Annotated in this window: 41 protein-coding genes, 3 pseudogenes and 1 riboswitch (1 of these 45 running past the window's edge); of the genes and pseudogenes, 30 read left to right on the forward strand and 14 right to left on the reverse strand. The window is 68.6% G+C overall.

The window, feature by feature from the left end:
* The 5 genes and pseudogenes from AR3_RS31045 to AR3_RS09980 form a co-directional block, all read left to right on the forward strand.
* Window positions 1–602, forward strand: a pseudogene (locus tag AR3_RS31045) (type IV secretion system protein); the annotation flags it as partial.
* On the forward strand, window positions 603–1,253 hold the full coding sequence (locus tag AR3_RS09965) for a hypothetical protein (protein WP_067911962.1): 651 nt from the start codon (window positions 603–605) through the stop codon (window positions 1,251–1,253).
* 121 nt (window positions 1,254–1,374) lie between these two features.
* Window positions 1,375–2,433, forward strand: coding sequence for a C40 family peptidase (locus tag AR3_RS09970; protein ID WP_067911965.1), 1,059 nt, complete (start codon window positions 1,375–1,377; stop codon window positions 2,431–2,433).
* 588 nt (window positions 2,434–3,021) lie between these two features.
* Window positions 3,022–3,849: a Mut7-C RNAse domain-containing protein gene (locus AR3_RS09975; RefSeq protein ID WP_227022954.1), complete on the forward strand. Its 828-nt coding sequence runs from the start codon at window positions 3,022–3,024 to the stop codon at window positions 3,847–3,849.
* A gap of 29 nt (window positions 3,850–3,878) precedes the next feature.
* A complete protein-coding gene (locus AR3_RS09980; RefSeq protein WP_083951247.1) occupies window positions 3,879–4,253 on the forward strand; it encodes a (deoxy)nucleoside triphosphate pyrophosphohydrolase in 375 nt (124 codons plus the stop codon).
* A gap of 4 nt (window positions 4,254–4,257) precedes the next feature.
* Here AR3_RS09980 and AR3_RS09985 read toward each other — a convergent pair whose 3' ends face one another.
* On the reverse strand, window positions 4,258–6,804 hold the full coding sequence (locus AR3_RS09985; RefSeq protein ID WP_067911967.1) for a HelD family protein: 2,547 nt from the start codon (window positions 6,802–6,804) through the stop codon (window positions 4,258–4,260).
* Window positions 6,805–7,180: 376 nt separating this feature from the next.
* Between AR3_RS09985 and AR3_RS09990 the strand changes: the two genes are divergently transcribed.
* From AR3_RS09990 to AR3_RS10000, 3 genes are read left to right on the forward strand one after another with little or no spacing between them, the layout of a single operon-like run.
* On the forward strand, window positions 7,181–12,385 hold the full coding sequence (locus AR3_RS09990; RefSeq protein ID WP_067911970.1) for a DEAD/DEAH box helicase: 5,205 nt from the start codon (window positions 7,181–7,183) through the stop codon (window positions 12,383–12,385).
* On the forward strand, window positions 12,385–15,273 hold the full coding sequence (locus AR3_RS09995) for a DUF8741 domain-containing protein (RefSeq protein WP_067911973.1): 2,889 nt from the start codon (window positions 12,385–12,387) through the stop codon (window positions 15,271–15,273). The genes AR3_RS09990 and AR3_RS09995 overlap by 1 nt, the downstream gene beginning before the upstream one ends.
* Entirely contained in the window at window positions 15,270–19,376 is a 4,107-nt protein-coding gene (locus AR3_RS10000; protein WP_067911976.1) for an Eco57I restriction-modification methylase domain-containing protein, read from the forward strand. The genes AR3_RS09995 and AR3_RS10000 overlap by 4 nt, the downstream gene beginning before the upstream one ends.
* Before the next feature lie 26 nt (window positions 19,377–19,402).
* Here the strand turns inward: AR3_RS10000 and AR3_RS29475 are convergent, their stop codons facing one another.
* From AR3_RS29475 to AR3_RS10005, 3 genes are all read right to left on the reverse strand, one after another.
* Complete coding sequence (locus tag AR3_RS29475) at window positions 19,403–19,621, reverse strand: DUF397 domain-containing protein (RefSeq protein ID WP_083951226.1); 219 nt, start codon at window positions 19,619–19,621, stop codon at window positions 19,403–19,405.
* Window positions 19,622–19,744: 123 nt separating this feature from the next.
* Entirely contained in the window at window positions 19,745–19,930 is a 186-nt protein-coding gene (locus tag AR3_RS29480) for a DUF397 domain-containing protein (RefSeq protein WP_083951228.1), read from the reverse strand.
* Window positions 19,927–20,979 carry a helix-turn-helix domain-containing protein gene (locus tag AR3_RS10005; protein ID WP_245637872.1) on the reverse strand — a complete coding sequence of 351 codons (1,053 nt, stop codon included), beginning with the start codon at window positions 20,977–20,979 and terminating at the stop codon, window positions 19,927–19,929. The genes AR3_RS29480 and AR3_RS10005 overlap by 4 nt, the downstream gene beginning before the upstream one ends.
* 195 nt (window positions 20,980–21,174) lie before the next feature.
* On the opposite strand from AR3_RS10005, the gene AR3_RS10010 reads away from it, so the two are divergent.
* The 4 genes from AR3_RS10010 (at window position 21,175) to AR3_RS10025 (ending at window position 25,559) form a co-directional block, all read left to right on the forward strand.
* The gene (locus AR3_RS10010; RefSeq protein WP_083951230.1) at window positions 21,175–21,600 is read left to right on the forward strand and encodes an ATP-binding protein; all 426 of its coding nucleotides are present in this window, start codon (window positions 21,175–21,177) and stop codon (window positions 21,598–21,600) included.
* Window positions 21,597–22,145: an SUKH-4 family immunity protein gene (locus tag AR3_RS10015; RefSeq protein WP_067911983.1), complete on the forward strand. Its 549-nt coding sequence runs from the start codon at window positions 21,597–21,599 to the stop codon at window positions 22,143–22,145. The genes AR3_RS10010 and AR3_RS10015 overlap by 4 nt, the downstream gene beginning before the upstream one ends.
* 157 nt (window positions 22,146–22,302) lie before the next feature.
* Entirely contained in the window at window positions 22,303–24,342 is a 2,040-nt protein-coding gene (locus AR3_RS10020; RefSeq protein ID WP_146150171.1) for an AAA family ATPase, read from the forward strand.
* A gap of 68 nt (window positions 24,343–24,410) precedes the next feature.
* Window positions 24,411–25,559, forward strand: a complete 1,149-nt coding sequence (locus AR3_RS10025) for an McrC family protein (RefSeq protein ID WP_217998508.1) — start codon at window positions 24,411–24,413, stop codon at window positions 25,557–25,559.
* On the opposite strand, the gene AR3_RS10030 is transcribed toward AR3_RS10025, so the two are convergent.
* Both AR3_RS10030 and AR3_RS10035 read right to left on the reverse strand, forming a co-directional pair.
* Window positions 25,549–27,363, reverse strand: a complete 1,815-nt coding sequence (locus AR3_RS10030) for an ATP-dependent nuclease (protein ID WP_169803808.1) — start codon at window positions 27,361–27,363, stop codon at window positions 25,549–25,551. The genes AR3_RS10025 and AR3_RS10030 overlap by 11 nt on opposite strands.
* Before the next feature lie 46 nt (window positions 27,364–27,409).
* Window positions 27,410–29,521 (reverse strand): UvrD-helicase domain-containing protein, encoded by a 2,112-nt coding sequence (locus AR3_RS10035; RefSeq protein ID WP_067912000.1) that lies wholly within the window; start codon window positions 29,519–29,521, stop codon window positions 27,410–27,412.
* Window positions 29,522–29,874: 353 nt separating this feature from the next.
* Between AR3_RS10035 and AR3_RS31485 the strand changes: the two genes are divergently transcribed.
* Window positions 29,875–30,174 (forward strand): SUKH-4 family immunity protein, encoded by a 300-nt coding sequence (locus AR3_RS31485; protein ID WP_067912002.1) that lies wholly within the window; start codon window positions 29,875–29,877, stop codon window positions 30,172–30,174.
* A 78-nt stretch (window positions 30,175–30,252) separates the two neighbouring features.
* Window positions 30,253–30,897, forward strand: a complete 645-nt coding sequence (locus tag AR3_RS10045) for a hypothetical protein (protein WP_067912005.1) — start codon at window positions 30,253–30,255, stop codon at window positions 30,895–30,897.
* A gap of 147 nt (window positions 30,898–31,044) precedes the next feature.
* Here the strand turns inward: AR3_RS10045 and AR3_RS10050 are convergent, their stop codons facing one another.
* Window positions 31,045–32,031, reverse strand: coding sequence for a C40 family peptidase (locus tag AR3_RS10050; RefSeq protein WP_106258253.1), 987 nt, complete (start codon window positions 32,029–32,031; stop codon window positions 31,045–31,047).
* Window positions 32,032–32,072: 41 nt separating this feature from the next.
* Window positions 32,073–32,244: riboswitch (cyclic di-AMP (ydaO/yuaA leader) on the reverse strand.
* Window positions 32,245–32,449: 205 nt separating this feature from the next.
* Here AR3_RS10050 and typA point away from each other — a divergent pair.
* Window positions 32,450–34,306 carry a translational GTPase TypA gene (gene typA, locus AR3_RS10055; protein ID WP_067912011.1) on the forward strand — a complete coding sequence of 619 codons (1,857 nt, stop codon included), beginning with the start codon at window positions 32,450–32,452 and terminating at the stop codon, window positions 34,304–34,306.
* Window positions 34,307–34,426: 120 nt separating this feature from the next.
* Here typA and AR3_RS10060 read toward each other — a convergent pair whose 3' ends face one another.
* The 7 genes from AR3_RS10060 to AR3_RS10090 form a co-directional block, all read right to left on the reverse strand.
* The gene (locus AR3_RS10060; RefSeq protein ID WP_146150172.1) at window positions 34,427–35,614 is read right to left on the reverse strand and encodes an FHA domain-containing protein; all 1,188 of its coding nucleotides are present in this window, start codon (window positions 35,612–35,614) and stop codon (window positions 34,427–34,429) included.
* The gene (locus tag AR3_RS10065) at window positions 35,611–36,348 is read right to left on the reverse strand and encodes a 4Fe-4S single cluster domain-containing protein (RefSeq protein ID WP_067912016.1); all 738 of its coding nucleotides are present in this window, start codon (window positions 36,346–36,348) and stop codon (window positions 35,611–35,613) included. The genes AR3_RS10060 and AR3_RS10065 overlap by 4 nt, the downstream gene beginning before the upstream one ends.
* Window positions 36,345–38,246 carry an AAA family ATPase gene (locus AR3_RS10070; protein ID WP_067912019.1) on the reverse strand — a complete coding sequence of 634 codons (1,902 nt, stop codon included), beginning with the start codon at window positions 38,244–38,246 and terminating at the stop codon, window positions 36,345–36,347. The genes AR3_RS10065 and AR3_RS10070 overlap by 4 nt, the downstream gene beginning before the upstream one ends.
* Window positions 38,247–38,358: 112 nt before the next feature.
* Window positions 38,359–39,495, reverse strand: a complete 1,137-nt coding sequence (locus AR3_RS10075; protein ID WP_067912022.1) for a response regulator receiver protein — start codon at window positions 39,493–39,495, stop codon at window positions 38,359–38,361.
* Window positions 39,496–39,562: 67 nt separating this feature from the next.
* The gene (locus AR3_RS10080) at window positions 39,563–41,869 is read right to left on the reverse strand and encodes a protein kinase domain-containing protein (RefSeq protein WP_227022955.1); all 2,307 of its coding nucleotides are present in this window, start codon (window positions 41,867–41,869) and stop codon (window positions 39,563–39,565) included.
* Between the two features lie 123 nt (window positions 41,870–41,992).
* Window positions 41,993–42,409: a DUF4282 domain-containing protein gene (locus tag AR3_RS10085; RefSeq protein WP_227022956.1), complete on the reverse strand. Its 417-nt coding sequence runs from the start codon at window positions 42,407–42,409 to the stop codon at window positions 41,993–41,995.
* A gap of 183 nt (window positions 42,410–42,592) precedes the next feature.
* Window positions 42,593–43,252, reverse strand: a complete 660-nt coding sequence (locus tag AR3_RS10090) for a hypothetical protein (protein WP_067912031.1) — start codon at window positions 43,250–43,252, stop codon at window positions 42,593–42,595.
* Between the two features lie 104 nt (window positions 43,253–43,356).
* On the opposite strand from AR3_RS10090, the pseudogene AR3_RS32890 reads away from it, so the two are divergent.
* The 15 genes and pseudogenes from AR3_RS32890 to AR3_RS10155 all read left to right on the forward strand — a co-directional run.
* Window positions 43,357–43,404, forward strand: a pseudogene (locus tag AR3_RS32890) (hypothetical protein); the annotation flags it as partial.
* Window positions 43,405–43,559: 155 nt separating this feature from the next.
* Window positions 43,560–43,679: pseudogene (locus AR3_RS32100) on the forward strand (zinc ribbon domain-containing protein); the annotation flags it as partial.
* Window positions 43,680–43,836: 157 nt separating this feature from the next.
* Window positions 43,837–44,178 carry a hypothetical protein gene (locus AR3_RS30410; RefSeq protein WP_146150173.1) on the forward strand — a complete coding sequence of 114 codons (342 nt, stop codon included), beginning with the start codon at window positions 43,837–43,839 and terminating at the stop codon, window positions 44,176–44,178.
* A 2,359-nt stretch (window positions 44,179–46,537) separates the two neighbouring features.
* Complete coding sequence (gene cpaB / locus AR3_RS10100; protein WP_169803809.1) at window positions 46,538–47,206, forward strand: Flp pilus assembly protein CpaB; 669 nt, start codon at window positions 46,538–46,540, stop codon at window positions 47,204–47,206.
* 8 nt (window positions 47,207–47,214) lie between these two features.
* A complete protein-coding gene (locus AR3_RS10105; RefSeq protein ID WP_067912041.1) occupies window positions 47,215–48,783 on the forward strand; it encodes a CpaE/TadZ family protein in 1,569 nt (522 codons plus the stop codon).
* Window positions 48,780–49,172, forward strand: coding sequence for a TadE/TadG family type IV pilus assembly protein (locus tag AR3_RS10110; protein WP_169803810.1), 393 nt, complete (start codon window positions 48,780–48,782; stop codon window positions 49,170–49,172). Before AR3_RS10105 ends, AR3_RS10110 begins: the two co-directional genes overlap by 4 nt.
* 3 nt (window positions 49,173–49,175) lie before the next feature.
* Window positions 49,176–50,504, forward strand: a complete 1,329-nt coding sequence (locus AR3_RS10115) for a TadA family conjugal transfer-associated ATPase (RefSeq protein WP_067912048.1) — start codon at window positions 49,176–49,178, stop codon at window positions 50,502–50,504.
* Entirely contained in the window at window positions 50,501–51,433 is a 933-nt protein-coding gene (locus AR3_RS10120) for a type II secretion system F family protein (protein ID WP_227022957.1), read from the forward strand. Before AR3_RS10115 ends, AR3_RS10120 begins: the two co-directional genes overlap by 4 nt.
* 4 nt (window positions 51,434–51,437) lie before the next feature.
* The gene (locus AR3_RS10125) at window positions 51,438–52,331 is read left to right on the forward strand and encodes a type II secretion system F family protein (protein ID WP_083951239.1); all 894 of its coding nucleotides are present in this window, start codon (window positions 51,438–51,440) and stop codon (window positions 52,329–52,331) included.
* A 22-nt stretch (window positions 52,332–52,353) separates the two neighbouring features.
* Window positions 52,354–53,547, forward strand: coding sequence for a sensor histidine kinase (locus AR3_RS10130; protein WP_067912054.1), 1,194 nt, complete (start codon window positions 52,354–52,356; stop codon window positions 53,545–53,547).
* Window position 53,548: 1 nt separating this feature from the next.
* Window positions 53,549–54,340 carry a response regulator gene (locus tag AR3_RS10135; protein WP_067912058.1) on the forward strand — a complete coding sequence of 264 codons (792 nt, stop codon included), beginning with the start codon at window positions 53,549–53,551 and terminating at the stop codon, window positions 54,338–54,340.
* Window positions 54,341–54,424: 84 nt separating this feature from the next.
* The gene (locus AR3_RS10140; RefSeq protein WP_067912060.1) at window positions 54,425–54,646 is read left to right on the forward strand and encodes a hypothetical protein; all 222 of its coding nucleotides are present in this window, start codon (window positions 54,425–54,427) and stop codon (window positions 54,644–54,646) included.
* A gap of 164 nt (window positions 54,647–54,810) precedes the next feature.
* A complete protein-coding gene (locus AR3_RS10145; RefSeq protein ID WP_157406640.1) occupies window positions 54,811–56,316 on the forward strand; it encodes an OmpA family protein in 1,506 nt (501 codons plus the stop codon).
* A 437-nt stretch (window positions 56,317–56,753) separates the two neighbouring features.
* The gene (locus AR3_RS32895; protein WP_067912066.1) at window positions 56,754–57,215 is read left to right on the forward strand and encodes a DUF3592 domain-containing protein; all 462 of its coding nucleotides are present in this window, start codon (window positions 56,754–56,756) and stop codon (window positions 57,213–57,215) included.
* Window positions 57,216–57,248: 33 nt separating this feature from the next.
* A protein-coding gene (locus tag AR3_RS10155) for a hypothetical protein (protein WP_106258181.1) crosses the window boundary here: on the forward strand, window positions 57,249–57,671 show its 5' portion. 1,125 nt of this gene lie beyond the right edge of the window; 423 of the gene's 1,548 nt are visible here — the first part of the coding sequence; it begins with the start codon at window positions 57,249–57,251; the stop codon falls past the right edge of the window.

A 57,671-nucleotide genomic window follows, 5' to 3' on the forward strand; every position in this document is an offset into this window, starting at 1 on the left:
GCGCGTCCCCGGACGCGGCGCCGGTGCTGGCGGCCAAGCCGCGCACCGCGGGCGCCGCGGCCGGACGGTCCCGGCGCAGCGCTCCGCCGCTCAACCTGCCGTCGCGCGGCGGCCTGTCCGACCGCGCGGTCACGGCGCGGGGCGGCGAAGGCTCCGACGGCGCCGCCTCGTCCGGCGGCGGCACGGGCCGTCCCACCTCGTGGACGGGCCGCGGCGGAGCCGGGGGAGGCGACGGGACGTCGTCGGGCGGCGGCGGGTCGTCCGGCGGCGCGGGCTGGTTCGCCGGCGGCGGCCGCTCCACCGGCGGGTCGTCGAACGGCGGGCGGCCGAGCGGCGGATCGTCGAACGGCGGCCGGCCGCGGACCGGGGGCGGCGGCTCCGGGGCGTCGAGCGGCGGCTCTGTCGGTGCCCGGCGTCCCCGCAACACGGCCGCCGGCGTGCCCAGGCCGCGTTCGGGAGCGTCGAGCGGCGGCTCCGGCGGCGCGGGCGCTGAAGGCCGGCCGAAGCCTCCGCCGCTGTGGGCGCGTCGCACCCCCGACGAGGGGCCGCCGATGCCGTTCTGGCTCCGCCCGGTGGAACGCGAGCCGCAACGGGACGAGTAGATGAACCTGACCGACCGTCAGCGCAGACTTCTGTTCGCGGGGCTGGTGGTGGTGCTCGCCCTGGTCGGCGTGTACCTCACGGTCGCCTCGCCCGGCGGCGACGAGGACGAGGGGTCCGGCGGCGACCGGGGGACCGTCGCCCTGCCGGCCCCGACCGGACCGACCGGGCCCGCCTCCCCGCCGCCCGGCATCGCGTCGCCGGTGTCGCCGGGCGGCTTCGACATCTACCGGCTGCTGCCGTTCTCCCAGCGCGAGTTCGCCACGGCCGCCGACCTGGCGCAGCGGTTCATCGCCGCGTACGGCACGTACCGGTACGACGAGGGCCCGGAGGCGTACGCCGAGCGGCTGTCCGGCCTCGTCACCGACGAGCTGCTGACCGAGCTGGTGCGCGGCGAGAGCTCGCCGGGGCGGCTGGAGGAGCGCCGCCGCCAGCGGGAGACCGCCGAGTGCACCGCCACGCTCGACCGCATCCGCGACATCGAGGACAACTCGATCATCTTCCTGGTGACCGGCAAGCAGCGGATCACCCGCGGGGACGAGAAGCGCGACGACAGCCGGCAGTGGGCGGTGACCGTCGCGCGGGACGGCGGGTCGCTCCGCGTGTACGCCGTCGCGCCCGCCGACGTGGGACAGGCGGGGGACACCGGGTGAGCGGGCCGGCAGGACGCGCCCGCGTCCGGACCGGCGCGCGGCGAAGGAGCGGCGAGGTCGGGCGCGGCCGCCGCGCCGCCCGAACCGGCCTCGCGGACCTGGAAGCGAGCGGGGAACGGGAATGAATCGTCGCACGGTGCTGCTGGCCACGGCGTTCGGCGCGGTGGGCATGCTGTTCCTGACGTTGCTGGTCGTCCCGGTGCTGTTCGGCTCGACGCAGGTCCTGTTCGGCGGCGGTGGCGCGGGCGGCGCGGGCTGCGTCGACACCTCCCAGGCGGGGGTCCAGCCCGCCGAGGCGTCCGACGCCCGTTCGATCCCCGCCGACTACCTGGCGCTCTACAAGAAGGCGGGGGAGGAGTACGGCATCCCCTGGAACGTGCTGGCCGGGATCGGCAAGGTCGAGACCAACCACGGCACCTCCCGGCTGCCGGGCGTGACCAGCGGGGAGAACTACGCGGGCGCGGGCGGCCCCATGCAGTTCCTGGAGGCGACGTTCCGCGAGTTCGGCGTCGACGGCAACAACGACAACAAGAAGGACCGCTACGACCCCGCGGACGCCATCCCGTCCGCGGCCCGCTACCTCAAGCACAACGGCGCCCCGGAGCGCATGCGCACCGCCATCTTCATGTACAACCACTCCTGGGACTACGTGAACCTCGTCCTGGAGTGGGCGCAGCGCTACGCGGACGGCGACTTCAAGGTCGTCCAGTCCAACGGCATCGAGTGCGACGACAACGAGCTTCCCCCGGGCGTCGACGGCCTGGTGCAGCGCATCATCGCGTTCGCGATGGCGCAGCGCGGCAAGCGGTACATCTTCGGCGCCAACGGCCCGGACGCGTGGGACTGCTCCAGCCTGATGCAGGGCGCCTACCGTTCGGTCGGCCTGCGGATCCCCCGCACCACGTTCGAGCAGTGGCCGTTCGGCGTGCGCGTCCCCAAGGGCCAGGAGCGGCCCGGCGACCTGGTGTTCTTCAACTCGGGCCCGGGCACCAGCCCCGACAACCCCGGGCACGTCGGCATGGTCATCGGCGACAACAAGATGATCGTGGCGAGCTGCGCGACGTGCGTGCCGAACATCGGCGTGAAACCGTACAAGCGCTCCGACTGGGTCGGCACCACGCGGCCGCTGGCCACCGACAACCTGAAGCGGCAGCTCGCCGAACTGTACGCCTCCCGCTGACCGAACGTCCGCGGACGTGACAAGGCGGCGCGCCGAGCACGGCCGTTGGGCTGAGCGTTCGGGACGTGCACCCGGGCCGGATGCCGCGGTGTCGGGTGCGGTGTCCGTGATGGTGGCCGGCCATCGATGGCTTGAAGGGCCAGCTCGCCGAGTTGAACGGCCGCTCCCGCTGAGCGTCCCGGACGCGCACACCGCGGAGTCGGCGGGTGCGCAGTTCGTTGAGCCGTCCTCGTCACGCCGGAGCGGGCGGACACTGCGTCGCGAAGAGTGTGAACCTCGTCCCATGGCCGACGGCGGCCGCCCGGGGGCGTCCTGGTCGCGTCGTCGACTGGAATCCGGAAGGGACAGGCGCGGTGTGGTCATGGCGCCCCACGTTGGCGTCCCGCACGCCGAACATGACCGAACAGTGACAATGTGGAGAGCGAAAGGGGAAATCTCCGCTTCTGCGGGCTCGGCCGTGAAGCGGCAATCCGAGCACGTAGAAGCGGAAAACCCTCGCGTTCAGGCACAAAGAGACGCCGCGTGATCATCGTCTGATCCGCCCATAAAACAGATGGGGGATGCCGGTTCGCGTGGCATGCTGGCCGAGTGGAGCCAGAGCCTCGGACACCCGAGATCCGGTTGCGGATCGACCCGGAGTTGCTGTTCTTCCTGCCCGCCGCGCGCAGGCGCGAGGAGCAGACGGTGGCGTGCGACGGGACCTCGTCCCTCGGGCACGTCGTGGAGGCTCTCGGCGTCCCTCTGCCCGAGGTCGGCGCGCTGACGGTCGACGGCGCACGGGTCGATCCGTCGCACCTGCCGAAGCCGGACGAGCGGGTGCACGTGGCGGCGGTTCCGCGTCCGCAGCCGGTGCCGCTGGAGCCGGGCCAGGAGGCGCCGCGCTTCCTGCTGGACGTGCACCTGGGCACACTCGCGCGGCGGATGCGGCTGCTCGGCCTGGACACCGCCTACCACAACGACATGGACGACCCGGCCCTGGTCGTCCAGGCCAACGAGGAGCGGCGGGTGCTGCTCACCCAGGACCGCGGCCTGCTGCGCCGCCGCGCCCTGTGGTTCGGAGCGTACGTGCGCGGCGCCCGCCCCGACGACCAGCTGCGCGACCTGCTCGAGCGGTTCGCGCCGACGCTGTCGCCGTGGACGCGCTGCACCGCCTGCAACGGACGGCTGGTGCCCGTCGGCAAAGAAGAGGTCGCGCCCGAGCTGGCAGACGGGACCCGGCGCAGTTACGACGTGTACGGTCGGTGCACCGAGTGCGGCCAGGTCTACTGGCGCGGGGCGCACGGCGACCACCTGGAGAGGATCGTCCAGGAGGCCGCGCGCACGGTCGCGGCGGCTCGCGCCGCCCGACCGGCCCCGTCGCCCGGCGCGCCGCCGGAAACAGGGGCGAGCGGCGCGCTGAACGGCGCCGCGTCCTGAGAAGGGGGCTGGTCACGATCAACGTGGTGGTGGGCGCGGCGATCATCGCCGGCGGACGGCTGCTGGCCGCGCAGCGCGGCGAACCCCCGGAACTGGCCGGGGGCTGGGAGTTCCCCGGCGGCAAGGTCGACCCGGGCGAGTCGGACCGGGACGCCCTGATCCGGGAGTGCCACGAGGAGCTCGGCGTCAAGATCGCCCTGGGTGACCGGATCGGCGGGGACTGGCCGCTGGCGCTGGGCGTCGGCAGCGTCCTGCGGGTGTGGACGGCCGAGCTGGTCGAGGGCGAGCCGCAGCCGCTGGAGCATCTGGCGCTGCGCTGGCTCGCTCCGCACGAGCTGTACGACGTGGCGTGGCTGCCGGGCGACCTCCCGATCGTCGAAGCCATTCGCCCCTACCTGAGCTGATCGTTCACACACTGCCGCCGAGGGCAATGCCCACCTGCGGTCCCTCCCATCCGTCGGCCGTCCGCCAGATCACCGAGACGTCGAACGCCTCCGACAGCACGTCCACGGACCAGGGGTCGGCGGGCGCGCTGGGCAGGACAAGGAACCGCTGGTCGGCGGGCTGCCCCTCGGCGTACTGGACTTCCATGATCCTCAGCACCGCCTCGCGCAGGCGCGCATAGGTGGTCTCGCCCTTGCCGAGGACCTCGTAGAGGACCGTTCCAGCAGGTGTCTCGCACAGGATGTCGGCGGTCGGCGAGTGGGAGACCGGGGTGAGCTGCGCCCGGTGCAGCTCGGCGAGCAGTGAGAAGCGGACCTCCTCGTGCACGTGGCAGCGCCGCTCCTCGCGCACGGTCTGCTCCAGCGCGGAGATGAACGGCTGGAATCCGGCGGTGTGGTCGGCCGCCGCCTGGTCGGCGGCGTCGGCGTCGACGACGGGTACGGGCGTCACGGTGTCTTCCTCGGCTTCCTCAGGTGCGGCGGATTCCTCGGGTGCGGCGGACGGCATCAGCTCGGCGGGGATGGGATCGGCGTGCACAATGGTCAGCGACTGGGTGCATCGGGTGATGGCGACGTAGAGCTGACCGAGTCCCGACGGCTCCTGCTGGGCGATCATCGCCGGTTCGACGACGACCACGTGGTCGAACTCCAGCCCCTTGGCGTCCGGCGCGGCGATCACTAGCGGGAGGCGCTTGCCGCCGACGGCCGAAACGGCCTGTCGGGTCTGCTCCGCCAGCGCGTCCGGCACGATCAGCGTGACGGACCGCCGCGAGTGCGCCTCTTTCCCGAGGATTTCGAAGGCGCGTGCCACGGCCTCGGCGACCCGCTCGGCGTGGTCGGCGGCGGCGATCCGCAGCACGCCGTCCCCGCCCGGCCGGATCGAACGCGGGGCGGCGGTGCCCGGCGAGACCGCCGCCCCCAGCGGCCGCGCGAACTCCATCACCTCGCGGGGGACGCGGTATCCGATGGTCAGCTCTTCCAGATGCCAGCCCTCCTCGCCGCTGAGCAGGCCGGCCAGCTCCGCCCAGTCGGCGTACCGGTGGACGCCGGTGGTCTGGGCGAGGTCGCCGAGGATGGTCATAGAGCCGCTCGGGCAGCGCCGCGCCAGCGCGCGTGCCTGCATCGGCGTCAGGTCCTGGGCCTCGTCGACCACGATGTGCCGGTACCGCTGCGGCCCGTCCCCGCTGATCAGGACGCGCAGTTCCTCCAGGCAGATCAGGTCTTCCAGGGACCACGGCTCGTCCGCCATGCGCGCGGCCTGGGGCCGGTGAATGGCCCGCTGCTCCTCTTCGGTGAGGATGCCGTCGGCGGCCGCCCGCAGGGTGTCCGGGTCGTCGAGGAGTTTGCGCAGCACGGCCTCCGGGCTCACGTTCGGCCACAGGACGTTCATCAGCCGCGCGACCTGCGGATGCCGTTCGATCCTCGCGCGGATCCTCGGGTCCGGGCGGCCGGGCCGCGCTTCCGCGGCCGCCTTGGCCAGGCGGTTGACCACCTGGGTGCCGAACCAGCGGCGCCTCGTCAGATAGGGGCCCGGTGCATCCTCAGCGTTCAGGAGGCTTTCGAGTTCCGTGCGTGGGAGCGAGATGACGGAGCCCTCGAAGTCGAACCCGAACTTGCCGTCGCGGGCGATCCTGGCCAGAGCCCGGGTGCCGCCCAGATTGCGGACGGCCCGCTCCAGCACCGCGGCCATCCGCGCGTCCGCCTTCACCGCCCGGGCGGGCAGCGGGTCGCTGCCCCGCGGCTTGTCCCACAGGCGGCTCGTCTCGACGGGGACGACGCCACGTGTGCCGAGGCGGGGCAGGACGTCGCGGACGTAGGTCAGAAAGCGCCGGTGCGGGCCGACGACGAGAACGTCCTGGGTCCTGAAGTGCTTGTTGTACAGCAGCCAGGAGATGCGGTGCAGCCCGACCGCGGTCTTGCCGGTGCCCGGCCCGCCCTGCACGATCATGACGCCCCGGGGGGTGTCCGACACCAGCAGGAGCTGCTCCCGCTGGATCGTCTCGACGATGTCGCGCATCGTGCCGTCGCGTGCCCGCTCCAGGTCTTCCAGTAGGAAGTCGCGGAGCCGCTCGGGCTTGACCGGCTCGGTGCCGATCTCGTCCTGGTAGTCGCGGACGGTCCGGCCGTCGCAGCGGAGCCTGCGGCGCAGCGTTATCTCCTTCGCCTTGTTCGGCGGCCGGAGCAACCAGTCCTTGGCCTGCGGGCTCTGCCAGTTGATGACCACCGGTTCGAAGTCCGGGTCCCGTACCAGCCGCCGACCGATGTACCAGGTGCGCTCCGCGCCGTCTTCGACGACGTCGACCCGCGCCACGACCAGTGCCTCTCCGCCGAGGTCGTCCTCGCGCAGGATCTCCGGCGCCGCTTCCGGGATGAAGTCGGTTCCGGCGTGGGAATCGGTCGTTTGGTTCGGCTTGAGTTTCTCGCGGTTCTCGCGGAACCGCCGTTCGTAACAGGTGTAGGCGTAGTCCACCGCCTGCTGTTCTGCGGCGATGACCGCCGCCCGATCGACCATCTCGCTCCCCTCGTTCGCCTGTGGCGGGGGGAAGAACTATAACCACGCAGTAAGACAATCCCCACAGCTGTAGATGATCTTCTCTGTCGTTCTCCATCGAGGGGCGGAGCCCGGTTGACGCCAGCGGCGCCTCAAGTGTGTGCGCTCAGTGAACGAGCGAATCCGATTCCGGAGCCATTCAGTCGTCGTTGCGTGCGGGCGCCCCTAATGAATTTGCCATCGCAGGACCCGTGCGGCGATTATGGCGACCCTGCCGTGCAATGGCCGTCTGACCGTACAGTGAGACCACGCGGACGGCCTGTCATCCTGGAGATCACCTCAGGCGTCACTTGAGATGGCAGTGGCGTCGGGGTCGGGGAAGCGAAAGGGGCGCGGGGTGGACGTCTTCCAGGTGCATGAGCGGTTGATCGACGACTACGCCGCCTTCACCTCGTCGCTCGTCCAGGTGCGCGACGAGCGGATCGCTCGCCACCTGCGCAAGGAGAACGCCGACAAGGTGCGCTGGCCCGATCCTTGGCTCTCCCTCAACCCCAACTTCGAGCCGGGCGGAACGGTGTCGGAGCTGGTCGCCGAGGGCCTGCTGCACCCCTTCTGCGACCGGTTCTTCCGCGCCAAAGAGGGGGAGGACGATCCGGGGCGGCGGACGTTGACGCTGCACCGGCACCAGCGTGAGGCGATCGAGGCGGCGCGGACGGGCGAAAGCTACGTCCTCACCACCGGCACCGGCTCCGGCAAGAGCCTCACCTACATCCTGCCGATCGTGGACTCGGTGCTGCGCGATCCCGAGCCCGGACGCATCAAGGCGATCGTCGTCTATCCGATGAACGCACTCGCCAACAGCCAGCTGCACGAACTGCAGAAGTACCTCAACTGGGGGCTGGCGTCCGACGAGCGTCCCGTGTCGTTCGCCCGCTACACCGGCCAGGAGGGTGATGAGGAGCGCGACCGGGTGCTGCGAGGCAAACCCGACATCCTCCTGACCAATTACGTGATGTTGGAGTACCTGCTGACCAGGCCGGTCGAACGGGACCAGCTCATCGGAGCCGCCCGCGGCCTGCGCTTCCTGGTACTCGACGAGCTGCACACCTACCGGGGGCGGCAGGGGGCGGACGTGGCGATGCTCGTCCGGCGGCTGCGGGACGCCTGCGAGGTCCCCGACCTGCAGTGCATCGGCACGTCGGCGACGATGGCCACCGACGCCACGTTCGCCGCTGCCCAGGCGAAAATCGCGCAAGTGGCGAGCCGTCTTTTCGGCACGCCGGTCCGGGCGGAGCGGGTCATCGGGGAGACGCTGCGCCGTGCGACGACGAGAACCGATCCGGACGCGGCGGCCCTCCGCGCCGGCATGGACGCCGTGCTGCGCGGCGCCTCCCGCCGGTACGAGGAGCTCGTCGACGACCCATTGGCAGGGTGGATCGAGACCGCCTTCGGCCTGACCGAGGAAGAAGGCACCGGTCGCCTGGTCCGCCAGCGTCCCAAGACCTTGCCGACCGCCGCCAGGGAACTGGCGGAGGTGACGGGGGAGACACCGGAGCGCTGCGCGGAGGCGATCCAGGCGGCGCTGCAGCAAGGGGCACGTGTCCGGCATCCCGAGACCGGCCGGCCGCTGTTCGCGTTCCGGCTGCATCAGTTCCTGACCAAAGGCGACACCGTCTACGTCAGCCTGGAGCCGGAGGACGAACGGCACATCACCAGCCAGTACCAGGTCAGCGTGCCGGGTCACCGCGAGAAGATCCTTCTTCCGCTGGCGTTCTGCCGCGAATGCGGCCAGGAGTACCTGGTGGTGGCCCGGACGAAACGTGCCGACGGCGTCTTCTACACCCCGCGTTACGAGCAGGACGCGGCCGGAGGCGACACCGCCAACGGCTACCTCTACATCAGCTCCGACCACCCGTGGCCCGCCGACGACCCGATCAAAGCGGGGCGTTTGCCGGACTCCTGGTACGACACCGGTGACGACGGCGAGCCCTATGTGCTGCCCCGGTTCCGAGACCATCTGCCGCGGGAGGTCTGGCTGGGGGTGGACGGAAGCGAGCAGCCCAAGGGCGAGGGCCTGCGTGCCGCCTATTTCTCCACTCCTTTCCGCTTCTGCCTGCGCTGTCGCGTGTCCCATTCCCAGACACGTGGCAAGGACCTGGCCAAGCTGGCCTCCTTCAGCGCCGAGGGCCGCAGCTCCGCCGTCTCGGTGATCAGCTCCAGCATCGTGCGGAGCCTGCGCACCCAGGAAGGGCTGGACGACAAGGCCAAGAAGCTGCTGACCTTCGTCGACAACCGCCAGGACGCGAGCCTGCAGGCCGGGTTCTTCAACGACTTCGTGCAGGTCACCCAGATCCGGGGAGCTCTGTACCGCGCCGCCGAGGCGGCGGGTGCCGCCGGTCTGACGCACGAGACCGTGGCCCAGGCCGTGGAGAAGGCCCTGGGCTTGGAGATGCGGGACTTCGCCCAGAACCCCGAGGTGAAGTTCAGCCAGAAGGAGAACGTCCGCCGCGCCTTGCGTCAGGTGCTCTCCTATCGGATCTACGCCGACCTGGAGCGCGGCTGGCGCGTCACCATGCCCAACCTCGAACAGACTGGCCTGATCCGTTTCGACTACGTGGATCTGGCAGAGATCGCGGCCGACGAGGAGTGCTGGGAGGGAACCCACTGCGCGCTGCGCGAGGACGAGCCCGCCCACCGTCAGCAGCTTGCCCACATCCTGCTCGACGAGATGCGCCGCGCTCTCGCCGTCGACATCGAGGTGCTGACGCAGGAGGGCTTCGAGCGCCTCCAGAACCTGTCCGACCAGCTCCTCACCGGCCCGTGGGCGCTTGCACCGGGCGAACCGCGCATCCCCGCGCGAACGGTCTTCGCCTGCCCGGCGGGCCGCGGGGGCAGCCGTGACAGCGTCCACTTCACCGGCCGCACGGCGCTGGGCAGCTACCTGCGCAGGCCCAAAGAGTTCCCCAACCTGCGCGGGACGCTCTCGGTCGCCGACGCTCAGGAGATCATCACCGACCTTCTCACCGTTCTGGAGACCTACGGCCTGCTCACCACCGTCACCGAGAACCGGCAGGGCGTGCCCGGGTACCGACTCAAGGCGTCGGCGCTGATCTGGCGTGCGGGGGACGGCACATCGGGAGCGCCCGACCCGCTGCGCAAGGTCGTCGACCCTGAGGTCGGCGCTCGCGTCAACGAGTTCTTCCGCGATCTCTACCGGGAGACGGCCGTCCAGCTGCGGGGCCTGGAGGCGCGCGAGCACACCGCGCAGGTCCGCAACGAGGACCGGATGCAACGCGAGCAGGATTTCCGCGAGGCGAAGCTGCCGCTGCTGTACTGCTCGCCGACCATGGAACTCGGGGTGGACATCGCGACCCTCAACGCGGTCGGCATGCGCAACGTGCCGCCCACCCCGGCGAATTACGCCCAGCGTTCCGGTCGCGCCGGACGCAGCGGGCAGCCCGCCTTGGTGACGACCTACTGCTCGACGGGCCGCGCGCATGACCAGTACTACTTCCGGCGTTCCGAGCAGATGGTCGCCGGGAGCGTGAAGCCGCCCCGCCTGGATCTGACGAACGAGGACCTGCTGCGCTCCCACGTCCACGCGATCTGGCTGGCGGAGACCGGGGTTTCGCTCGGCGCTCGGATGGGCGACGTGCTCGACATCTCGGGGGAGGAGCCGTCCCTGGAGATTCATCCGCACCTGCTCGACCAGTTCCGGGACGAGAACGCCCGTCGGCGCGCCATCGACCGCGCGGTCCGGGTGCTCGAGGACCTGATGGTCGCCGGGCCCGACCGCCCGTCCATCAAGGACACCTCGTGGTGGTATGAGGAGTGGGTGCACGACGTGGTCCGCGGGGCGGCGGACCGGTTCGACGCCGCCTGCGACCGCTGGCGGCAGCTGTACCGGGCGGCTCTTGCCGAGCAGCGCGAGCAGAACCGTCGCGTTCTCGACTACGCGACGTCGCCGAAGGCGCGTCAGCAGGCGCAGCGTCGCCGGATGGACGCCGAGAACCAGCTCAAGCTGCTGAAGAACGAAGACTCCGAGCAGCAGTTCAGCGATTTCTACACCTACCGCTACTTCGCGTCTGAAGGGTTCTTGCCCGGCTATTCGTTCCCACGGCTTCCGCTTGCCGCGTACATTCCTGGGGAACGCAGGCGCGGCACCTATATCCAGCGGCCCCGGTTCATCGCCGTCGGGGAATTCGGCCCGGGAGCGCTCATCTACCACGAGGGCGCCCGTTACCAGGTGAGCAGGGTTCAGGTGCCCGCCGGGGCGGAAGCGGGCGAGGTGGCCACCACCGAGGCCCGCATCTGCGGCTCCTGCGGTTACTGGCATTCCCGCGCGGCGGGCACGGACCGCTGCGAGGAGTGCGGCGCCGAACTCGGCGGCGCGCTCTCCGGATTGATGCAGTTGCAGACCGTGCACACGGTCCGCCGTCAGCGAATCTCCTCGGACGAGGAGGAACGGCGCCGCGCGGGCTTCGAACTGCAGACCGTTTACCGGTTCAGCACCCATGGCACCCGGCCCGGGCGGCTCCACGCCACCGTCGAGGCCGGCGACGGCACGCAGCTCGCCGAGTTGGTGTACGGGGACGCCGCCGCCATCCGCGTCATCAACCGGGGGCGCCGCCGCCGCAGGGACCCCAGCGACGTCGGTTTCTGGCTGGACCCCATCCGTGGCCGCTGGCTGAGCGAGAGCCAGGCGGCCGACCTCACCCCCGAGGACGCCGAGCTCGGGTCCCTCAAGGACGCCGTGCGCGCGGTGAAGGTCATCCCGTTCGTTGAGGACCACAAGAACATCTGCGTGCTCCGCCTGGCCCGCAGCGTCTCGGAGATCGAGGCGGTCACTCTCCGCTACGCCCTGGAACGCGGCATGGAGGCGCTGTTCCAGTTGGAGGACTCCGAGCTGACCAGTGAGTCGCTGCCCGACCCCGAGAGCCGAGGCCGGATGCTGTTCGTGGAGAGCGCCGAAGGCGGCGCCGGCGCGCTGCGCCGCCTGCACGACGAACCGGAGATCCTCGCGGAGGTCGCCAAGGCCGCCCTGGAGATCATCCATATCGACCCCGTGGACGGAAGCGACAAGGGCGGCGCGCCGGGCGCGCGGGAGCGCTGCGAGCGCGGCTGCTACGACTGTCTGCTCTCCTACACCAACCAGTTGTTCCACCAGTTCATCGACCGGCACACCGTCGTCGGACTGCTCACCGAGCTGGCCGGGGCCACGACCAGGGGCCGCCGCGCCCAGACCGGCACGCTCGACGAGCACGCCGGAGGGCTGTCCGCCGATTCGGGCAGCGAGCTGGAGCGCCGATTCGTCACATTCCTCAAACAGGGCGACTATCGTCTTCCGGACGAGGCCCAGATGCTGGTCCCCGACGCGCTGGCCCGCCCCGACTTCGTCTACCACCTGGCCGCCGGGCCGGTCGCGGTGTTCGTGGACGGCCCGCACCACCGGCATGAGGCGGTGTGGGAACGCGACGTCCAGGCGGAGGGCCGGCTGCTGGACCTCGGCTGGCTGGTGATCAGGTTCGGGCATGACGAGGAGTGGAGCGAGATCGTGCGCAAGTACCCCAGCGTGTTCGGCCCTGGTCGGAGCAAGGGCTGATGGCGGGGACCGGGTACGCGCCGGGCTCGTTGGTCACCGCGCGCGGTCGCGAATGGGTGGTCCTGCCGGAAAGCACCGACGACTTCATCGTCGCCCGTCCGCTCAACGGGGACGGGGAGTTCACCACCGGCCTGTTCGCCGACGAGGTGGAGCCCGCCAGCTTCCCCCGGCCCACCGCCGACCCGCGCGACATCGGCGACAGCGTGGCGGCCGGCCTGCTGCGCACCGCCATGCGCATCGGCTTCACCTCTGCCGCGGGGCCGTTCCGGTCGCTGGCCTCCATCGCGGTGGAGCCGCGCCAGTACCAGCTGCTGCCGCTGCTGCTCGCTCTGCGCATGGACACGGTACGGCTGCTGATCGCCGACGATGTCGGCATCGGCAAGACCGTCGAGGCCGCGCTCATCGCCAAAGAACTGCTGGAGCAGGGCGAGGCCGAACGGCTCACCGTGCTGTGCTCCCCGGCGCTGGCCGAGCAGTGGCAGGCCGAGCTGCGCGACAAGTTCGCCATCGACGCCACCCTCGTCCTGCCCTCGACCGTGGCCAAGCTGCAGCGCGGCATGCGCAGCGACGAGTCGCTGTTCGAGAAGTACCCGTACACGGTGGTGTCCACCGACTTCATCAAGGCCGAGCGGCGTCGGGCGTTGTTTCTCCGCAGCTGCCCCGATCTGGTGATCGTCGACGAGGCGCACACCTGCGTTCCCGCCGACGGCGCCGGGGGCGACCAGCGGCAGAAGAGGTACGAGCTGCTGAGCGGCCTCGCCCAGGATCCCGACCGGCACCTGGTCCTGGTGACGGCGACGCCGCACAGCGGCAAGGAGGACGCGTTCCGCGACCTCATCGGGCTCCTCGACCCTGAACTGGCCAAGGTCGACCTGGAGACCGAGAAGGGCCGTGACCGGCTCGCCCGCCACTACGTGCAGCGCCGCCGCCGCGACATCCGGCGCTACCTGGACGAGAACACGCTCTTCCCCGAGGACCGCCAGTTCAGGGAAGAACCTTACGAGCAGTCCAGCGAGTACGCCGAGCTCATGCGCCAGGCGCTGGACTACGCGCGCAAGACGGTGAACGACCGGTCGTACGGGGCCGACCGCCGTCCGGTGCGCTGGTGGTCGGCGCTGGCGCTGCTGCGTTCCATGGCCTCCTCTCCCCGCGCGGCCGCGGAGACTTTGCAGACCCGTGCGGCGGCGGCGGCTGCGGAAACGCCTGCCGAGGCCGACCGACTGGGCGCCGCAGGCGTCATGGACCTGGTGGACGACGAGGCGATCGAAGGCATCGACGCCGCACCCGGCGCCGACGATGAGGCGCTGCCGAGGTCGGCCCGCGACAAGCTGCGCGCCATGGCCCGCACCGCCAAGTCCCTCGAAGGGCCGGAGCACGACGCCAAGCTCGCCAAGCTGATCGACGTGCTCAAGGAGCTGCAGGCCGACGGCTACGACCCGATCGTGTTCTGCAAGTACATCCCCACCGCCGAATACGTCGCCGAACACCTCGCCAAGGCGTTCGGCCGCAAGGCCACGGTCGCGTCGGTGACCGGCACCCTGCCTCCTAGCGTGCGGCTGGACCGGATCGAGCGTCTCACCAAACAGAAGGGGCGGCGCATCCTCGTCGCCACCGACTGTCTGGCGGAGGGCATCAACCTGCAGGAGCACTTCCAGGCGGTCGTCCACTACGACCTCGCCTGGAACCCGACCCGGCACGAGCAGCGTGAGGGCCGTGTCGACCGGTTCGGCCAGCGTCGCAAGATCGTCCGAGCGGTCACGCTCTATGGCATCGACAACGGCATCGACGGCGTCGTGCTCGACGTGCTGATCCGCAAGCACGCCACCATCGCCCGGCAGACCGGCGTCGCCGTTCCCGTGCCCGAACGCAACGAGACGGTCGTCAAGGCCCTGGTCGAAGGGCTGCTGCTGCGCGACCGAAGCCCTGAGCAACTCGCCATCGACATCGAGGTCGCCCAGAACCGCGACCAGCTGCACCGCGAATGGGAGAGTGCAGCGGCCCGCGAGTCCAAGGTGCTCACCAAGTACGCCCACTCCGGGGTGAAGGAGCTGGAGGAGGTGCGCCGCGAGGCCACCGAGGCGCGCACCGCCCTGGGCCGCCACACCGACGTGGCGCGCTTCGTCCGCGAGTCGCTGTCCTCGCTCGGCGGCGCGATCCAGGTTCGGGAAGACGGATTCACCGTGCAGACCCAGGGCCTGCCCATCGGCGTGCGGCACGCGCTCGGCCTGATCGGCGCGGCCGACGACGAGGCGAAGGCCCCGGAGCTGGTGTTTCGGCACGACCTTCCCGTCTCGCGCGGCGAGCACGCCCTCGTCCGCACGGACCCGGCCGTCGTCGCGCTCGCCCGGTACGTGGTGGACGCGGCTCTCGACCCCGAGATCCCCGACGGGCACCGGCCCGCCCGCCGCTGCGGCGCCATCCGTACCCGTGCCGTCACCGTCCGGACGACCCTGCTCCTCGTCCGATACCGCTTCCATCTGCACGTGCCCGGCCGAGCGCAGCCGCGTGCTCTGGTCGCCGAGGACGCCCAGATCGTCGCCTACCATCCGACCCCTGAGGGACGCCGCTGGCTCGACGACGAGGAGGTGGCGACGCTGCTCGGCGCCGGACCCGACGCCAACGTGCTGCCCGAACTGGTGCAGCGCGCCGTGGAAACCTCGATCGCCGAACTCGGTGCCCCGCCCCGCCCGGGGGAGCCCGCGCCGGCCGGCTCGGTCCAGGCCGATCTCGACGCACGCGGCCACGAGCTCGCCGACCGGCTGCTCAGGACCCACCGGCGGGTGCGCAGCTCGGTGGGCGCGATCCGCCGCGGCCTGAAAGTCATCCCGCACGATCACGCCGACGTGCTCGGCGTCTACGTCTACCTTCCCGCCGGAGGTGGCCGGTGACGACCGTTTCCCCCTACACCGCCGTACGGATCGAAGGCGGCCTCCTGTCCGCCGACCTTATCGAACGCATCAGGGCCGCCGACCGCGATCTGGACGGCAATCGGCCCGAGGACTACCACCTGGCCGCGGGTGAACGCCTCGGTGAGGCGGCCAGCCGCAAGTGGGAGTACCTGACCGGCGCCTACCGCGCGTTCCGTGAACGCCTCGCCGCGCTCCCCGAGACCGACCCCGCCACCACCGAGACTCGCGAACGCTGGCTGCTGCGCCTGTTCGACGAATTCGGCTTCGGGCGCCTCACCTACCTGCGCGGCGGCATCACCGTCGGCGACAAGACGTACCCGATCTCGCACCAGTGGGGCGAGCACGTCGCCGTCCACCTGCTCGGCTGGAACGCCGATCTCGACCGTCGGACCAGAGCGAAAGGCGAGACCGGCCGCGCCCCGCAGTCGATGGTGCAGGAGTTCCTGAACGAAAGCGAGCGCCACCTGTGGGCAGTGCTGTCGAACGGCCGCGTCCTGCGCATCCTGCGCGACTCCTCCGCCCTGATCGGCTCCGCCTACATCGAATTCGACCTTGAAGCGATCTTCGAGGGCGACCTGTTCTCCGAGTTCGTCCTGCTTTTTGCGCTTCTGCACTCCTCCCGCTGGGAACTTCTGCCGCGCGAGGACGACGCCGAGCCCACGGCCGCCGACTGCTGGCTGGAACGCTGGCGCAACCATGCCATCGAGACCGGAGCCCGCGCCCGCGAACAGCTCCGCAAGGGAGTCGAATGCGCCCTCAACGAGCTGGGCACCGGCTTCCTGGAAGCCAACCCCCGCCTGCGCGAGGAGCTGGCGTCCGGACGCCTCACCCGAGAGGACTTCCACCACGAACTGCTTCGGCTGGCCTACCAGCTGATCTTCCTGTTCGTCGCCGAGGACAGGAACGTCCTTCTGCGACCCGACCCCGAGAACGCCACCCCGGACGAACGGGCTAAACTTCAGGCGGCCCGCGAACGCTACACGGCCTACTTCTCCACGGCCCGCCTCCGCCGGATCTCCACCCGCCGCCGAGGCGACCGGCACACCGACCTCTGGCGCACCCAGGTCCTGGTGTTCGACGCGCTCGGCTGCGAAGACGGCCGCCCCGAACTCGCCCTCCCCGCCCTCGGCGGCCTGTTCTTCCGCGCGGGCGACCCCTTGGCCACCGACGACGTAGCCCCCGACCTGCTCCGCGCCTGCGACCTGACCAACGAGCGCTTCCTGTCCGCGATCCGCCACCTGTCGACGTTCAAGGACAAGAAGGGCCGTGTCCACCGCGTCGACTACCAGCACCTCGACGCCGAAGAACTCGGCAGCGTCTACGAGTCCCTGCTGGAACTCGAACCGCGCGTCGACAACGCCGAGCCGCGCTTCTGGCTGGAAGAACTGCCGGGCAACAAGCGCAAGACCACCGGCTCCTACTACACGCCTACGGACCTGATCGACGAGCTGCTCAAGACCACGCTCGATCCGGTCGTCGCCGAGTACGCGAACCGCCGGCACCACCCCGACGACCTGCTGGACATCAAGGTCTGCGACCCGGCTTGCGGCTCCGGGCACTTCCTGGTGGCCGCCGCCCGCCGCATCGCCAAGCGCTACGCCGCCATGGCGTACGGGGATGACGAGCCCACCCCGGCGGCGATCCGCGAGGCGATGCACAAGGTCGTCCGCAGCTGCATCTACGGGGTGGACATCAACCCCCTTGCCGTCGAACTGGCCAAGGTCTCCCTCTGGCTGGAATCCCTCCAGCCCGGTCTCCCACTGGCCTTCCTGGATTCCCACATCAAGGTCGGCAACTCCCTCCTCGGCACCACGCCCGCGCTCCTGTTCAAGGGCATCCCGGACGAGGCGTACAAGCCCATCGGCGACGACGACAAAAAGATCGCCGCCCAGCTCCGCCGCGAGAACGCCCAAGAGCGCGGCGGCCAGCTCGAACTCTGGGATACCTCCGAGCAGATCGGCCCAGAGGGAACGGCCTCGCTCACCAAGGCCGCGACCGAGCTGAACAGTATGCGCGTCCGCTCGATCGCCGACATCCGCGAGCAGGCCCGCCGCTTCCGCGCCCTGATCGGCTCGCCAGACCTGCAGCTCCGCAAGCGCATCGCCGACGCTTGGTGTGCCGCATTCGTCTTCCCCAAGAACGCGACCGCGCCCCGCGGTATCACCACCGCCACCCTCAAAATCATGGGCGGCGATCGCGAGACGGAAGGCTTCTATCCCCGCTCCCGCCCCACCCCGGAGATGGAACGGGAGCTCGACGACATCGTCGAGCAGTACGGCTTCTTCCACTGGCATTTGGAGTTCCCCGACGTCTTCCGCGTCGGCGATGACGAAGCTCGCGACGCCAACCCTGACACCGGCTGGCAGGGCGGCTTCGACTGCGTCCTCGGCAACCCACCGTGGGAGAAAATCGAACTCAAGGAGCAGGAGTTCTTCGCCTCACGAAGCGAGAAGATTGCAAAGGCGCCCAATGCCAGCGAACGAAAGAAGCTGATCAAAGCGCTAGAAAAAAGTGACGATCGGAACGATCGATCTCTATATCTAGACTACAGCCGAGAATTTAGAAGGATTGCTGGAGAAAGTCTGTTTCTCCGTGGCTCCAAGCGCTATGAGCGTACGGGGCAGGGGCGACTTAATACCTACGCTGTCTTTGCTGAGACTGCTCAGACGATCATAAGTCCGCTCGGTCGCAGTGGTCTTGTCCTTCCAACTGGCATCGCAACTGATGCCACTACGGCCTTCTTCTTTAAGGATTTGGTGACCAATGGCCACCTTGCCACCTTCTTGGAGTTTGAAAACGAGGAGTTTCTGCTAAGCAGGGCGGTGCATCATTCCACGCGGTTTTGTCTGTTGAGTACGTTGGGGCGGCAAGTCAAGCTTGAGAAAGCAAGCTTCTCATTTGGGGTTCGGAGAATGTCGGACGTTGAAAGTCGTCGGTTCACGATGTCGCCCGAAGATATCTTGCTCATCAATCCCAACACGGGAACTGTTCCCCTCTTTCGCTCCAGACGGGATGCACAGATAACGCTCGATATCTATCGTCGGGTGCCTGTGCTTTGGAGGGAGCGGCCGAACAATAATTCGTGGGGCCTTTCGTTCATGCAAGGCCTGTTCAATATGGCTACAGACTCCGGTTTGTTCAGAACTCGGGAAGAGTTGGAAAGTGAGGGTTGGACTCTTCGGGGCAACGTCTTTGTTCGAGGTGAGGAGCGGATGCTTCCGCTCTACGAGGCCAAGATGGTCCACCACTTCGATCACCGGCTTGGGACGTACGAAGGGCAGACCGAAGCGCAAGCGAATATGGGCACGCTGCCGCGCCTAACCTTGGAGCAAAAGCGTGATCCAGAATGTGTGACGATGCCCCGCTACTGGGTGGATGGGCGAGAAGTTGAGGAACGACTGCGTGACAAGTGGGATCGCGGGTGGCTTATCGGTTGGCGAGACGTCGCCCGTAGCACGGATGAACGTACGCTGATATGTGCCCCACTGCCGCTTGTCGCAGTGGGGCACAAACTGCCTTTGCTCTTCGTTCTATCGCGGGCTGAGTGCTTGATCGCAAATCTTGGCAGTTTTGTTGTGGATTATATCTGTCGGCAGAAGTCGGCAGGTACTTCGGTAGCATATTTTGTGCTCAGGCAGCTTCCGGTCATCCCGCCAAGGGAGTATGGTAAGCAGTCGCCCTGGAAGGCTGGCGCGACTCTGCATGACTGGATATCTTGGCGCGTGCGTGAATTGGTGTATACATCCTGGGATATGAAAGGTTTTGCTGCAGATGTTGGTTGTGATGGAGCGCCTTTTGTTTGGGATGAGGAGCGGCGCTTCGCGATTCGGGCGGAGTTGGATGCCGCCTACTTCCATCTTTATGGTGTTGCTCGCGATGACGTCGAGTACATCATGGACAGTTTTGGGGCGTTCCGCAGGAATGATCCAGGGCGGTTCACGCGGACGAAGGTGTTGATCCTGGAGATCTACGACGCGATGGCGCGGGCCATAGAGACCGGGGAGCCGTACAAAACCATCCTTGATCCACCACCTGGGGAAGGTCCTCGGCACCCAGATATTCAGGTGCAGTCGGCTTCATAAACACCTCGACCTTGAGTTAGTTGATATCACCTCAAGGCTGGTGAGTGTGGGCATTGCGTCAACGGGGGAGTGAGTAAACCGACTTCAGGAAGGCACGCCACTGCTTCTGGGTGAGTTCGAGGGGACGCCTGGAGCCTTCGAGTCTTGATGTCGATGGTGCCATCGGCGGCGCGAGCAGCCTCGACGCAGTCGCCGTTCGCCTCGCTGTAGCTCGACTTTCGCCATTCTCCGTAATGAGAGGCCATGCTCTTGATCCTGTGCGTTTGAGCTGGTCTACCGGTGACAGTACGGCGAGACGGGGCGATGGTGTCGTGAAAGTGGTCCGGCCTTGAGGCCAGTGTTTTGGTCTCAAGGCCGGTGTGGTTGTGTCAGTGGTGTTCGCGGAGTGTGTTGAGGAGGGCGCGCCATTCGTTGGGGGTCAGTTCCAGGGGGTTGCCTGGGGCTTTGGAGTCTTGGATGGCGATGGTGCCGTCGGAGGCGCGAGCTACTTCGACGCAGTGACCATTAGGTTCGCTGTGGCTTGATTTGCGCCAGGTGTTGAAGTGCTTGGTCATGTTCTTGATCCTGCCTGGTCTGTCAGCCGATCGGCTACCCGTTTGAGGAAGGCGATGCTGTCGTCCGGAGACAGTGCGGCCTCTCGTAGACGGTCATACATATCGGTATACCGCTTCACCTCGTTGCGCTGAGTAAGGATGAGGTCAGTGGTGATCGTGTCTACGACGACCAGTGGCGGGTCTCCTGGTTCGGGAAAGGTGTAGAGGTAGAACGACGCCTTGGGCAGGAACCCACCCGGAATCGGCTTGTCAGACGGCAGCACCATCACCCTGATGTGCTCCTCTGATGAGACCAGGGTGGTTATGTGGCGGAGTTGGGCGGCCTTGATCTCAGGAGGTACCGCCAGCCTGTGGATCATGCTCTCGTCCAGGATCGCCTCGTAGGTGGGGCCGCCCGGCTGTAGCAGACGCTGCTGGCGCTGCGTGCGTGCGTGAGCCATCCGGTCTGGCCGGTAGTCCAGCGTTCCTTGACGCTCGTCCAGTTCGACCAAGGCGTCGACGTACTCCGGAATCTGGAGCAGGGCTGGGAAGGCGGATTGGTCATAACCGCGGATGGTGTCCGCGTTGGATTCCAGGTCGGCGGCGAGGCGCTGGCGGGGGCCCATGGACGCGCCGTAGCGGTCCCACCAGCCCTTGGCGGCGGCGTCGCGGGCCAGGCGGAGGATCTTGTCGTATCGGGGACCGGTCACCTCGAGGCGTTCGAGGAGATCCATGATCTCGGCGAGGTTCGGGCGGACCTGGGCGTTCTCCAGTCGGGTGATCTTGGTGCGGGAGTGGAACAGGACCTGGCCGAGTTCCTCGGCGGTCAGGCCGCGCTCCTCGCGGAGCCTGCGCAGTTCGGCGGCGAGTCGGCGGCGACGGACATAAGGGCTCGGCATGACCGCTCTCCCTCCAGGCGATGACACTGCGTACGGATCAGTGACTTTCTGCAACAGACCTGGGTTATGCAAGGTAATGGCCGGTTGCGGTCGTGCGTCCCTGTTTTCCACCTCTTCGGTGAGCCGGGCCGAAATCCGCACATGCGCGAGATGAACGTGCGGATCGCGCACGTGCGCGAACGCACCGTTCGATGGCGGCATGAGCGTGGGGCGGAGCTGCGAGGCGAGCTCGTGCCAATTGGGGCGCCGGCCGGTCGCGGTCGCCGATTGTTCGTGCTCGAACGGCCACGCGTTGTGACGATGTGCGTGAGGCGAAGGGGGAGACCCCGACGCTCCGTCAGACTTCGTCAGCATCCGAGGAGTCCCATGCCCCCGACGGCGCTCCCCACGACCGACGCCGCGCCGCTGCACTGGCGCCGTGTCTTCCCCGGCGGTCCCGAGCAGGCCGCCCGCGCGCGCAGGTTCGTCGCCTGCCTGCTGGAAGGCTGCCCGTACCTGGACGACGTTCTGTTGGCGGCGGACGAGCTGGTCGCCAACGCGCTCCGCCACACGAGGTCAGGCCAGGACGGCGGCTCGTTCACCGTCGAGGTCCTGCGGACCGACGGTCAGGTGGCGGTGTCGGTCGCCGACCAGGGCGGCCCGGGTGTGCCCGTCCCGGCGGACGCGTCCGAGTGGGACGAGACCGGGCGCGGCCTGCGGACCCTCTCCCTGCTGGCCGACAGCTGGGGCTGGCACGGCAACGACGAAGGTCGCACGGTGACCGCCGTCTTCACCGAGGAGAAGGACGCGTGAACGGCGGCGTGGCGGTGCAGCACAAGAGACTTCAGGAGCAGGTTCAGGCGGTGATGCTGATCGCGATGCGGTCCGATGTCCGCGCGATCCACACCATCGCGGGCGACGGCCGGGCGGATTGGCGGACCCGCGCCTTCGTACGCGACGCGCGGCGGCTGACGCTCGGCTGCGCAGCGGGGCTGAGCGCCGTGCTGAACCGGCATCGGCCGGGCGAGGATCCGTACGGGCACGAGATCTGCCGGGCCTGCGGCACGTCCACCTGTCCCACGCTCAAGGCCATCGCGGAGGCCCTCGCGGCGTATTCGATCCATCCGTCGCCCGTGGACCGCGCGGAGGCGTGGCGGCGGGCGGACGAGCACTTGGGGTCGCGTGGCGTGCCGTTGGTGATCGAGGAGTTCGCCGAGGGGTTCGTCGCCCGTCCCGTTCCCGGCGGGGACGGTCTGCTCGTCGTCGACCGGCGCACCGGGACGCTCACCCGCTGGCCGGACCTGCCCACCGGCGAACTGGCCGAACACTACCGCCGATACCTGCGCGGCGAACTGTAGGCAGGGGCCGTCGAGCGGATCCGCCGTCTGCCCGTCGTGGCCGAATCCGGCACGTGGCGACATGTTCCCCCCTGCGTTCAAGGTGCCGATTACGCTCAATCCGTGATCAAGCCGGTCGGGTCTTAGGGAACGGAGACGGGGCGTAGCGGTGAGCACGATGAGGGAACTCGTTGCGCGGCTTGAACACATGGGCGCGTCCATTCTCGCCGAGCACCCCGAAGGGCTTCGCGAGCGAGAGCTATGGCAGATGGTGACCGAGCGCCTTCCCACGGCCGAGCGGGAGTATTCCGAGCTGCGGGGCGGCGGCTCCACCACCGTCCGTCAGGAGTTCAGCTTCGGCAGCATTGATCTGGTCAAGGCCGGGTGGCTGACGAAGACCGGCCGCCGATGGTTTCTCACGCCGGTCGGCCGTCACGCGCTTCGCCTATACGCCGACCCGCAAACGTTTTATGAAGCAGCCCAAGGAAGGTACAACTATTGGAATCGGAACAAGGCGGGGTTCGCCATGGTGCAGCGTCTGGTCGAGGCGATCCCCGAAGGGGCGTGGGCGTCGGCCTCAGAACTGGCGGAGGAGACGGGCCTACAGGCCGATGCCCTTGTCGCCTGGCTCCAGGGGGCGCGGCCGGAAGGCTGGCGCCGTGTCCTGGATGACGGCGGACACTTGCCCGCCGCGGCGCACCTGAACGAGGACGACCGCCGAGAATGGCTCAGGGCGCTTGAGGAGGAGGACATCGACGTCACGAGTGGTCGGGCGGACGCGTCACAGCGGATTCCCGGCAGCGACCTGCGCCAACTGGTCACCTCCGTGGAGCAGATGCCGCATCGCGCGTGGCTGGTGCGCGGCTCCAACGTGTTGGGCGAGAACCTGATCCGGGGCCTGTGGCTGCAAGACGGGATCTGCTCGCTACCGGCGTCCCGCCTGCGTGAACTGCCGCCCGAGGCGCCCATCGAGCAGGTCAAGGCGGCGATCGACGAGGACTACTCAGGCGCGAGCGCACAGGACCGGGCCCGTCTCACCGCCGAGTACCACGCCTTCCTGTCCCGGATGCGAGAGGGCGACATCGTCGTCACTAACGACGGCGCCAAGGTTTATGTGGGCGTCGTGGTCGGGCCGCCGATGTTCGTCAGCAGCGTCAAGAGGCGCGCCAACCTTCAGCGCAGCGTCGAGTGGCGCAACGCCGGCGCCCCGTTCGACTACACCGAGGACCTGCCGGACGAGTTCTCCGCCCGGATCAGCAACCCGGATGCGGAGCTCATCGAGGTGACCGAGTTCTACGAGGACTTCAGAAAGCTCCTGGGCGAGGACGCCGATGTCGTTGATCGGGAGATGCGGCTGCCCGACGTGACGTCCGACTTCGCCGAACGCCTGCTGGTCGGCCGGGAATGGCTGCAGGAGTGCGTGGAACTGTTGCGGGAGCGGCCTCAGCTGATCTTCTATGGGCCGCCGGGGACCGGCAAGACGTACCTGGCGCAGCACCTCGCGCGGTACCTGACCGGTGGTCAGCCGGAGACCGTCAAGCTCGTCCAGTTCCACCCCGCGTACTCGTACGAGGACTTCTTCGAGGGCTTCCGGCCGCGCACGGCCGACGACGGCCAGATCCGGTTCGAGCTGGTGCGCGGTCCGTTCCGACGAATGGCCGCGGCCGCGCACGCCCACCCCAACCAGCCCTACGTGCTCATCATCGATGAGATCAACCGGGGCAACCTGGCGAAGATCTTCGGGGAGCTGTACTTCCTGCTCGAATACCGCAAGGGCGAGTCCGTCCAGCTGCTGTACGAGTCGGAAGGCGGGCAGGAGTTCACGATGCCGCCCAACGTCATCATCATCGGCACGATGAACACCGCCGACCGGTCGATCGCGCTGGTGGACGCGGCCATGCGGCGCCGGTTCTGGTTCGTCGAACTGCACCCCGACGAGCCGCCCACCAGCGAGATGCTTCGCAAGTGGCTCAGGCGGGAGCAGTTCCCCTCCGACGAGCCCGCCCGGCTGCTGGACGAGCTGAACAGGCGCATCGAGGACCGTGACTTTCGGATCGGTCCCTCGTATCTGATGCGGGAGAGCGCCAAAACCGAGGAAGGTCTGCGGCGCATCTGGCGGACGCAGATCCTGCCGCTGCTCGAGGAGCACCACTACGGCGACGGAACGGACGTGAAGGCGCGGTACGGTCTCGACGCACTCCGGCGCAGCCTGTCATGACCGTCATCAGGCTTCGCGAGGGTGGACCGTGGACAGAGTGGGAACTCAGCGCCGAGCACGCCGCCGTATTGGCCGCCAGCGAGGTGGTGCGCATCGCACCGGGCCCGCGGACGGGCTTGTGGCGCGTCCGCGACAACCGGCTCGTGGGCGCGGCCCGTATCGGCCCCGCACACGACCCCGTCGAGGTGCGCATCGCGCCGAAGACCCCGATCGACCGCCTTTTCTTCCTGCTCGGGTACGCGCACAAGCAGCGAGGATGGCGCCAGGAGGACGTGGACGCGGGCGAACATCCGGATCTATTGCCCGCGCTGGCGTACGCGTTCGCACGCGCGGCCGAACGGGCCCTGCGTCAGGGAGTCCTGCTCGGCTACCGGGAAACCGAGGAGGCGCTGACAGTCGTGCGTGGCCGCATCCGGGAGACCGACCAGATCCGGCGCCGCCACGGACAGATCGTCCCGGTGGAGGTCCGCTACGACGACTACACCGTCGACATCCCGGAGAACCGGCTGCTGCTCTCGGCGACCTACCGTCTGCTGCGCCTGCCGGGCATCCCGGCCGGCACGCGCAGACTGCTGCGGCACCTGCTGGTGCGGCTGGACGGCGTGGAGCGGATCGTGCCGGGGCGTGCGCTTCCGCAGTGGACCCCCACACGGTTGAACGCCCGCTACCACACTGCGCTCGGCTTGGCGGAGCTCGTTCTGCGCGGCGCGTCCTACGAGCTCGACGACGGCCGCACCCTCCGGGTCGACGGCCTTCTCCTTGAGATGTGGCGGGTTTTCGAAGACTTCCTGACCGTCGCGCTGTCGGACGCGCTTCGACCTTACGGCGGCCGCAGCGAAATGCAGGACAGGAGGCACCACCTCGACCACGATCGCAATGTGCCGCTCCGGCCGGACCTGGTGTACTACGACGCCGGCGGTGAACCGGTGGCCGTGGTGGACGCCAAGTACAAGATCGAAGGCAGGCCCGGCGAGCACGAGGCGGACCTCTACCAGATGCTGGCCTACTGCACCGTGATGGGACTGCGATCCGGTCACCTGGTCTACGCGGCGGGCGACGCCGAGTCCTGGGTGCACCGGATCGTCGGCACGGGCGGCGTGCGGATCGTGGAGGCTGTGGTCGACGTGTCGTTGCCGCCCGACGCGTTGCTCGCGCAGGTCGCCGACCTCGCCCGGCAGATTGCGGTGGACACCGAGCGGGCCGGCGTCACGGCGTAGCCAGGCAGCGGCACGACGGCGAAGGCAGAGACGCCACCTCCGCGGCGAAGTTCACCAGGCAGACCGGCAGAGTCTCAGTGATCAGGCATCCGGCGAACTCCGGTCTACTGCGCTGGCGAGCCAGGTCGCCCCCGTCGAACAGCACGCCGATCAGATCCAGCAGTGCCTCCACCCGGGCCGGAACGGGCGAGGTCGGGTCCGCGTACGCGTCCGCAAGCGCCACCCCGAGGTTGATCGCCTTCCAGGCTCCGGTCTGCTCCTCGGGTACGCCCAGCCACCGCTCGATGGTGCCGTTCAAACGAATCGCACCGAGAGTGGAGCGGGAATCGGCGGCCGCGGACAGCGCCTCCAACGAACAACGGTCACGGCAGGCGGCCTTGCGCTCAGAGGCGGAGCCGGGCACTTTCATCGGCGCGTCCTCATCCCACAGCACCACGTGTGGAATCTGGAAGGCGGACAGAGTCGCGACGGCGCGATGCAGCTCGTACTTCCCGCCCGCGTCCAGGAAGCCGAGATTCGGCCCCAGCCTCTCCAGAAGGCCCTGGCCTTCCAACCACTCGAAGAACGCCACGTCACTGAAGCCTTCGACGACGATGACGCGGTCGGCGAAGAACGCGGCCGCGCGTCGCGGATCCAGCTCGTAGAGGACGCGCGTGCGCTCGTCGCCGGGAGGCGCCTGCGGCGGATCCTTGAAACAGGTGTGCGAGGCCCGCGTGTAGAGCGACCGCTGACGCACCTGGGCCAGCAGCGTCTCCACCTGGCTCGGGGAGTGCGAGGTGACCCGGATCGACGTACCAGGGCGGTGCACGCGGACGATGCCTTCGGGCGGTGTCCTGGAGGCCGACAGCAGCTTCGGATCATGGGTCGTGACGGTCACGGCCGCGTTCCCGGCGGAAGCGATGCGCCTCAGGTCGTGCGCGAGCCTGGTCACCTGCGCCGGATGCAAGAACGCCTCAGGCTCCTCGAACAGAATCCACCGGAAGTCGTCCTGGGCTTCGTTGCTGCGCAATTGGGCCGCTGCCTGGATGAGTCCTGCGATGAGCGCGCGCTGCACCCCCGATCCCTCGGCGTCCATCGAATGGAGGTTCCCGCCGCTGGAGAGCGTCAGCTCGATGAGATTGCTCAGGATGAACTCGTCGGTCAGTGCGCCGACGCGCACCCGGGCGGACAGTCCCCAGGGGCGCAGCGCATCCTCCAGGTGCTCCTCCAGGCGGCGGACCGGGCCGGCCTCCATCGCCTGCCGGAGTCCCTGGAGACCGTGGTTGATCGTCCCTAGGAACCCGTCCACGCGAGGGTCGGTGAAGGCGAGGAGCATCACGTCCCGCAGCGGCGAAGGGCCGCTCAACGCTGTCTGGTCCTTGACGCTGGTGACCGCAGGGACGTACACGCATTGGCCGAGCCGAGCCGGCGGCTCGCGCCAGCCCGTGGCGACCATGGCCTCCTCGTCGTTGGCCGGGACGAAGTAGTAGTCCCCTTGGCGGTGGTCCGCGTCGTCGGTGAGGTAGCGGCGGACGGTGAGCACGCCGCCGTCCAGCGGGCGGATCTCGTCACCCGCGAGCTCGTCCGGATCGAGGTCCAAAGCCTTGAGGTCGGCCTCGGTCAGCTCGTAGCTGATCTCCACCCATGTCGGGTCGTCACCGGTCAGGTCCCATGGCCTGTCGCGCCGCGGGTCCCAGGCGAGCGCGCCATAGAACAGCCTGATCGCGTCGAGGAGCGTCGACTTGCCCGCATTGTTGGGGCCGATCAGGGCGCTGAACGGCCGCAGGTGCAGCTCGGCGGCGCGCGCGCCGCGCACGTTCCGCACGGACACTCGGAGAGGACGCATCGAGAAGCTCCTCGATCGGGTGGGCTCAGCGCGGAAGGAACGGACTGGGACGACCGGTGTGGGACACGTACAGCGCGTCCCTGGCGCGGGTGCAGGCGACGAAAAGCAGGCACCGTTCCCGCTGCAGTGCCTGCTCGTGGGCGGTGGGGTCGTCCTCCTCTGCGGGCACCGTCGTCATCAGCGGGATCAGGTCCTCATCGACGCCCACGACCGCCATGCACCGGAATTCCAGGCCCTTCATCTTGTGCATGGACCCGGCCTTGACCCCGTTGGTCTTCGCGGACGGCGCGTACGCGGGAACGCCTGCAGCCTTCAGCCTCCGCTTCACCTGTTCGGCGATGTCGTTGCGGCGGGCCGCGACCCCGATGTCCTTGGGCTCCACACCGTCCGACATCCAAGAGCGGACCTGGGCCACCAGAGCGTCCAACTCGGCGTCGCGGTCGGGGAACCGCCGCACCACAGGACGCCGCCCGTGCATGGGAGAGCCGTAACCGGCGAGTGTGTCCTCGATGTCGTCCATGCCCGTGACCGGGATGCCGGCGTCCAGGACGCGCACGGCCCACGAGAGGATCTCGTGCGTCGTTCGGTAGCTCACGGTGAGCTTGCGGCTGCGCCCCCTGACCTTGATGCCCAGGCTCTGCAGCGAGACACGGTTGTCATAGATGCGCTGGTGGGGATCGCCGACGATGAACAGGTCGTTCGGAGCGTCGGGAACTGCCGCCCGCAGCAGCCGCCACTGAGCTGGGTGGAGGTCCTGGGCCTCGTCGACGATGATGTGCCGGTAGAGCCGCCGGTCCGTTGCGTCCAGTATCCGGGCGGCCTCGTCGGCCATCTGTTTGAAGGACCACACGCCGTCGCGGCGCATGTGAGCGACGATCGTCTGAATCGCCCGCCAGACCTCGGGCCGTTCCCCGGGCGGGAGCCTCTTGCCGCGTCCTCGCCGGTCGCATGCCACGTACGCCTGCTCGGTGGTCAGCCGCTGGGCCAATACGACCTGTTCCCATTCGCTCAGCAAGAAAGTCCCGCTGTAGGGAAGGCCGAGTTCGGCCGCTTCGTCGTTCCAACGATTGCGGAGGTCCGTGTCGGTAAGCGGTTCGGGGGCGCGGCCGCCCTGCGCCTCCTTGATGACGCGGAAACTGATCCTGTCCGTAGTGGCGACCTCGATGCGGTCCCTGATCTCAGGGTCGTCCACCAGCAGGGCCACCTGGTCGCGCAGTGCGTCGGTCAGGTCGCGTCCGTAGGTCGTCAGGAGAATCGGCGTTTCCATCGTGCTCTGGTACCGGCGTGCCAGAAACGCGGCCCGGTGGACGGCGGTCACGGTCTTCCCGGTGCCGGCGCCGCCGGTCACCATGGCGGGGCCCTTGTATTCGTCTCGATAGGCGATCCTGCGTTGCTGGGGATGGAGGAAGACACGCCAGACGTCGAACGGATGCGCGAGAATTCTGGTGAGTTCCTCCGGGCCTTCGACGAACACCACGCGCTCAGGTGTCCTGGCCATCGCCGTGGTGAGGTCGTCGGGATCCACCCGTTCGGGCGGGACGGGATCGACAAGGTTCTTGCTGACCTCCGCCCATGCCTCCTCGACCGTCATGCCGGAGGCCAGCGCCAGCAGCGCGTCATACTGCACGGCAGGGAGCAGCTTCTGCAGCGCCTCCAGGTGATCCTCGCGCGTCAGCAGCCGGATGATCGGAAGGACGTCCTCATCGATGCCCAGTCGCTTGAGGTCGGAGTCCCTGATGCCATCGAAGAGCCGCCGGTCCGCCGCGTCGGCCGCCTTGCGCAGGGCGGGCTCCATGGTCTCCAACTGCAGCTCATCGCGACTCTCCAGCACGCCGAGCCGCTGGTTCACCGTGAAGCGACGGCTCTGGCAGTAGGCGTACGCGTCGTCGTGCGGAAGGACCCGCAGCAGGCAGTACACGTCACCGGACTCCGGAGCCAGCACGACGCCCCGCCAGAACTTGTCGATCCTGATCGTGCGGATGCGCGGATCGCGGGAGTTCCGTACGCGCTCAAGATGAAGCCCTGCGTTCGTATGCTCCTGGAACTTGCTGATCGCCTGTTCGACGGCACGTCGTACGGGCCGTTCCAGCCGTGCGTACTCGGTCAAGAACTCCCTGGCGATCGCGAGCTGCGCCACGTGCGGTCCCTTCGACCCGGTCCTCAGGTAGAAAGTTTCAAGAGGTGGTCATCGGCTGTCAATCAATAATGTTGCGGCGAGCGCTTTCCGCTTCTCGGTGTCAGCTGAAGACACTCCGCGCCGCACGACAAAACTTTGTCATCTGCCGTGGCGGCGCTCGAAGGCCGCGCTTGTGGCGCAGGTTTCCAACGCTGGAGGCGTCGGCTCTGACCGCTGTCGGCGTCGGAGCAGGCCGACTTCAGTCGGGAGCGTTGCCCCAGGCATGTGTCCAAGAACAATGTCGGCGTCGCCTCAGTGCTTGCCGGATCGGCGGGGACTGGCCGCTGGCGCTGGGCGGCGGGAGCGTCCTGCGGGTGTGGACGGCCCATCTGATCGAGAGCGAGCCGCACCCGCTCGGACCATCTGGCGCGGCGCCGGCTCGCCCCCACGAGCTGTACAACGTCGCATGGCGCCGGGCGGACGAGCACCTGGGGTCGCGCGGCGTGCCGCTGGTGATCGAAGAGTTCGCCGAGGGGTTCGTCGCCCGACCCGTTCCCGGCGGTAACGGCCTGCTCGTCGTCGACCGGCGCACCGGGGCGCTCACCCGCTGGCCGGACCTGCCCACCGGCGAACTGGCCGAACACTACCGCCGGTACCTGCGCGGCGAGTTGTAGGCGTCGGGGCCGGCCCCGGCGAAGAAAACACGGCGGAGCCTTGCAGGGCCAGGCGGGCACGAGTCGGACCTTTATCAGATGCCGGGATACGACGTCGCGCGTTACCGTGTGCAGGTGATCAGCGATGAGGGCCTCCGGTTGGGGGAGGCGGCCGCGCGTCGCCTGGCGCAATTGGGCTGCTGCGTGATCGAACCCGGTCTGACTGACGAAGAGTTCGCCCGCATCGAGGAGCAGTACGGATTCGAATTCGCCGACGATCACCGGGCCTTTCTGGCGGCCGGGCTGCCGGTGTGGAAACCGCCGGAGGAAGGGCAGACGTGGGAGCGGCCTTGGCCGGACTGGCGCAATGGCGACCCCGATGAGCTGCGGGAACACCTCAACTGGCCGGTCGACTCCCTGCTGTGGGACGTTCGGCACGGCCATTGGCGGCACGAGTGGGGAGTACGGCCGGACGACGTTGAGGAAGCCGTGGAGACGGCACGGCGTGAGCTGGCGCAGGTGCCCACCATGGTCCCGGTTTATGCGCACCGGTTCCTGCCCGCGGGGCGCGGCACCTTCGGGCATCCGGTGCTCTCGATGCGCGGCTGGGACATCGTCTACTACGGGACCGACCTGGTCGATTACATCGACCAAGAGTTCCAGGAGCCGCGCCCTGAATTGACGGACGAGTGGCGGCCGCGGGCGACCGTCCCGTTCTGGCGGGATTACCTTCCTCAGACTTGAGGCCGTCAGACCGGCATGGACGGGGACTTCTCAGTATTCGAAGAGAACCTCGGTTTTCGAGAGCGCATTGGGATGCGGTTTACGTCGCCTCGGCGTCAACCGCATCCCAATGCGCGGCTCCGCCGCTCCCCATCACACGGGGCCCTTCTACGAGATCCTGTTGGCGCCGGCGTAGTCGGAGCGGTCCGACAGCCTGGAGATCTTGACGACGTCGCCCGTCTGCGGGGCGTGAAGATACTTGCCGTCGCTCAGGTATATGCCCATGTGGTGCAGGTCGGAGCCGAAGTAGACCAGGTCGCCCGAGCGCAGCTCGCTGCGCGACACCTTGCGTCCCAGCTGGTAGAGGTCGCCGGTGTAGTGCGGCAGGCCCTTCTTGCCGACCTGCGCGTACGCCCACACCACCAGGCCCGAGCAGTCGAAGCTGTTCGGGCCGGCGGCGCCCCAAACGTACGGGCTGCCGAGCTTGGTGAGCGCCTTGCGCGCCATCTTCGCGGGCAGGCCGGAGCCCTTGACCGTGGCGGTCAGGCCGGTGCGGGGATCCTTGGCCTTGGTCGTGGTGAGCTTGTCGAGCTGCTTGACGACCTCGTCCACCTTGGCCTTGGCCGCCTTGCGGGCGGTTTTGACCTGGGCGGCGGCCTGCTCGGCCTGCGCCGCCTTGGCGGCTGCGACCCGCTGCGCCCGGTCGGCCTGGTCGATCTGAGCCTGGAGGCGGCCCAGCGCGGCGGTCTGGTTCTGCACCAGGTACGCCGACGCGGACAGGGCTTCGGCGTCGCCGCTCGCCAGGAACAGCGCGTCGGGGCCGCCGCTCATGTAGCTGGCGGCGGCGAGCCTGCCGAGCTGGGCGCGGGCGGGGGCGGCCTTGGCCTCGAGCTCGGCCGCGGTCTTGGCGGCGTCCCGTTCGGCGCGCCGGGCCTTGGCCAGTTCGACGCGCGCCTTGTTGAACCGCTCGGTCAGCCGCTCGGCCTCGGTGTTGAGCTCGTCCAGCCGCTTGCGCAGCTCTCTTTCGGTGGGACGGCCGGGATCGGCGGGGGCCGCCGCGGCGGCGAGCCGCAGCGGACCGGTGGGGGCCGTGGCGGCGGGCGCGAGGACCCAGCTGAGGGCGACCGCCGCGGCGGTGGCTGTGACGGTGGACACGGCGACGCGCCGTGCACGGTGACCGGGGGGCAAGGTCGTGCACTCCTCTCCTCGTCCGCCTGCCGGGTTAGCTGACGGGTTCGGGCCGGGAGTTCGCCCTACGCGCAGGCGCGCGCGTCACCGCGGACGGTGCGACCTGCGTCGATTCACCCCGAGTCCTGAGGACGGCGCCTCGGACGTGGTTCCCCGGCTCCCCGCTGGGGGGATTCGGCGGCCCGGCCGCAGCCCGCGCGTCGTCCTGCGGGCTCCGGACGACCGGGTCCGCAGAGAGTACAAAGAAACCGTAAAGTGCGGCAACCAGGGCATATGGGGTGAAACGGGTCGGGCGGTCCGGCGGGGCCTTCCGGACCGGCAAGTAGAATCGGGAAGGCTGCGGGTCCGCAGCGACTCCCGGATCCTCCACCAGAGCGAGAAGCGCATGCCCATCTGCACCCGCGACGACCTCCGCAACGTCGCGATCGTCGCTCACGTAGACCACGGCAAGACGACGCTGGTCGACGCCATGCTCTGGCAGTCCGGGGCGTTCCGCGAGAACCAGGACGTCGACGAGCGCGTCCTGGACTCCGACGCCCTGGAGCGGGAGAAGGGCATCACCATCCTCGCCAAGAACACCGCCGTCCGGCACGGCGGGCTCACCATCAACATCATCGACACGCCCGGCCACGCCGACTTCGGCGGCGAGGTCGAGCGCGGCCTGTCCATGGTCGACGGGGTGGTGCTGCTGGTGGACGCCAGCGAGGGCCCGCTGCCGCAGACCCGGTTCGTGCTGCGCAAGGCCCTGGAGGCCCGGCTGCCGGTCATCCTGGTCATCAACAAGACCGACCGGCCGGACGCCCGCATCCCCGAGGTCGTGGACGAGACCTACGAGCTGTTCCTGGACCTCGGCGCCGACGACGACCAGATCGACTTCCCGATCGTCTACGCCTCGGGCCGCGCGGGCCGGGCGTCCCTGCAGGCCCCCGGCAACGGCGAGCTGCCCGACTCGCCCGACCTGGAACCGCTGTTCCAGGTGATCAAGGACACCGTCCCGCCGCCGTCCTACGACCCCGACGCGCCGCTGCAGGCGCACGTCACCAACCTCGACGCCTCCAGCTACCTCGGCCGCATCGCGCTGTGCCGGATGCACGCGGGCACCATCAAGAAGGGCCAGCAGGTCGCCTGGTGCCGCCGCGACGGCAGCGTCGAACGGGTGCGCGTCAGCGAGCTGCTGATGACCGAGGCGCTGGAGCGCAAGCCCGCCGACGAGGCCGGGCCCGGCGACATCATCGCCATCGCCGGCATCCCCGAGATCATGATCGGCGAGACCATCGCCGACCCGGACGACCCGCGCCCGCTGCCGCTGATCACCGTGGACGAGCCCGCCATCTCCATGACGATCGGCACCAACACCGGTCCGCTGGCCGGGCGCGAGAAGGGCACCAAGGTCACCGCCCGGCTCGTCAAGGAGCGCCTGGACCGCGAGCTGGTCGGCAACGTCTCCATCCGGGTGCTGCCCACCGACCGCCCCGACGCGTGGGAGGTGCAGGGCCGCGGCGAGCTGGCCCTGGCCGTCCTGGTGGAGAACATGCGCCGCGAGGGCTACGAGCTGACCGTCGGCAAGCCCCAGGTCGTCGCCAAGGACATCGACGGCAAGAAGCACGAGCCCGTCGAGCGGCTCACCATCGACATCCCCGAGGAGTACCTGGGCGCGGTCACCCAGCTCATGGCCGTCCGCAAGGGCCGCATGGAGCACATGACCAACCACGGCACCGGGTGGATCCGGCTGGAGTTCCTGGTCCCGGCGCGCGGCCTGATCGGGTTCCGCACCGAGTTCCTCACCGAGACCCGCGGCACCGGCATCGCCCACCACGTGTTCGAGGGCTACGAGCCGTGGTTCGGCGAGCTGCGCACCCGTCCCACCGGCTCGCTGGTCGCCGACCGGTCCGGCGTCGCCACCGCCTACGCCATCTTGAACCTGCAGGAGCGCGGCACGTTCTTCGTCGGCCCGGGCACCGAGGTCTACGAGGGCATGATCGTCGGTGAGAACTCCCGCGCCGACGACATGGACGTCAACATCTGCAAGGAGAAGAAGCTCACCAACATCCGCTCGTCCACCGGCGAGGAGCTCGAGCGGCTCACCCCGCCGCGGCAGCTGTCGCTTGAGGAGGCCCTGGAGTTCTGCCGCGAGGACGAGTGCGTCGAGGTCACCCCGTCGGCCGTCCGGCTGCGCAAGGTCGTCCTGGACGCCAAGGAACGCGAACGCATCCGCGCCCGCACCAAGCGCTCCGGCGGCTGATCCGCTCCGACACGCCGATCAGGCGCGGCGCGCCTTCGAGTGGGCAGGGTGCGTGCGTGCGCGCGGGCGGCGGCCCTCCCGTGGGGAAGGACCGCCGCCCGGTGACGATTGCGTCGGCGTCTACTTCAGGCTCACGGTGCCGGTGACGTCGGCGGCGAGGCGGAGCTGGTCGCCGTCGCGGAGCGGGGCCTCGACGCCCCGCGGAAGCCGCTCGCCGTTGACGAAGGTGCCGTTGGTGGAGCCCTCGTCACGCACCCACGCGGTGCCCGACGGGTCCAGCCAGACCGTCGAGTGGCGCCGGGACACGTTGTCGTACTGGGTGAAGGTGGACGCGACGGGGGACTGGCCCGCGTCGCGGCCCAGCACCAGGTGCTGGCCCACCGTCACCTTGATCTCCCCGCTGGGGAACTGCACGCGCAGCACTGGCGAGCTTTGGGACGACGGCAGCGGACGCAGGCACGAGTCGCACTGCGCCGCGCCCGGGTTGCTCAGCACCGCCTCGCAATAGGGGCACATGAGCGCGGTGCTGTCCGGGCGGCCCTGCGGGGACCGCTGCTGGTGCGCCTCGGGCGGCACCAGCGTCGCCTCGCGCCCGTACGTCGGCGGCATCGGGGCCCGGGACTCCGGCTGGTGCGACGGCGGCGCGTACGGGTTGTCGGCCGGAGCGTACGGGTTATCGGCCGGAGCGTACGGGTTGTCCGCCGGCGCGTGCGGCTGCGGACCCGGGCCGTGCTGCTGGTGCGGCTCGTGCGCGGGCGGCGCCTGCTGCTGCGGCGGCCCCCAGTGCTGCTCGGGCATGGGCGGCGGCGTGGCCTGCCCCCAAGGGCTGTCCATCTGCTGGCCGCCCCCGCCCGGGCCCTGCTGCTGTTGCTGCGCCCAGGGGTCCTGCGGCGGCGCCTGGTGCTGGGGAGCCTGGTGCTGCGGCGGGGCAGGGGCCTGCACCGGCGGGTTCCACGCCTCCGCCCCCTGCTGCTGTTGCTGCGCCCACGGGTCCTGCGGCGGCGCCTGGTGCTGCGGCGTCTGCTGGTAGGGAGGCGGGGCCTGGTGCTGCGGGTGGCCGCCCGGCCCCTGCTGGTACTGGCCGGGGTCCTGCTGGTACGGCGGCGGAGCCTGGTGCTGCGGCTGCCCCTGGTCGTACGGCGCCTGCTCGTACGGCTGCTGGTAGGGGTACTGCGGAGAGCCCTGCTGGGGCGGCGGGTACCCGGCGCCCTGGCGACGCGCGCCCCCGCTGCGGGCCAGGTTCGCTCCGCAGCTCAGGCAGAGCAGGTCGCCCTGCTGGTAGGGCTCGTCACAGACAGGACATTTCAAGGTCGCCATGACACTTCCCCCGCACGTACGCCGGCACGTTCGAGCCTCGATGTGAGGTGCTCCATGTCACCCCTTCGCGGGATCCCGATGTAGTACACCCGCCTTCCCTCCGGCCCCTCGTCCACGGAAACCTGGATCCGGGGCCCTGTGTCCCGACCGGTCTGGTCAGAGCCGTCGGCCAGCGCCCCGTACCGCTCGCGCCCCAGCGGGGACAGCGGGACGATGCGCTGGTTGGACGACCCCCTCCAGAGTAGAGAGCCGTCCGGGGAGTGTCGCCCCCCCGGATTGAGCCGGTCGACGTACGGCCCGGTGATGACCGCGTCGCACAGCTCCAGGATCGCGCTCGTCCGCGCCGAACGCAAAAGCCGCGAATAGGCGTATCCGCTATAGACGAGGACGTCCAAGGAGATCGTCTCATGTCCGGAGGAGTCCCGCCACGCGCGGATGCCCCGCAGCAGCGCGGCCAGCGCCTCGGGCTGCTGGAACGGCTCGCCCCCGGAGACGGTCACGCCGTCCAGCGGACGCGGCAGGGACTCCAGCCAGCCCAGCACCGCGGCGACCGGGACGGCCTTGCCCGGGTCGGGCTCCCACGTGTCGCGCGACAGGCAGCCGGGGCAGCGCAGCGTGCACCCCTGCGTCCAGATGCCGGCGCGCACCCCCGGCCCGAGCGTGGTGACGGGATAGTGCGCCTTGGCCAGCAGCAGCGTCTGCGCGTCCCCGGGTCGCCCGCTCACTTCAGGTCCAGGTGGACGATGCTGCCCTCGCGGCGGACGCCGGTCACGGCGATGCGCTCGTCCGGTGTCAGCTCCCGGTCGAACAGCGCCCGCGCCAGCGGATTCACGAAGTAGGACTCCAACTTCATGCCGATGCCGCGGCCGCCGTGGTCCAGGTCGGCCGTGCACCACTCGCGCAGCGTCTCCCGCACCTCGTCGTCCACCGTCAGCTCCACCCGGTGCTCCTCGGTGACGCGGCGGCAGATGTTGGCGAGCTGCAGGTCGAAGATCTTGGCGGCGGCCTCGGGGCCGATGAAGTCGAACACCACGATGTTGTCGCCGAACCGGTTGAGCAGCTCCGGCCGGTTCAGCACCTCGGTGAAGTGCTCGGCGACGGCGGCCTTGATGCGCCGCTCCACCTCGTCGTAGGACATGCCCGGTGCGACGTTGCGCACCCGCACGGGCGCGCCGTCCGGGCCGATCTCCTGCCCGCGCGCGAACATGCCCAGGTTCGAGGTGAAGATGAGGATCGACTCGGAGAAGTGGACGGTGTTGCCGCGCCCGTCGGTGAGCCTGCCGTCCTCCAGGATCTGCAGGAACTTGTCCAGGATCCGCGGGTGCGCCTTCTCGATCTCGTCGAACAGGATCACCCGGAACGGGTCCTCGCGCACCGCGTTGGTCAGCTCCCCGCCCGCCTCGTGGCCGACGTACCCGGGCGGCGCGCCGATCAGCCGGTCGCCCGAGCCCTCGCCGGAGAACTCGCTCATGTCGAAGCGCAGGTAGGCCGACTCGTCCCCGAACACCAGCTGGGTGATCGCCTTGGCCAGCTCGGTCTTGCCGGTGCCGGTGGGGCCGGCGAAGAACAGCACCCCGCGCGGCCGGCTGCCCGACCGGGCGGCCTGCGCGCCCGACAGGCCCAGCACGGCGCGCTTGAGGATGTCCAGGGTCTTGGTGACGGCCTGCGGCTGCCCGATCACCCGCTCGGGGACGCGCCGCTCGCCCTCCAGCACGCGGCGCCGCAGGTGGCCGCGGTTCCACGGGTTGTCCAGCACGCCCAGCTTGTAGGTGCGCACCGCGTCGGGCAGGTCCGCCAGCGCCACGTTGCGCTCCTTGGCCAGCCGGGTCACCTCGATCATCGACTGCAGGGTCAGCCCGTCGGCCTGCTCGGCGAACGCGTCGCACGCCTCGGCGGCGGCCCGGTCGGCGTCCACGTCGCTGATGCCGAACGCGCGGGCCAGCAGCCGCGCCGTCTCCTGCCGGTCGCCCAGGTGCGGACGCGGAATGGTGATCTCGCGGATGTTGTCGTTGTCGGCGGTCAGCCACGGCGGCAGGTCGCCGGGACGCTCCACCAGCCAGATGATCGGGTTGTAGAGCGGCTTGGGCCGCGCCCCCACCACCCGCACCGGCCGGGCGGTGCGCGACAGCTTGGCGCAGAACCGGAAGAAGTCGCGCTCGGCGGGCTCCAGGTCCGTGGGGCTGCGGGCGATCCGGGACGCCGAGTCGATCAGCACGGCGGCGCGCACGTCCACCGACGGCCGCGCCACCGCCGCCAGATGCTTGGTCAGCCCCTCCAGGGACGGCTTGCGCTCGCCCTTCAGCTTGCCCAGCAGCCGTTCGGCCGCCTCCGCCGCCTCCTCGCCGGTCTCGTCGTCGGTGTCGGGGTGCACCTGCAGGCCGTCCACCGGGTCGTACACCACCAGGCAGGAGAAACCGCTGGAACGCAGCGACTCCCACAGCAGGTCGCGCAGCGGGAGCAGGCGGGCCGGCCCGGCGGCGTCCAGCGACGGCGCCAGGAAGCTGTCGTACAGGTTGCCCGACAGCACGTACTGGGAGTGCACCGACAGGGTCGCGTCCAGCTCGCGGATGAACGGCGGCCAGCCGCGCAGCCGCCCGCCGAGGGTCGGTGAATCAATGCTCATGCCTCGCTCCGCTCACGGTCCGCGGTCCCGCGCCCCGGTCGGTCACGCGGGGCCGGTCGCGCGTCCCGGTGGTTCGCGTCCTGCCTTGCGGGTCCTATTGTCCCGCGTCGCGTCACCCGTGCTCGCGATGGCGTTCGCGCCGCCGGGCCTGACGGGTCCCGGACCGCCGTGCGCGATCGGTGACGGGCAGGTCGCGCACGCCCGGCTCCAGCCGCCAGGTGACCTTCGAACGCACGCCGGCGTCCGCCAGCCGCGCCCGCGCGGCCTCGAACGCCGCGCACCACTCCCGTTCCCGCTCGACGTCGAGCCTGCGGTCGTCCTCGCTCTCGGCGGGCCGCGTGCGGACCATCGCCGCGCGGATCTGCGCCGCGTCGTCCACCCGCATGCGCACGCGGTGCTCGGCCCAGGAGCCGCGGGTCAGGACGACCTCGCCGTCGGCGGCGGTGAGCGTCTCGAACCCGGTCTGCACCTCGTAGCCCAGCTCCTCGAACGCCGCGGTCACCGACTCCAGGACGTACCGGCGCTCCGCCTCGGCCTGCTCGGCGGCCTCCCGGGCGGCGGCGCGCCGCCGCTCCTCCTCGCGACGCTCCCGGGTTCGGGCGTTGGCCGCCTGCACCCGCAGCCGCACCTCGGTGAGCACGGCCTCGGCCTCCGCCTCACCGGACGCGTCGGGCAGCAGCGCGGCGGCCTCGGCGACCCGACGCCGGTCCTCGGCGGAGACGTCGGGCAGCAGCCGCCCCACGACCCGTTCGAGCCGATGCCGGACTGACTCGTGCGCCTCGCCCGGCGCCGGCGTCTCGGCGCGCGGGCCGAGGTCCGCGCCCAGCGACGCGGCCGCTCGGGGAAAGATCTGTTCGCCGATCTGCGCGGCCAGGTGCTGCGACAGGCTCGCCTCCGCCTCGTCCAGGGCGGTGTCGGTCGCGGCGCACCACGCGTCCAGTTCGGCGACGTCCTGCTCGGTCGGTTGGAGCGGCCGGGGGAGCGGCACGTCGGCGCCCAGACGCCGCCCCGTCTCGGCCAGCGCGGCGATGCGCGCGTTGCGTTCGAGCACCCGGCGCAGCGCGCGCTCGTACGCCTCCGCCTGGGCCAGTGCCGCGGCGCGCTCCTCCGTCTTCGCCGCGGCGAGCGCGGCCATCGCCTCGGCGCCGCGTCCCGCCGCGCCCGCCGCGCGGCCCAGCGCCCGGTTCATCCCCAGGGTCAGGACCACCGCCGCGTCCAACGCGATGTCGGCCTCGACGCCACTGCTCATGATGCTCCTCCAAGGCCGTGCTGCCTCGCCCCCGACATCGTCCGCCGGCGGCCGTGGACGCGGGGCGTCACGCCAGCGCCCTCCGCTCCTCCTCCGCGTGCCGCTGCCGCCAGCGGTGCAGCCGCACCCCCGCCGCCACCGCGTGCGCGGCGGGACCGGCGACGAGCAGCAGCGTCCACAGCAGGCTCGCCACCGAGGTGACGACCGCCATGAGCATGAGGATCAGCAGGAGCGGGACCGTCCCGGCGAGCAGCAGCACCCCGCAGCCCCGCCCGCCGGTGCGCCGCACCGCTCCCGACATCGTCTGCGACGCCTTCGACAGGCCGCGTCCGCTCGCCCCGAGCACCCGAGACAGCCACGACCACGGCCCGTAGGGGAGATAGTCGCGCCCCTGGGCGCGGGCGAGCAGCACCTCACTGCCGCACTGCACGGCCCACGCGACCACGGACAACGCCGCGAGCGCCCCGAACGGCACGCCCGAACTGCGCTGGAACCCGCCGACCGCCTGCGTTCCGCCGTCGCCCCCGCCGAACAGCGCGCCGACGACCCAGCTGCCGAACAGCCACAGCAGCAGCAGAGGCAGCGACCAGGCCACCGCGCGAGCCGCCGCGGCGCCGCGTCCGGCCAACCGCTGCCGCTCGCGCTCCGCCCACCGCGCGCGCAACGCCTGGGCGCGCTGCTCGGCCGCCCTCAGCTCACGCTCCCGGGCCTCCAGTTCCAGGACGGCCTCGGGTCCGGTGCGGGCCACGGCGAGCAGACGGAGCGGATCGTCGCCCGCGCCCTCCGCCAGCCACTCCAGCCACGGCACCTTCTCCTGCGGCCCCGCACGTGCGCGTGCGGCCGCATCGCTCACCAACCGGCGCGTCCGACCCGGATCGGCGGCGAGCGCGAGCAACGTCAGCAGCACCACGGGCGGGTCGTCCGCAGGTGCCGGCGGACCGGCCACACGGACGTCGGACGACGTGCTGCCCGCATCCGGCAACCGCGCCTTGGCTCCCGCCGGCAGCGCGTCCTGAGAACGCAGCCATCGGACGAGCTCATTCCAGGCGGTCACGTGCGCGCGCCACTGCTCGTCGACACGCGCCAAATCGTGGGCGCCGTCGAACCCCGCCAACACGTCCAGCAGCCGGTGCTCCCACAGATCCCGGCCCAGCAGGCAGGCGGTGCGGTGGTCGGGGTGCGCGGCGTCATCGGCCAACGCGGCGAGCCCCGCCAGATCCCCGGCCGCGACGCGCCGTCCCCGATAGTGCGGAGGCAACGACGGGTCGAGCCAGCGCACAAGGTGCAGCAGCTTCACGTCCGGCGGCAGCTTCGACGACAACGGCCCGTCGATGAGCTCGATCCGGCTGTCGTCCGGCAGGCCCGCCAGCCACTCCCGCAGGACGCGGAACGCCTCCTGGCCGCCGCCGAAGAAGAAACGCGCGGCCTCGTCCCACTTCTCCACGAGCGCACGCGCGAGCTCCGCACGATCGGTGAAGCGGCGTCCGGCGAAAGGCAGGCCAGGCCCCCGCACGTCCACGGCCTCCGCCGCCTCCGCCACCGGCGGCGACCCGCCCTCCAACCACTGCGCCACCTGCTCGGCGCCCCACCGCTTCCGCGGATCGCGGGTCAGCAGCCCCCGGCACAGCAGCCGCAGCCGAGGGTCGGCCACGTCGTCCGCCGACACCGGACGCGTCGCCAAATGGTCGATCACCGCGGTCTCGCTGAGCCCCGCGAACGGCGGCCGTCCCGTCGCCAGCTCCCGCAGGATCATGCCGAGCGACCACCAGTCCCGCGCCGGCGACACCTGCCCCGACAGCGACTCGGGCGCCGCGTACGCCAGCGTGCGCGACGACGAGGCGAACACCACGCTCTGCTCGATGACCCGGCTCAACCCGAAGTCCGCGATCGCCACCCGCAGCGGGTCCGTCCCGGTCACCAGGACGTTCTCGGGCTTGAGGTCGCGGTGCACGATGCCCGCCCGGTGCAGCGCGACCAGCCCGTCGGCCAGCTGGGCCGCCGCCTCGGCGACCACGTCCGGCGGCAGCGGCCCGTCCGCCAGCGCCCGCAGGTTGCCGCCGGGCGCGTACTCGGTGATCTCGTAGTCGCGTCCCTCGGCGCGCCCGGTCTCCAGGACCTTCACCACGTGCGGCGAGTCCAGGTCGGGCAGCTTCGCCCACACGTCCCGGTCGGCCTCGAACCCGCGGCGGAACAGCTTCACCACGAACTGGCCGCCCCGCGCGTCCCGCACCAGCAGCAGGTCGGACTCGGCGCCCTGCACGGGCAGCTCAGCCACCGTCTCGAACCGCTCCGCCAGAACGGCGGGCAGCCGCACCAGCGGAGCGCCGCCCGCGGCCCCGTCCCTGCGGGTCTCCCCGGGCCGCGGACCCGGCACGAACGGATCGCGCCGCGTGACAGCGGGGTCTCGCCGTGTCTGGCGCGGGGAAGCGTCCTCGCCGTGAGGGTCGAAGTCGGCCACCTGCCCTGCCCCGTCTCTGTCGCGTGACTCGTCGGGAGTCTAGATCTTGTCCTTGATGGCCCGCAGATGCTCGACGCCCTTGAAGCGCACCACCACCGCCTCCATGAAGATGCGCACCAGGACGGCCTCGAAGATCCAGACGACCGGCGCGCTCAGCATGATCAGCAGTCCGAGCAGCCAGCCGTTGCGCAGCTGGAACACCCACACGCCGACGACCAGCACGATCAGCGCCGACAGCGTCACCAGCAGCAGCGCCAGCACGTAGCAGAGCCGGATCAGCTTCGGCGTCACCAGATGGTCGAAGTTGGTGTCGAGCAGCGCCCCGAGGAACCCCTTGTCCTCCGGCCTCGGCCGCCACTCCTGCTGCTGCCCGTACCCCGCCTGCCCGGGACCGCCGTACGACGGATGCTGCGGCTGCGCCGGCGGCCCGTACTGCCCCCCGTGAGGCCCAGGCACCGCGGAATGCTGCTGCCGCCCCGGATCAGAAGGATTCGTCATCGCCTCGACTCCCGCTAGCTCCGCCCTACAGGAAGACTCTAGGCCGCCGCGCCTCCCCGGCCGAGTGACCGAACCGCACCAACCCCCGACTCGCCACACCCCCGCTTCGCGACAGTGGGGACGCGCCCGGCGACCCGGTGGTCAGTTGCGTGCGGTGGAGACGGCGACGGCGCTGAGCAGATCTCGGTCGAACTCGAGGCGTACGCGCCGTCCAGTGGTCCGGAACTCTGCGGCACGGTCGTCGGGCAGGCCTCCGAATCCTGCGTCTCGCAGAGCAGCCAGGGCCTCGGTTCGGGAGACGGGAGCCAGACGGGGAGCGCGTGCTGTGGACATCAGGCCAGGCCAGTGGACGCCGGTGAGCGGCAACCGCACCGAGAACCCCACCAATGTGTCGTCCTCGAAGGTCAGAGAAATGTCACCTACCGCAACGCCCCCGAGAGACGCGGCGTCGTGTGGGACGCCGACCACCACGAGAGCGTCGCTGCGATGCATGCCCAGCGCCAGCCCGGACAGCTCGCCCCCTGCCACTAGGGCGACCAGGGCCTGCAAGGCTTCCGACTGCTGCGCCTCGGCTGCCCTTTCAATGACGTTCCACGGGTTGGGCTCCGCGGGCAGAAAGTCGGACAGGTAGAAGAAGTCGGCCACCGAACGGTCGGCGTCGAGGCGCCAGACCGCATCGCATTCCTCGCACAGCCAGAAGTGCTCGCCGGTGGTGCGCACCCGGTAACGGCAAATGACCCCCTGCCCGCAGTCGGGACAGACCTTGTCGTCGTCCGTCGTTCTTCCGTCGGCCGACTCCATCATCTCCTCGCACCCAGAGGTGGCCGGTCTTCTGTGGAAAGGCGCTCAGAGTACGAGCCTATGGGGGTGCCCGCCCGCACTCGAGCACGCGGCTGCACGCCGAGATCCGCCGCCAGCGCCTCGACCATGCGCACAAGACCGCGTTCGCGCTGGTCCGCGCGTATGACGTGATCGTGCACGAGGACCTGCGGATTGCGAACATGACCCGCTCGGCGTCCGGCACGGTCGAGCAGCCCGGCTGGGGCGTCGCCGCCAAGTCGGGATTGAACCGGAGCATCCTGGACGCGGGTTGGGGGTGTTCCTGCGAGTGCTTGCGGACAAGGCTGAGAGCGCCGGTCGCGAGCTGGTCGCGGTTGAGCCCCGCAACACCTCTCGCATGTGCGCCCGCTGCGGCCACGTCGCGAAGGAGAACCGCGTGAGCCAATCCGCATTCGCGTGTACGGCGTGCGGGCATGCCGCGCACGCCGACGTGGATGCCGCGATCAACAGCCTGAGGGCAGGGCTTGCCCTTCGCGACGCCGCACCAGCGGCTCAGCGAGAAGCCGCTCCCTTCATGGAGCGGAGGAGTCGCAGTTCAAGCTGGCTTGCGAGACCGGCACCGGTTGCCGGGCGCGGCGACCTCCGGCTACGCCCCCCACCTGTCGGCCGGCTGCGACCGGGGCGGCGCGGTGGGCGCGTCCCTCGAGCAGCTCAAGCGCAAGCAGCAGGCTCTGGAACCCGGTTCCCGCATCACCGACACGACCGTCAGCGGCAAACCCGCCTTCAAGGCCACCTACGAGTCGACGAAGAAGTCAGGCCCCATCAGCGGCCTCACGGTCCGCGTCTCGCTGTCGGCCGACCGCTTCTGCTTCGTCGACATCGAAGCCCGCCAGGGCGCCATGCCCCCCGAAGCCGACCAGATCGCCTCGTCCTTCGCCCTCGCCTGACCCGTCAGCCGTCGTTCACTCGACTCCTACTGCAGGTCGACTCACTGGGGCTGATCTGAAGCGGCCAGGGATGCCGTTGCGCGCTTCGGGCCAGGGGGTCGACCAGAGAACTGGGCGAACGCCCACCTCAAGTGCTCAGTGATGGGTGTGCGCACTTCGAGCTGCCTCATCCCGTTCACGAGCGATGGCTCACAATGCGGCGCAGCTATCGAACAGCGCCGTCGATCCACATGTCGGCCCACATGTCGGCCGGCGTCGAACGCGATGTTTGTGAAGATTGTCCGGTCCGCAATCCTCCTTTGGGGCGTGCCGACTCGGACGCCGGATCGTCTGTGGAGACGATCGCGCCCCTGTCGTGGTCTCGAGTCGCTCGACAGCATTCGTTACTCTCTGTCACAAAATATGGCATGTTGGCGACGTCCAAGGATTTTGAAGTTTCTACGAATGGCCGAATGTGGACACTTGCGTAGAGCCCTGTCCTGGTCGCTGCCGTGGCCGGACAGCCGTTCCTGACGCGCCCAGGTCGCTGTGACCAGGCATTTCGTCGAAGTGATGAAGAGGGCGGAAGGCGGCTCCGCTGAGGCGGCCCACGTGCAAGCGCCCCGCATCGTGCCTGTTCATGCCGGTAATAGGAGGGTGGCGGGGAGAGATATGAAGATCGCTAGGCCCCTGAACCGAGGCGGAGGGGTTCGCGTCAGATCCTGCAGGGTCCGATTCGGCCTCTGAAGGCTCCGTGGAGGAAAGAACCTTGAGGGGTGACAGTTGTGACAGCTATTGTCATCCCGCTTGAAATACAAGTAAGCGGGGTACGGGGGCGCGGCTGTGCCCGGACGGGAACGGGGCGGGCCGTCATGAGAAGGCTGACGAACCATCCGGAGCGCGTGTGACTGCCGTGATGCTGCTCGGTGACCTGCCTAGCACGGGGCTCCTCGGGGCTGCGGCAGCCCAACGGCTTGACGTGCACGCGGCTTCAGAGGGCCTCCCGTGGCTCATCGATCGGATGGCCCATGCGCTACGGGGGCATGGAGCGGTCCTCGTCGTGTACCCCTCCTGGGAGGCCGAGGCGGCACGGAGGGTGATCAGCCTGGCCCGGGGCGTCTTGCTCACCGATCGCATCGCCGGCATGCCCCTGGATCTCCCTCCGCTGGCGCTCTCTCTTGTGGCAGACCAACTCGCGTTCGTCTCCCAGTACGTCAGACCAGGGGTGCTTGCGAGCATGGCTCCTCGGTTGGCGGGTGAGGTGTTCGCGGGTGCCTGGGTGAACAGTGTCGCCAATCTGGACCACATCGCCATCGGGCTGGGGGCGCACCTCTCCTCCTACTTGCCTGGCAGTGGCTTCTCGGTGACCGCGGCGCCCGCTGCGGAGGTCCACCGGATCAGCTCATCGGAGCCGGTTCCGACGATCACCCGTCGTCCCGTGGATCCGGTGCTGCTGCTGGTCGCCAACGGGAATGGCGACCTGGATTGGGTTCGGCAGCGGCTGGTGCCCGCGATGGGCGTCGCATCAATCATTGAAAGCGCTGCCCAGCCGCTTAGTCCGAAGTTCTGGGGCACCAAGAAATATGTTGAGTTCGTTGCTTTCAGCGGTCACCCACAGGCGTTTCAGGGGCTGTTGCGGCTGACCGTCTGCCGCCCATGCGGGTGGTGTGAGGAGCCGACAGCGCTTGCGAAGTGCCCCTTCTGCTCCATGGTTCAGCCTGGGCAGCAAGTTCGACATGCGCCGCAACAGTCGCCTATGGCGACAGGGTACGGGCAAACAGTGTCCGCTTCTTCTCCCCTGCATTTCGCCGCTGCGGATCGACAACCGCACAACGGTTCCACGCAGCAATTCCAACCGCCTCGGCGGTCGGCGGCCTCGCCTCAGCCACTCGGCCAACCGGCGCAGCAACGACAGGAGCAGCGGCCTCGGACTTACTGGCCTGCTCAGGATGGGCGCCAGCGGTCGGACTCGACTCGAGGGGTGCCATCGCCGCGACACTCGGGGACGGCGCAGTCTTCAGACCTTGCGGAGCAGACGCGCGCCTCGATCAGTGGAACGGAGAAGACGCTTCCGAAGCGCCCACCCGTCGGTGACGTCCCAGCACGTACTCCCTCCGTCGGCAATGGGCTCCGCTCTACGCGGGATGACGTGCCGTTCGCCCGGGTGAAGGAGCAGAGAGAGCCGGAACCATCGGCGCCGCCTGCCGCCGACAACAACGCGGGCATGCCAGACGGCATCCCCGGTCCGAACAGAGTCGAGTGGCCGGGGAGGACGCAAACGGTCGTGTTCCGGCGGGTGCCGAAACCCTAGCCGTCATTCGAGTTTCTCGCCCCAGATCGGAGTCACATGAACCCCCGGCAGCGACGCGGAGTATTGTTGATGATCTTGGCCGCTCTCGGTGCGGTTTTCGTCTTCATCAGTGTGGTGGGATATGTCGGCTCGGTCCGCGCCGAGGTGGGTCAGATGACCCAAGTGCTGCAGCTCACCAGACCTGTGAAGGCCTACCAGCCCATCTCGCCTGCGATGCTGCGAAAAATGGAGATTCCCGTGAAATGGGCATCGAAGTCGATGATAAGCGATCCCGCGCAGCTGAACGGCAAAGTCGCGGCCGCGGACATCGCGGCGGACACCTACATCCAGCAGGGAATGGTCATCGATGCGCCGGTGCTGCGGCCGGGCCAGCGTGAAGTAGCCATCCTCATCAATGCCGAGACCGGCGTCGCGGGCAAGGTTCGCGCCGGAATGTTCGTCGACATCTATGGGACCTTCCAAGAGCAGCAGCAGAACCAGCAGAAGAACTGCGCGGTGCGAGTCATCAGCAGAGCCCAGGTGATCTCGGTCGGTCAGTTGCGGACCCAGCGGGGCGACGCTCCTAACGAAGTGGACCAGGTGGTTCCGATCACCTTCGCGCTGTCTGCAGCCGACAGTCTCAAGCTCACGCACGCCGAGAGCTTCGCGAGCAAGGTGCGACTGGCCCTCATCGGTGCTGGAGGAGAGCCGACCACTCCCAAGCTCGAGCCGGTGTGCCAGGCCACGCCGTCCAGATAGGAGATCGTGTGAGCATCCGCATCCTCTTGGGAGCGAGCGACGTCGGAACGGTCGCCGGCCTGCGCACTCAGCTGGGCGAGCTCACCGACGTGGAACTCGTCGACGTCGAGCGGACCTCTGCTGACGTCCTGGGGGCGATCAACAGCACTCCGGGTCTCGATGTCGTCCTCATCGACCAGGAGATCGGGGGACTGCCCGCGCTCGACCTCGTCAGGGAGATCACCCTCCGCCATCCACAGCTCGGCCTCGTCCTCATCGTGGCGAACGCGTCGGCGGAGTTCATCAGCCAGGCGATGGTCGCCGGAGCCCGTGCCGTGGTTCCGCGTGACCCGACTCTGGCCGAACTGCAAAGCCGGATCGAGGCGGCGGCCGAGTGGGCGCGCAGCATGAAGCGGCACTTTGAGCCTGGACAGAATCCCGCGTTCCCGGATCGCGGCGGTCAGCTGGTGGCGATCGCCGGAGCCAAGGGCGGGACTGGAACCACCACACTGGCCATTCATCTGGCCAGCGCCGCAGTCACTGTCGGGCAAACCGTCTGTCTCGTGGACATGGACCTGCAGAAAGGGGATATCCCGAGCTTTCTCGACGTCACACATCGAAGGAGCATCGCTGACCTCATCGACGCCGCCGACGAACTCGACGGCTCGATCCTGGCTGAGGCGCTGTACGTGCATCCGGACGGCCTTCACGTGCTGCTCGCCCCTGCCGAGAGCGAGCGGGCAGACGAGATCACCGCGAAGGCGGCGCGGCGGATCTTGGCCGCACTGCGTTCTCGATACGACGTTGTCGTCGTCGACTGCGGCGCCTTCGTCACCGATGGGAGCGCGATGGCGGTAGAACTCGCCGACAGGGTCCTCGTCACCGCCACTCCCGACCTGCCTGCGTTGCGTGCGGTGAAGCGGCACGCCGCAATGTGGGACCGACTGGGCTTGCGCAAACCGGACGATATTTCGGTGGTGCTGGTCCGACACGACCGCAAGAGCGAGATTCAGCCCGACTTCGCTCGGAAAGTATTGGGGCTGCCCATGCTGAAGACTGTGGTGCCCGCGGTCTTTCGCAGTCTGGAGGAGGCGGCGAACACCGGCTCGCCAAAAGCCGTGGACAACGCCGCGTTCCGCAAGGCGATCGGTCAGCTCGCCGTCGAGACGGGCATCGTCCCCGAAGGGCTCGGCTCCTCTGTGCCCGGCCGGAGGGGAGGTCGTGGAAAGAACGACAGGGACAAAGGTGCCGCGCTGACGGAGTTCGCCGGCATCTTTCCGATGATCTTGTTTCTTCTGCTGATGTGCTGGCAAGTCGCCCTGCTCGGTCTTACTTCGATGTTCGTCGGGCACGCCGCCAACGAGGCGGCGCGTGCGGTTGCCGTGCTCGGTTACGACACCCCTGAGGCGCGGGCCGAAGTTCGACGGCGTGCGGAGAAGCGAATACCGGGCGGATGGGAGCCCGATAAGCATTTGCACATCAGTGTCACGGAAGGATACGCGCGGGTCAGCCTCGACGCGCCGGCAGTCCTGCCCAACGTGCATGTTCCATTCAAAATGCAGGCGCAAGCCAGGATTGTAGACGAGGGGACGCCGTGATCGCCGCACTTGTGGGCCGTGGCCGCAAGAATCACGTCCACCGGGCAGGAGACCACGGCGGAGTCAGTGTGGAGTTCGCCGGCGTTCTGCCGGGGGTGCTCTTTGTGATTCTGTTCTGCCTGGAATTCATGATGGCCGGTCTCACCGTAGAACGGGTCGAGAACGCTGCGCGCACTGGTGCGCGGATAGCCTCCCAGCAGCAGGAGCCGAGTCAGTGTGAACGCGCCGCTATGGAGGCGATGCCCGCCTGGTTGAACGAGAAAAAGGTGGCGGCATCTGTAAACGACGGTGGTGTTTCCTGTCGCGTAGAGGCGAAGGTTCCTGTGCTCTTCAAAGGCATTCCATTGGATTTCACCATGCGTCGTACCGTCACAATGCCCCTGGGATGAGCTATGGGACTTCGGGATCGGCTTGAGCAGGATCGCGCGGTTCTACGGCGCGACAACTCACGCGGTGTGTCACAGTGGCGGGCGCGGCTGCTGGAAGAGGTCAACCTCGAGGAGCTGGCCGCGCTCGATCTTCCCCAGCGTCGGGCCCGGTTGGAGAAGATCAGCGACATCATCATCAGTCGCGAAGGCCCCGTGCTGTCAGCCCGGGAACGCGCTGCCCTGATCCGTCGAATCGTCGATGAGGCGCTCGGGTTGGGGGTCCTCGAGCCGCTGCTGGCCGACCCCAACGTCACAGAGATCATGGTGAACGGCCCGAACGACATCTACGTGGAGCGGGACGGCAGAGTCGAGCGGATCGAGACCACCTTCGCCAGCGAAGACCAGCTCTACCAGACCATCGACCGAATCGTCGCCCAGGTGAATCGGCGGGTGGACGAATCCAGCCCGATGGTGGACGCGCGCCTGCCCAGCGGTGAACGAGTGAACGTCATCATCCCGCCGCTGTCGCTGATCGGGCCCGTCCTGACCATACGGCGCTTCCCGCGGACGTTCACGATCGACGAGCTGATCCAGATGGGAAGCCTGGACCGAGCTGCGGGAAAGCTGCTCGCCGCTTTCGTCAAGGCACGGCTCAACCTGGTGATCTCCGGCGGAACCGGCACCGGGAAGACGACGATGCTGAACGCGCTGTCGGCATTCGTGCCGGACTGGGAGCGCATCGTCACCATCGAGGACTCCGCCGAACTCAGGCTCCAGCAGGAGCATGTGATCTCGCTGGAGTCAAGGCCCCCGAACATCGAAGGGGCAGGGCAGATCACCATTCGAGACCTGGTTCGCAACTCGCTGCGGATGCGGCCTGACCGGATCATCGTGGGAGAGGTCCGCGGCCCCGAGACCCTGGACATGCTCCAGGCGATGAACACGGGCCATGAGGGGTCGATGGTGACCGTGCACGCCAACTCCTCCGAAGACGCGATCTACCGGCTGCAGACCCTGGCGAGCATGAGCGAGGTTCGGCTGCCGTTCGAGACGATCCGTGATCAGATCAACGGGGCCATCGACGTGATGATCCACCTGAGTCGCGGCGTCGACGGATCACGCCGGATCAGCGAGATCTCCGTGGTCGCCTCCTGCAGGCAGGAGGATTTCCGGCTCGAGCCGATCTACCAGTTCGAGCAGGAGCCGCTCACCGCGGACAGGCGCGTGCGGGGGCGGTTCCGCCGGCGCCCTCTCCCGGAGACGATCTCGGAACGCCTCTACGCCGCCGGCCTGGAGGTACCTCCCGAATTCCAGACGGGGGATGCGCCATCCGCTTTCGGGGAGGCATCGTGAACATCCCGCTTCCAGCCGTCCTCATCGCTCTCGCGCTGGTGCTCGCCGTCGGAACCTGGGGCCTCTATGAGTACCTCCGCGGCGTTGAGCACCGCCGGATTCTCAGTGCGCGTGGAGCCATGGACGACACCGAGCGCGTCGCGAACAGCCTGCTCCACCGACTGGACCGGCATCTGCGGAGGACGGAGCTCGGCAGGGCGATCAATCGCCGGATCACGGCGTCCGGAATCCAGATGAAGGTCGCCACCTTCCTTCTGCTGGCGGCAAGTCTGGCGATCACGGCCATTCTGCTCATCGGTCAGTGGATGGCCCCGGTTTTCGGGGTCGCCGCGGCTGTCGGCGTGGTCTTCCTCATGCTCGCCTTCCTTCGGCGTAAGGAGGAGAGGCGGAGAGAGGAGTTCGTAGCTCAGTTGCCCGAACTGGCCCGAGTGCTGTCGAACGCCACGAGCGCCGGTCTCGCCATGCGCACCGCCCTGGATCTGGCCAGCGAGGAATTGGACGAACCGGCCCGCAGCGAACTCAGGCGCACCGCCGACGCCCTCAAGTTGGGGCAGCCTCTTGAAGATGCCCTCCGTGATCTGGGAGAGCGGCTGCCGTCCCGAGAATTGGCGGTCCTGGTGTCGACTCTCGTCGTGTCGAGTCGGGCCGGCGGATCGCTGGTGACTTCGTTGCGGACGATCGCCGACACCCTGGACGAGCGCAAAGAGATCAACCGGCAGGTCAAGACGATCACCGGCGAGGTGGTCGTCACCAACTACGCAGTCGGTTTCATGGGCGTCGGCGGTCTGGCCATGTTGAACGTGATCATGCCCGGTTCGCTCAGAGCAATGAGCGAGAACTTGGTCGGGCAGGTCATTCTGGGCGCCGCCGCGGCAGCCTTCGCGGCCAGCGTGATCATCATCCGCCGCCTCACGAGAGTGGACCTCTAAGATCATGATCGCGGTATATCTGCTTGGCGTGGGCGGCGCACTGTGTGTCGTCCTCGGCGTGTGGGGCGTATATCTTGTCCGTGCCGGAGAACAGGTCGCCGCCTCGGCTGTCCCCCCGGTCCCCAAGCGACAAAAGAGCGACATGTCGCCACTGGTGCGGATCGCCGATCGGCTGGGGGCTCCTTTCGCCAGGCTCGTAGAGGAGCTGCTGGCCCCGCAGCGAGCACGGATCGTCAAACGGATCGAGGCGGCGGGGCGCCCTGACGGAATGACCTACGAATCCTACTGTCGGCAGACGGCCGGGTTCGCCGTGCTCTTCGGCGCGGTCGGCGGGTTCCTGATGCTCCAGGGGGAGCTGTTGTTCGGCGCCGCCTGCATGCTGGGAGCCCTGCAGCATGAAGGAATGATCAGGGCGAGGATGCGCAAACGGCAGGATGAGATTCAGCGCACCATGCCGGATTTCCTCGATGTACTCGCGGTCACGGTGTCCGCCGGCCTCAGCTTCCGCCACGCGCTCGGCCGAGTGGCCGAGAGCATGCCGGGGCCCCTGGCCGATGAGTTCATGATCGCCCTCCGCCAAATGGATCTCGGTGTGCCCCGTCGGCAGGCGTTCGAGGACCTGCGGAAGCGCAATGACTCGGAGGCGATCGGCCAGTTCGTCACCGCGATCCTGCAGGCGGAAGAGCTCGGGGCGCCGCTGTCGAGCGCGCTGAACGACATCGCATTGGACATGCGGCGCGAGGCGGCGCAGTGGGCCAAGCAGCGGGCCCAGCGCATCTCACCGCAGGTCACCGCGGTGACTGCGTTCTTGGTGATGCCCGCCCTCCTGGCGGTCATGGCTGGAGCGATGTTCATCGGGACCAACGGAGGTGGTCTAGGTGGGATCAGCTCTCCCTGACGGCACGGCGCCCGATGACTCCATGATCATCGAGCGGATCGGCGGCGCGTTCAGTCTGCTGATGCAAGTGCGAATGCTGGTCGCGGCCATCACTCTCGGGCTGATTCCCGCCGGCCACGTCTCGATCAAAGAGTTCGTGCTGGTCGCAATCCTCGTGATCGCCTCTTGGCAAGCGTCGCGGCGATGGCGGGTCATCGTGCCGTGGCTGCTTCGCTATCCCGTGGCCGCGTTGGCCGACTTCGTGCTGTCGTTCGTCGTACTCGCCATAGGCGGAAGTTCAGGACCGTTTCTGCTCGCCACCGTGGTGACCGCTGCAATCGGAGGGCTGCTCTACGGCTGGCGTGGCATGTTGGTGATCTCGAGCTTGCAGGTTGCGGGGTACTACATCGCCTTCATTCTGACCATGGACAGAGAGGGCGTCGACCTGGCCACGTTTCAGACGGTCCTCGGCCATCCCGTTTATTATCCTCTTGTCGGGTACGCGGGTGTCGCGCTGCGCAGGCTCTTTGAGGAGCAGGTGCGTCAGGAAATCGCGCGCGCTCGAGCGGAGGCTACGGCCGCCGCGGTGGAGGAACGAGCGCGCCTGGCCCGGGAAATGCATGATTCCCTGGCCAAGACGTTGCGGGGAATCGCGATGGCCGCGGCCGCGCTTCCGAAGTGGGTGCGCAGAGATCCCGAGCGCGCCGCTGCGGAGGCGGAGGGGATCGCCGCGGCCACGGCGATTGCTTCGCGGGAGGCCCGCAACTTGCTCGACGAGCTGCGCACGGACAACGTCACCCGTCCGCTTCCCGAGACGTTGCGGGAGGCCGTTGAGCGGTGGGCAGTGACCAGCGGGGTGACCGTGCGGTGCGAGGTTGATGCCGATATCGATGTCGAACTGCGCGTTCGCTACGAAGTTCTCGCGATTCTTTCCGAAGTGCTCACCAATGTCGAACGCCATGCTGAGGCGGCGAGCGTCATTGTCCGGTTGCTCCGTGACGGGGACACGGCGACGCTCACCATTAGCGATGACGGCAAGGGCTTCCACATGGGGACGCTCGAGCATTTCGCACGTGCGGGCCACTACGGGCTTGTGGGGCTCCACGAGCGCGCCGAGCGCGTGGGAGGCCGACTGATGGTGAGCAGCGAGCCTGGGGCGGGCACCACGGTGCTGGTGCGGCTGCCCACCGGAACGACCGGCAGAACATCAGGTCAGGCGCTGGCGGAGGTGGGGTGAAATGTCAGCGCTCAGAGTACTGGTAGCCGATGACAACGCTGTGGTCAGGACGGGGCTGACCGCCATGCTCGAGGCGGACGGCATCGAGGTGGTCGGACAGGTCGGCGACGGGCAGAGCGCCATCGAGGCCGCCGAGCGGCTCCGGCCGGATCTGGTGCTCCTCGACGTGCGGATGCCGCTGGTCAACGGAATGGACGCCGCCACTGTGATCTCCCGGCACACTCGCGTGCTGATGCTCACGTACACCGATGAGCCGGAGGTGATCCGGACCGCGTTGGCCAACGGCGCCGCCGGCTATCTCGTCCACGACACCTTCTCGGAGGATGAGCTTCTCAAGGCTGTACGAGATGCGGCGCACGGCGGCAATCCGCTTTCACCTGCCGTCGCCAGCGTCCTGGTGGGGACGCTGCGCCAGCAACCCGTGGAGACGCTCGCAGCACCGATGAGCCGGTTCCGAGCCGATGCTTCTAGGAAACACGCCGAGTCGCGCTCTGCGCACATGCCGGAAGTCTCTCAAGAGGTAAGGCTCTCCAAGAGCACGTACGGTCTGTCCGCGCGTGAGTGCGAGGTCATGGACCTCATCAGCCAGGGCTGCTCTAACAGCGAAATCGCCGAACGCCTCTACTTGGCGGAGAAAACCGTCAAAAACCATATCAATCGCATCTATGCCAAGCTCGCGGTCACGTCCCGAGGAGCCGCTATCGCGCGCTGGCTGGGAACCGCACAGGGCTCCGAGGACCCAGTCTCGGGCCCACAAGCAGGGCCCCAGGCCCCAATCGACCGACGGTGCTGAATTGGGTTCGTGGACCCTGGGAGATGGCGTCGCGCTTCAGTAGGTTCTCCCTTGACGGACGGGGAACAAATACGGGAGGCATACATGAATCTGCTCATTCCCCTGTATGTGACCGCCTCGCTCTTCCTGCAGGACCGCGTCGACACCTACCTGGAGAAGCGCAAGGACTTCGACAGGGGGGCGAGCTTCTTCGAGTACGCCGCCCTCATCGCCGTCATCGCCGGCATGATCGGCGTGTGGCACAAGTTCAACCTCGGCGAGAAGATCACCAACAAGCTCAACCCGCTCCTCGACAAGCTGAAGTAGACAATCGCGGCGGAGGGGCTCCCCGGAGCCCCTCCGCCGGCGTGATGGTGAAGTGGGAGCTTCTTCGGCTTAGGTCCGTAGACCCTTTCTCAGAGGCCCTCCAAACCATGTACGCTCCTGGTGTCCAGGAGATCGGTGTGAGGAGTGGGTGAACGTACGTGCGAGTGCGTCCGGCGGTACTGACGCTGGCCCTTGCGGCGTCGCTCGCATCGGGCTGCAGCGACTCCGGTTCGAAGTCGGATGGCGAGGAGAACAGCTCTCCCGCCGGCGCAGGCAAGACAGGTGCGGATACCAGAGAGGCCATCGCCTCGGTACGCAGCTTCAAGGATCCGAAAGTGAAGGTCGACTTGGTCGGCCTCAATCGTTTCGGCGGCCAGCACGTGGTCGTGCAACTGCGATACACCAACACCGGATCCGATCCCTACGGCACCGAGTACATGGTGCAGGACATCGCCGTACCGAATGACGCGACCGAAGGCGGTGACCAGGCCTCTGGCATCGGTCTTCTGGATACGGCCGCACGCCGGGTGCTCCTTCCCTACAAGCAGGGCGACGCATGCCTGTGCTCCTCTGGGAACAGCTCGGCGGGACGGGATGTGCTCGAGGCCGGGGAGCACGCCACGTTCTTCGCGGTCGTGCCCGCGCCGGCTCAGGGGGCGAAGACCGCCACCGTCGTCACTCCGGACACGCCGCCGATTCCCAACGTACCGATCAGCGACGAGGCTCCCAGCGCTCCGCCTGGTCAGTCGATTCCCACTCCGGGACCGGGCGCCCAGGCGGTCAGTCATGCGATGGTGGCCACTACCGAGGCGCTCGACGACACCGATGAGACGTTCGACGACGGCCAGAACGTGAAGGTGAATCTGCGGGCGGATGTGCTGTTCGCGCTGAACAAGGCCGATCTGTCTCCTAAAGCTCACGCCGTGCTGAAGGACATCGCGCAGCAGATCGACGCGTCGTCGGACACTACGGTGGAGGTCGACGGGCACACCGACAACACCGGCAACGACGCCATCAACCAGCCGCTGTCGCAGCGTCGCGCGGAGACTGTGAAGAAGGCCTTGGAAGGAATGGTCACCCGCTCGGGCGTCACCTTTCAGGCGAGGGGGCATGGAGCACAGCAGCCTCTGTACAGCAACGACTCGGAGGAAGGGCGCCGTCGCAATCGCAGGGTCACCGTGACCTTCAGCAGGCCCCAGCCCGCTCAGCAGACCCCTTCCTCGGCGCCGAGTTCGGGCCAGGCCGGACCGGTGAAGCTGACCATCGAGGGCACGCCGATGGCGGCCCAGGTGACGGGTGTGAAGCAGCTGGGGAACGGCTTCGGGCTGCTCACCTACCGCCTCACCAACGAAGGCTCCTCCGAGAGCCCCATGAGCTCCCTGAACTACGGCTCGGACTGGAAGAACCAGGTGCAGTTCTTCGCGAACAACGTCGGCCTGGTCGATCCCGCCGGCAAGCGCAAGTACTGGCCCGTGATCTATCCCACGGACTACCCGGGCAACAACGAGTACGCGACGTTGGCGACCCCGACGGCCGGCGCCTGGGACGCAAGGGTCAAGCCTCAGCAGTCACGGGACTTCTGGGCGGTCGTGCCGCTGCCGCCGGCCGCCTCGACGTTCAGTGTTGAGATCGCCAAGTTTCCGCGCATCGGCGGACTTTCGGCGAGTTGATGCACGGCTGTCTTCAGTCAGAGGGTGATCGTGGTCTAGCGGCGCGAGCACGTGGCGTGGGGTGCGCGCGCCGCCTTCGAGAACACTGGTCACCGGGCCAGCCTCTACAGCAGCGCGAAGTATGCCGGTGCGCCATAGACGATGGCCTTTCACGATTGCCGTGAGCCGTGGAGGTGAACCTTTGAGGACGCCCCCGCTGAGTGTGGCCGCTCATTTTCGGGAGTCCGGTCAAACAACCAATCTGATCGTCTGCGGGCGCTAATGGCAGGCGAATGGGCCACGGTAATCTGCCGTCGTAGACGAAAAATTCGTCGGTGACGTCGACTGAACTCGAAGGTGATCGAACTGACAGTCTGGACTTCCCACGCGGCAGAGCAAGACTGTCATCGACGCTCTGTCACGGCGTTCGGGGCGGTGGGGCGTGTGGGGGACACTTGATGGTGCAGCTGGTGGGATGGGCTGTCGTCGCAGTTCTCACGGTGGGTTGGCTTCTGTTGATATGGAGCCTTGTCGAGCGCTGGCGGTCGCGCAACTGGCCGGAGGTCAGGGCGGTCGTCGTTGAGGTGCTCGAGCGCAGGAAGCTCGACTCGAGCGGGCGACCTGAAATCTATTGGAAGCCGGTGTTGTCGTTCACAGCCCAAGACGGGCGTGCAGTCCGAGGCATCCCGGAGCGCCACGGGAGGCTCTCTGCCGGCGAGGAGGTCGCTGTCCGGTACGATCCCGCACGGCCGGAAAAATTTTATGTCTCCGGCTGTCGAAAGGGCGGCATCGGCATCCTGCTTCTCATGCTGATGGCGATTCCCGCTGTAGTTTACGGGTTGGTTCGATTCGCGTTGCCTTTGGCGGATCGGATAGCAGGTCAGCACGTTGGGTCCCCGTTTGGGCCCTGGGGCTCTTAAACAATCTCCAGGTGCCTTCTACTGTCCCTGCCCATGATGCGAGTGCGCGGCGTCCAAGGGGAACGAGGGGCGTCGACCTACGAGTATGTCGCCCTGATAGCGGTCGTCGCCGCGGTGAGCGGTGCGTTCGCCGTGCTCGCGGGACCGATCATCGAAAGCGTGAGGTTTTCCATCTGCCGGGCGTTCGGCGGTGATTGCCCGAGCTCCACGAACCCGCACATCGGTCAGCGAGATCCCAATTTCACCAAGTGCACCATCTTCGATCAGAATCGAACGCTGGGCTTCAATGCGTCCTATCGCGGTATCCGTGGAGAGAACTCCGGCAAGGATCAGCTCATCGAACAGGTGGATCCCGTCACCGGAAAGAAGACCGCGGCGGTGATACTCACCGGCAAATCCGGTCTCGGAGTGGAAAGCGGTGATCGTGACGACGTGCCGATCCTCGATGACATCAAT

It is taken from the genome of Actinomadura rubrobrunea NBRC 15275 (assembly GCF_001552235.1).
Lineage (GTDB): Bacteria > Actinomycetota > Actinomycetes > Streptosporangiales > Streptosporangiaceae > Spirillospora > Spirillospora viridilutea.

Coding starts and splice junctions, on each gene's coding strand:
- AR3_RS10070 (WP_067912019.1), bottom strand. CDS start 38,246: ATGAGCATTGATTCACCGACCCTCGGCGGGCGGCTGCGCGGCTGGCCG.
- typA (WP_067912011.1), top strand. CDS start 32,450: ATGCCCATCTGCACCCGCGACGACCTCCGCAACGTCGCGATCGTCGCT.
- AR3_RS09985 (WP_067911967.1), bottom strand. CDS start 6,804: ATGGTCGATCGGGCGGCGGTCATCGCCGCAGAACAGCAGGCGGTGGAC.
- AR3_RS10130 (WP_067912054.1), top strand. CDS start 52,354: ATGATCATCGAGCGGATCGGCGGCGCGTTCAGTCTGCTGATGCAAGTG.
- AR3_RS10115 (WP_067912048.1), top strand. CDS start 49,176: ATGGGACTTCGGGATCGGCTTGAGCAGGATCGCGCGGTTCTACGGCGC.
- AR3_RS10045 (WP_067912005.1), top strand. CDS start 30,253: ATGCCGGGATACGACGTCGCGCGTTACCGTGTGCAGGTGATCAGCGAT.
- AR3_RS29480 (WP_083951228.1), bottom strand. CDS start 19,930: ATGACCAAGCACTTCAACACCTGGCGCAAATCAAGCCACAGCGAACCT.
- AR3_RS09970 (WP_067911965.1), top strand. CDS start 1,375: ATGAATCGTCGCACGGTGCTGCTGGCCACGGCGTTCGGCGCGGTGGGC.
- AR3_RS10010 (WP_083951230.1), top strand. CDS start 21,175: ATGCCCCCGACGGCGCTCCCCACGACCGACGCCGCGCCGCTGCACTGG.
- AR3_RS09995 (WP_067911973.1), top strand. CDS start 12,385: ATGGCGGGGACCGGGTACGCGCCGGGCTCGTTGGTCACCGCGCGCGGT.
- AR3_RS09965 (WP_067911962.1), top strand. CDS start 603: ATGAACCTGACCGACCGTCAGCGCAGACTTCTGTTCGCGGGGCTGGTG.
- AR3_RS29475 (WP_083951226.1), bottom strand. CDS start 19,621: ATGGCCTCTCATTACGGAGAATGGCGAAAGTCGAGCTACAGCGAGGCG.
- AR3_RS10140 (WP_067912060.1), top strand. CDS start 54,425: ATGAATCTGCTCATTCCCCTGTATGTGACCGCCTCGCTCTTCCTGCAG.
- cpaB (WP_169803809.1), top strand. CDS start 46,538: ATGATCTTGGCCGCTCTCGGTGCGGTTTTCGTCTTCATCAGTGTGGTG.
- AR3_RS32895 (WP_067912066.1), top strand. CDS start 56,754: ATGGTGCAGCTGGTGGGATGGGCTGTCGTCGCAGTTCTCACGGTGGGT.
- AR3_RS10090 (WP_067912031.1), bottom strand. CDS start 43,252: ATGGAGTCGGCCGACGGAAGAACGACGGACGACGACAAGGTCTGTCCC.
- AR3_RS10125 (WP_083951239.1), top strand. CDS start 51,438: ATGATCGCGGTATATCTGCTTGGCGTGGGCGGCGCACTGTGTGTCGTC.
- AR3_RS10135 (WP_067912058.1), top strand. CDS start 53,549: ATGTCAGCGCTCAGAGTACTGGTAGCCGATGACAACGCTGTGGTCAGG.
- AR3_RS10075 (WP_067912022.1), bottom strand. CDS start 39,495: ATGAGCAGTGGCGTCGAGGCCGACATCGCGTTGGACGCGGCGGTGGTC.
- AR3_RS10020 (WP_146150171.1), top strand. CDS start 22,303: ATGAGGGAACTCGTTGCGCGGCTTGAACACATGGGCGCGTCCATTCTC.